Below are 41589 nucleotides of genomic sequence, written 5' to 3' on the forward strand. Positions count from 1 at the left end.
TTTAAAGAGCGTTCGGGGCTTGCCCGATCAAGGTGGCGTATTCTACATCGAATCGCTGCCTTGTCAACCGCTTTCTGAAGAATTTTGAAACTCGAAATCTTCAACTAATTCAAACGGTTGTCTTTCAATTTCTGGCCCGCCTCAGTGGCGTGCCCCTCGAAAGAGATGCGTATTCTACAGAGCTCACTCCGACTGTCAACGCGGTTTTCAATATTTTCTCAAAAACCTTACTTTTCGATCAATCCGTGATCACTACGCGAGCAATTTTCTTCTTACCCGCCTGCACAACGCAGTCGTCGCCCAGATTAAAGAAGCGATCACCCTCGTGCTTTTCACCATCAATAAAGACAGCGCCACGCCCAAGTACGTCTCTGGCAGCGGCCCCATTCTTCACCAACCCTGCGAGGCGAAGCACTGTAGCAACGGGCAACTGCTCCTGCCCGGAGAGGGAAACCTCGATAGTCGGCACGTTCTCGGGTATTTCACCCAGGCCCACCCGGTTACCCGCGGACTTGTGCGCTGTCGCCGCCGCCTCAGCGTCATGGAAGCGAGTGATAATTTCTTCTGCCAGCAGCTTTTTGTAGTCCTGCGGATTTGCACCTCCGGACACTGCAGCACGAAACTCATCCACTTCCGCCAACGGCCGGAAGCTCAGCAATTCAAAATAACGCCACAGGAGGTCATCCGGCATGGACAACAGCTTGGTGTACATTTCACCGGGCGAATCATTAACGCCGACATAGTTGCCCAACGACTTTGACATCTTCTGGACACCATCCAGCCCTTCCAGCAACGGCATGGTCAATACAGCCTGCGGCTTCTGACCATAGTGCTTCTGGAGAATCCGCCCCATCAAGAGGTTGAACTTCTGATCTGTCCCGCCCAGCTCCACATCAGCCTCAAGGGCGACCGAGTCATACCCCTGAACCAGTGGATACAGGAACTCATGAATGGCGATGGGCTGCTCGGCACGGTAGCGCTTGGTGAAATCATCGCGCTCAAGCATACGGGCAACCGTATACTGCCCCGCCAGACGAATCATGTCAGCCGCAGAAAGCTTGCTCATCCAGTCGGAGTTAAACACCACACGTGTCTTTTCCTTATCCAGGATCTTGAACACCTGCTCTTTATAGGTAATGGCGTTGGCAGCAACCTGCGCTTCCGTCAGAGGCGGGCGAGTTGCACTCTTGCCGGTGGGATCACCGATCATTCCGGTGAAATCCCCTATAAGGAAGATCACTTCATGCCCCAGGTCCTGGAACTGTCGCAGCTTGTTGATCAGAACCGTATGGCCCAAGTGAAGATCTGGGGCCGTAGGATCGAATCCGGCCTTTATCCTGAGAGGGCGCCCCTCCCGGAGCTTCTCAATCAACCCTTCCTCGGGGATCAACTCATCCATGCCGCGTTTGATAACGGCCAGCGCCTCATCAATAGATGCCATGTACCACACACCCTCAATTCTGATCATTTGGGCCGGACGACAGTTACAGAGATCTACAAAAGAAATCTGTGCGTTACCAGCACCCCTGTTAAAGTGTACCTGCTCAGTTTTTGAACAAAGCCGCGTATTTAAGGCCGGGTATTATAACAATCCCGGCCTCAGAAATCCGGCCAGTATGCCAGTAACGGTAATGTTTGATGCTGTCCTGAGCGCATTTTATACGGTAATCTGTTGGACTATACTTGAACAACAGCTTTAATTAGGTAGTACAACCTACCGGAATACCGATTAAAACGGATGCGACACGTGCTGAAAATGTTTCCGAAAACCCATATCACCATTGCCGCTGCGACCAGTGTTGTCGTTGCAGCCGCTATTCTGATGAGCCCCAGCGCCGATGTAGAAGCCAATAGAATGGCTTACTCGCTGGATCTCGACGAAGGCACCGTCAAGTCGTCAGGCAAGCCGACTCCCCGCATGAACGAACAGCCCGCTGCCGACAAGATGCCAGAAGAAGACGCAACAGTAGCACCTGAACTGGCATCCATCAGCGACGAGCCTCAGCTACCCGAAGCACTGGACACCGCTGCGGCCATGGCTGAGGTCAGCGAGCCAGAGCTGCAATGGCAGGAATACAAGATCAAGTCCGGCGACACACTTTCATCCCTGTTCGGCAAGGCCGGCTTCAACGACGGCATCATGCTGTCTGTGATCCACGGCTCTGGCGAAGCCGATAAGCTTCAGCGGCTCTATGCTGGCGAAACCATCGCGTTTGCAACCAATGACGCCGGAGAACTCGCTGCCATAGACCTCCAGCGCAACCTGCTGGAAACCCTTCACGTTGAAAAAACCGAAGAAGGTTTTACCGGCGAAACCGTGGTCCGCGAGCCTGACGTTAAACCGGCATTTGCGTCAGGCGTTATTGACGGCTCCCTCTATGTGGCGGCGCGCGAAGCCGGCATGAGCGACAGACTGGCCATGGAAATGGCGGGCATCTTCGGGTGGAACATCGACTTCGTATACGACGTTCGCAAGGGTGACCGGTTCGAAGTGGTGTATGAGGAACTGTATCTGGACGGCGAGAAATTCGACACTGGCAACATTCTGTCTGCTCGCTTTATCAATCGGGGCAAAGAGGTTATTGCCCTGCAGTACACTGACAGCAACGGTGATACTGACTATTACAGCCCGGACGGCAGCAGCATGCGCAAGGCGTTCCTGCGCACACCCATCAACGCCCGCGTCTCTTCTTCCTTCAACCTTCAGCGTCGTCACCCGGTGCTGGACGTCGTTCGCCCGCATGAGGGCACTGACTACGCCGCGCCTCCAGGCACTCCCATTAAGGCGGCTGGACATGGCAGGGTACAGTTTGCCGGATGGAAAGGCGGCTATGGCCGCACGGTCATTCTCAAGCACGGCGACAACATTACCACTCTCTATGCCCACATGAGCCGTCTCGGCAAAGGCATCAAGACCGGCACCAAGGTCAAGCAGGGCGACACCGTTGGCCATGTTGGCTCTTCCGGCATGGTGACCGGGCCCCACCTGCATTATGAATTCCGGGTCAACGGCTCTCCGAGAAACTCGCGAACGGTCAAGCTCCCTGATGCGAAACCGGTACCCAAGTCAGAAATGGCTCGCTTCAAGGGATTTGCGGAACAGCAAGTTGCCAAGTTCGAACTGTTCCGCCAAAACTACCAGCATCTAGCCCTGGCCGCTGACGAGTGAACTGAATGAAAGCCTGGATTGGATTGATGTCAGGCACCAGCATGGACGGCATTGACGCCATACTGGTGTCGTTCAACGGTCAAACAATCCAGGTGCATGCCTCCCACACCACCGCCTACCCGGACGACATACGCAGACGGCTGGTCAATCTCGGCCAGAACCGGGGAACGCCGGATGATGTCGGCGAGCTTGATCACGCCGTCGGCTCACTGTTCGCCCTCGCGGCGGAAACTGTGATCGGGAAGTCCGGTTTCCCGGCCTCATCCATCAACGCCATCGGCAGTCACGGTCAGACCCTACGTCACCACCCTGATAGTTCAGCACCTTTTTCCCTGCAGATTGGCGATCCCACTGTTATCACTGAACGAACCGGCATCACGACCGTGGCAGACTTCAGGCGGCGCGACCTGGCAGCAGGCGGTCAAGGAGCGCCACTGGTGCCGGCATTCCACAAAGCCTTCTTTAGCGCTGAAGGCGAGAGCCGGTGCATCCTTAATCTTGGCGGCATCGCCAATATCACCCACCTTCCAGCGGGCGCCAATGAGCCGATCACCGGTTTTGATACAGGCCCTGCGAACGCGCTGATGGATGCCTGGTGCATGGATCAGACTGGCCGGGCGTTTGACGAGGATGGCGCATGGGCCGAGGAAGGGGAGATCAATCAGGCACTGCTAAGCGACCTGCTTTCGGATGCCTACTTTTCGCGACAGCCACCCAAGAGTACGGGTACCGAAAAGTTCAATATTGAGTGGATCAGGACTCAATTACGTCGTCACCCGGACCTTTCCGGCGCCGACGTACAACGCACCCTGCTCGAATTAACTGCAGTATCCGTCGCGCAGCAGTTGCCGCAATCGCCGGGAATGACAATATTTGCGTGTGGGGGCGGTGCTAAAAACAGGATTCTGATGCGGGCTCTGCAGCGAACCTGTAGCCCGGCCCGCCTCGCGTCAACAGATGACCTGGGCCTGGACCCGCAATGGGTAGAACCGGCGGCCTTTGCCTGGCTCGCAAGCCAGACACTCGCCGGCAAGCCCGGCAATGTTCCGGAAGTTACAGGCGCAGAGGGGAAAAGAATACTTGGGGCGGTGTACTACGCCTGAACACGCACGTCAGATCGAGAAGGAGCTACCACAGCCACAGGTGGAGCTGGCATTGGGGTTCTGAACGACAAATTGCGACCCCTGCAACCCTTCCTGATAATCCACGGTTGCCCCGACCAGATACTGGTAACTCATAGGATCCACAAGCAACATCACGCCATCCCTTTCGATGACCGTGTCTTCCTCATCCTGCGCTTCATCGAATGAGAAACCATACTGGAAACCGGAACAGCCGCCACCGGTCACAAACACGCGAAGCTTGAGGTCGAAGTTGCCCTCCTCATCCACCAGCTCCCGTACTTTGGATACCGCGCTGTCACTGAAAAACAGCGGTGTGATTGCCTGTTGCTGAACTACACTCAAGTCCGCCTCCGGTTACAGAAAAATCTGACCTGATTATCATATTCCTGACTAAAACAATCAACTATTCCTTGCCAGGTACCTCTACCGACTCTTCCTCCGCCTGCTTCTCTTCAGGAATGACTCTGCCGGCAGCATCAGATTGCTTGTCCCTGCTCAACAAACCCGCGGGCTCGTTCTGGTGAACCAGGCTCCCGTTAACGGACGCGCCCATAGCCATCTCGATCAGATTGTAATAGACATTGCCATGGATGGAGGCTTTTTCGGCCAGTTCAAGGTGCGTTGACGCGTACACATCGCCGTGAACCGTGCCGTTTACGATCACATGAGGGGCGACAATGTCACCCTCCACGGAACCCACCTCAGACACCCTTAACACCGCGTCGCCGCCTTCTTCGGCAACGACCCGGCCGCGGATAGTGCCATCCACATGCAGTCCGCCGGAGAAATGCACATCCCCCTTAACCGTCGTGCGGGACGAAACCAGGGTATCGAAGTGCCCAGCGGGGCGCCTAGGTTTCTGTTTCTTTTTGCCAAGCATTTTAGTTCTCCGTCAATTCATCCCAATCAAAAGTTCGTTCGGCCTGGGACGATTTACTGCCTTCTGCACGGGCGACCACCTGCAGCTCAACCGGCTCGAAACCGTCCGGCACTCGTAAAAGCCCCTCTATATCCTGAAAATACCGGAAGCGGAACTTGACGCCCAGATCGTCGATATCGTCCGACAGGTCCCTCAGCGCGATCACTTCTTTCTCTTCATTTCGCATACCAATGACGTTCACCGCGACCACGCCCGATATATAACTCTTGTTGTCACCGATCTGGGTGAGCACCAGCTTAAAACCATAGGTGTCGTCCTGGCGCCCCTGCTGCATCGTGAACCGATCCACCTGCAGCCCTTTGCTGGTTTCCGAAGGTGCCATGATGTTTTTATAGAAAGTCAGATCCGCTTTCAGTGACGCGATCCGGGTTTCCAGATCAACAATGCTCCTTCTCGCCTGATTCAGGGCTTGTGCATCTATGGTTCGCCCCCGCTCCAGGTTGACCAGTTGCTGGCTGGCCTCGCGGTTTTGCTCTCGAAGGTCTTCAACCTGCTCTTCCAGCAGGTCGCGGGACTCTTCGGCAGTTGAAAAACGGAATCCACCCTGCGCCATACCGGTCACATACCCCAGCACCGCAGCGAGGATGGAAAACGTCAGCAATATCAAGCTTCGGCGCAGCCGGTACCCCGGGCGATGCCGGATGACAACGTATTCTTCAGCGGGTTTTCTGTGTTCGCTCACCGGTCAGACCTATGGTAGCAGCGCGGGCGCTTCCAGCCCGAGGGTTTCCTTGAGGTCAAACATGATGTTCATGTTCTGGACCGCCTGCCCTGCCGCACCTTTTACCAGGTTATCAATGACCGATGAAACGATCACAATATTGCTCTGCTCCTGCCGGTGAAGAGCCATACGGCAGTTGTTGGCACCACGGACACTGCGGGTTTCCGGATGACTGCCAAATGGCATCACGTCCACAAAAGGCTCATCCCGGAAGCGGTCTTCGAACAGCGACTGGAGACGGTCAAAATCAGCAGGGTTCCGAAGCTCTGCGTATAGCGTTGCCTCGATCCCCCGGACCATCGGAATCAGGTGTGGCACGAAGGTAACACCGACATCACCACCCGCCGCCTGGGACAGGCCCTGACGAATTTCCGGGAGATGGCGATGGCCGGATGCGCCATAGGCCTTGAAGCTCTCACCCACCTCACCGTGCAGCATACCGATCTTGCCCTGACGTCCGGCACCGCTGGCGCCCGACTTGGCGTCCGCGATCAGTCGTGACGGATCGACCAGCCCGCTCTCCAGCAATGGCAGAAAGCCCAACTGGACAGCTGTGGGATAACAGCCCGGGTTAGCCACCAGTTGTGCTGTACGGATCTTGTTCCGCACCACTTCCGGCAGGCCATAAACCGCTTTCTCCGCCCATTCGGGACTTTCATGAGGCATGCCGTACCACTCGGCCCAGACATCCAGATCCCGGAGGCGGAAGTCCGCTGATAGATCCACAACACGGGTTCCGGCAGCCATCAGTTCCGGCATCATCCGCATGGCCACACCGTGGGGCGTGGCGAAAAAGACCAGATCACAGGCTGCCAGCGTTTTTACGTCCGGCTCGGAAAAGGCAAGGTCGTAGTGGCCGCGAAGGTTCGGATACATATCTGCGACCGGCATGCCGGCCTCGGAACGCGAGGTGATGCAACTCACCGTCACGTCCGGATGAACCGCAAGAATCCTCAGAAGCTCAACACCGGTATAACCGGTTCCACCTACAATGCCTACTTTTATCACCTGTTTCTCCAGCTGAAATCGGGTTCATAACACACCTATAGTCTAACATGATAAACCAATGACTTATTGCAGCCCGAGCGGCGCTGGTTACAATATCGTCAAGAAACCACTCGTCCCTGGAAAACCGGCGTTCATGCGTAAACTGAGAAACAAGATCACTGGAAACTTGATCCCGGTTTTCCGGCGCCGGCTGTCCGGTGTCGACGCATTGCCACAACTGGCGGTTCTCGGATTGCTATCCGGCCTGTTTACCGGTGGCGTGATTCTGGCTTTTCGCCTGGCCATCGAATGGCCACTCGAGTACTTCCTGCCTGGCGACGGCTCCGAGTCGTTTGAAGAGCTGGACATTCTTACCCGCGCCATCCTGCCGTTGGCCGGCGCCATTGCGCTGGGCCTGCTGATGCACAACCTGGCAACCCACGACCGCAAGGTTGGCATCGTGCACGTCATGGAACGCCTGAACTACCATCAGGGCTATATTTCCGTTCGCAGCGCCCTCGTCCAGTTCGCCACCGGTGTCAGCACCGTTGTTACCGGCCAATCCGCCGGCCGGGAAGGCCCCGCCGTACATCTTGGGGCGGCCATCTCCAGCTTGATGGGGCAATGGATGCGGCTACCCAACAACAGCATCCGGACATTGGTTGCCTGCGGCTGCGCGGCCGCTATTTCCGCGTCGTTCAACACCCCGATTTCCGGCGTTATTTTTGCCATGGAAGTGGTGATGATGGAATACACCATCGCCGGTTTCACCCCCATCATCCTGGCATCCGTGACCGCGGCGGTGGTCACTCAGGCCGCGTACGGCTCGGAGCCAGCGTTCAGTGTGCCGCCGCTGACCATGAACTCCCTGCTGGAAATCCCATGGATCATCGCCATCGCAATCATTATCGGGGTCGCGGCGGCGGCCTTTATACAACTGATCGACACCACCGGACGCCACCACCATCGTCCGGTATTACTGCGACTCACCATCGCCGGACTTCTCATGGTGCCCTTTGCCATCGTTGTACCGGAAGTGATGGGGATCGGGTACGACACGGTGCAGTTCACGATCGACAACCAACTGCCCTTCTGGCTATTGCTGGGCGCCGGCATCGCCAAGTTGTTGATCACTTCGGTCACCCTCGGCCTTGGCATGCCCAGCGGCGTGATTGGCCCCACCCTGTTCATGGGAGCCACACTGGGAGGAGCCATGGGATTGATTGGCGCCCAGATACTGCCGGATATGGCATCGTCCGTGGGCTTTTACGCCATGCTGGGCATGGGCGCCATGATGGGGGCCGTGCTGCAGGCGCCACTGGCAGCGCTCATGGCGCTGATGGAACTTACCAGGAATCCCCACATTATTCTGCCAGGCATGCTGATCATTACGACCTCGAGCCTGGTAACCAGCGAAGCCTTTGGCAAGAAATCTTTGTTCCTGACCATACTCAAGAGCCAGGGCCTGAGTTACCAGAACTCGCCGGTTATCCAGGCTTTACGGCGCGTGTCCGTTGGCGCCATCATGGACAGGAACATCCTGCGCACCGAACGCTTCCTGTCGCGTGAAGAAGCCAGAAAAATCCTCAAATCCGAACCAAAATGGCTGGTGGTGGAAGGCAGTAGCGGCCCCACTGGCCTGCTGCCGGCGGTGGATCTTGCTCGCTACATGGAAGACACCAAAGCGCCGGCAACGGACAGCGAAGAAGACACAACACCTGAGCAGATTGACCTGATGGACATTCCCGCCAATCGCCGGGACATCGCACCGGTGCAGTACCAGGCGACCCTGGAAGAAGCACTGAACGAATTTGACCAGACCAGCGTAGAAGCCCTCTACGTGCAGCGTCATGTTGCCCCAATGATCCAGCGCGTCTATGGCATTGTGCTGAAATCGGATATCGAGAGCTACTACCAATACCGACGGAGTTGATGAATGTTGTGGGTCAAAGCCCTGCATATTGTGTCCATGGTGTGCTGGTTCGCCGGCCTTTTCTACCTGCCAAGACTGTTCGTCTATCACGCCGCCTGTGAGGACGAACCTGGCCGCCAGCGCTTCAAGATCATGGAGCGCAAGCTCTATCGGGGAATCACCACACCGTCTATGGTAGCAACGGTTGTTTTTGGTCTCTGGCTCATCGGTTACAATGTCGAAGGTTATATGAGCCAGGGCTGGATTCACGCCAAACTGTTGTTGGTGGTCCTGCTGATCGGCTACCACTTCTACTGCGGACATCTGGTGAAGGTGTTCCGCGATGACCAGAACACCCGTAGCCACGTGTTCTACCGCTGGTTTAACGAGATGCCTGTTCTGGCACTGGTCGCCATCGTCATTCTCGCTGTCGTCAAACCCTTCTGAGGAGCCCGACTATCAACCTTAACAGCCGTCCTCACGTTCTGATTATTTCTGGCCTGGATCCCTCCGGCGGCGCCGGCATCCAGGCTGATATCCAGGCAGTGACCGCCCTGGGCTGTCACCCGCTGCCTGTGTTGTCCTGCCTGACCGTGCAAGACACCCGGAACGTCTACAACGCCACCGCAACGGATCCGGACATCGTCCGCCAACAACTGGAATGCCTGGCCGGGGACACCCCCATTCATGCCATCAAAACCGGAGCCCTCGGCAACGCCGATGTGGTGGATGTACTGGTGGATTTTCTCGCCAACCACCCGGACATCCCTCTGATTACCGATCCGGTGATCAAGGCCGCCGGTGGCGGCGACCTCGCCGACGAAGCGCTGATTGCACGCATGAAGGAACGCCTGTTCCGACACGCAGAGATGATTACGCCCAACAGCATTGAATTGGCCCTGCTGGGCGAGAACGAAGATCCGGCGCAAGCGGCCCGCAAGCTGCTAAACGCTGGTTGCCAGTCCGTATTGGCCACGGGGGGGCATGGCGAAGGCGAGGACATCATCAACACTCTCTACCACCAGTCTGAAGAACCGTCCCATTTTTACGTTGAGCGGGTTGGTGGTGAGTATCACGGCACCGGGTGCACCCTGGCGGCCTCGATCGCCGCTGGCAGGGCATCAGGCCTCTCAGCCGGGGCAGCGATTGACCAGGCGCAGGACTATGTCCTCCGTGCGATCCGGCACGCACTGCGAGTCGGCAAAGGGCAACCGGTACCCGACCGGGGCATTCCATGGCAGAGCTAACGCCTTCCGGCACTTTCAGTGCCCAGGCCATCGCCAAGGGCCTGAAGCCAGGCCTCTACGCCATTACCGACAGCCAACTGTTACCGGAAGACCGACTGCTGGTCGCGGTTGAGGCGGCCCTTCGAGGCGGGGCCGTGTTGGTACAGTACCGTGAAAAAAAGGCGCCGGAGCCAGAACGGCTGAAACAGGCGCAGGACCTGGCGGCCCTTTGCCACAATGCCCGCGTGCCGCTGATCATCAACGATGATCCCGAACTGGCCCGTCGCTGCGGAGCCGCCGGTGTGCACTTGGGTCAGTCCGATGGCTCCCTGGCCCTGGCCAGACGGCAGCTTGGTGACCATGCCATCGTCGGTGCAACCTGCCATGCCGACCTGGCACTGGCGTCCCGGGCGGATGCGGACGGCGCCGACTACCTGGCCTTCGGCCGCTTCTTTAACTCAACCACCAAGCCTGACGCACCCGTTGCCGAGCCTTCAGTTCTGACCAAGTCACGGCAGTTTGGCAAACCCGTAACCGCCATTGGGGGCATTACTATAGATAACGGCGAAGGCCTGATCCGCGCCGGCGCCGACCTGCTGGCCGTGGTCGGCGGCCTGTTCGATGGTGACGTTGCCACCGTTGAAGAGCGCGCACGCCGATTTAGCCAGCTGTTTGCGCAACATCACCCACTTTTTTCATCGTCCGTATCTCAGGAGTCCTGAACCATGACCCAGTCCGAAACCCTATTCGAACAGGCTCAGAAATACATCCCTGGAGGCGTCAACTCTCCAGTCCGGGCCTTCCGGGGAGTCGGTGGTACCCCGCTGTTTTTCAAGCACGCCGACGGCGCCTACCTGTACGACGAAGACGATCGCCGCTACATCGATTACATCGGTTCCTGGGGGCCCATGATCCTTGGCCACGGCAACCAGATCATCAAGGATGCGCTCCATGCCCAGGTCGATCAGGGCATCGGTTACGGAGCACCGACAGCGATCGAAACCGAAATGGCCAAGAAGGTCTGCGAACTGGTCCCTTCCATTGACCTGGTGCGCATGGTTAATTCCGGCACCGAGGCCACCATGAGCACGGTTCGACTCGCCCGCGGCTATACCGGCCGAGACAAGATCGTGAAGTTCGAAGGCTGCTATCACGGCCACGTGGATTCACTGCTGGTGAAAGCCGGCTCCGGCGCGCTGACCCTGGGTGTCCCCAACTCACCGGGCATTCCCGCCAGCCTCGCGGAACATACGTTGACCCTGGCGTTCAACGATATTGAAAGTGTTCGGGAAACCTTCGCAAAAATGGGCGATGAAATCGCAGCCATCATCGTTGAGCCAGTGGCGGGCAACATGAACTGCATACCGCCTGTCCCCGGTTTCCTTGAAGCGTTGCGGGAGGTATGCGACGAGCACGGCACGGTATTGATTTTCGATGAGGTCATGACCGGCTTTCGGGTCGCCCTCGGTGGTGCTCAGGAATTTTACGGTGTCACACCGGACCTGACTGCCCTGGGCAAAGTGATTGGCGGTGGACTGCCCGTTGGCGCGTTTGGCGGCAAACGGGAAATCATGGAACACATCTCGCCACTGGGGCCGGTCTATCAGGCCGGCACTCTGAGCGGCAACCCACTGGCCATGTGTGCCGGCCTGGCCACATTGAATGCCATTTCAGAGCCGGGATTCCATGACCGGTTAACGGAAAAGACCAATGCCGTTCGCGATGGGTTGAAAGAGGCTGCGGACAGCACCGGCGTTCCATTGGCAGTTCAAAGTGCTGGCGCCATGTTCGGCTTCTTCTTTGCCGACGCTCCCAAGATCACTCGCTTCGACCAGGTCGTGGCCTGCGACGCAGAGCGGTTCAAGAAGTTCTTCCAGGGGATGCTCAAGGAAGGTGTGTACCTGGCGCCTTCAGCCTTTGAGGCCAGCTTTACCAGCGCAGCCCTGACCGATGACGACATCCGACAGACAACGGAAGCGGCACGCCGTGTCATGAAAACGCTCTGAACGCGACCGATTGACCCCTGATCCCGAAAAGCCTGTCAGCAACAAGGACATGTCTTTCGGGGCCCCAGGGGTGACCCGCATCACACTTCTGACCGCCCAAACCGACCCGGCCCCTCCTGCCGTTGACTTCGCTCACCCTATGATCAAATTATGGTCAGATCTCGGACAAGAGATGCACTGACTGCGACCATCTAACAATCACAAGACAGAAGTCAGCGCATGGACGCCACGCAGTACTGCCTTGAACTGCCCCAAAATGCAGTAGTCGGCACAACCTGTTAGGTCGAGCCGCAGTTTGACAATAAATACAACAGCAAACTGTAGGTGCAACAATGAAACAATGGATCAAGGTATTCGCCATGCTGGTGGCACTGGCATGGTCGGCGCCATCAATGGCCTGGTGGTGGAATTCCACGCCATCCAACTACACCGACACCCGCTATCCGGTGGTGTTGGTTCACGGTATGTTCGGATTCGATTCAATTGCGGGAGTAGACTACTGGTATGGCATTGCCGAAGACCTGCGCAAGTACGGTGCCGATGTCTACACCACCCAGGTACCCGCTCTGGACAGCACCATCGCCAGGGGTGAGGCACTGCTACCACAGATCGCCTCAATCGCAGCGGTTCATGGCAAGGTAAACCTGATTGGCCACAGCCATGGCGGGCCCACCGCTCGATACGTCGCACGGGTAAGGCCGGATCTGGTGGCCTCGGTAACCTCCGTGGGCTCCCCCCACAAAGGCTCACCGGTTGCAGACCTGATCCACGGATCTCCGGCGGACAGTCTTGCGGCATCACTGGGTAACGCACTGGGCAGCCTGATCGACCTGCTCTCCGGTGGCGGCTACAATCAGGACCTCCAGTCCAGCCTCTACTCACTCACCACCGAAGGCAGCGCCGAGTTCAACAACTTCGCCCCCGCCGGCGTTCCGGCCAGTGCCTGTGGTGAAGGCGCCTATTCCAGCAACGGCGTGCGCTTTTATTCATGGGGTGGCACTGGCGTACTGACCAACGTGCTGGACCCATCCGACGTACTTTTGGGCACCACCAGCCTGGCGTTTACGTTCAGCCCCAACGATGGATTGGTAGGCCGCTGCAGCAGCCATTTTGGCAAAGTGATTCGTGATAACTATTTCATGAACCACCTGGATGAGGTGAATCAGGCTCTTGGACTGCATAGTCTGTTCGAGACTGATCCAAAAACCGTCTTCCGGCAGCAGGCCAACCGCCTGAGAAATGCCGGGCTTTAAATAGCCCCGTTCGCCATGGCTGGATACGGATATCCCGCCATGACTTCAGAACACGGTCTCAAACCCGAGCATCACTTCCCGACGGCTGTAGTCATAACGTTCAATGGTACTGCGGTTGTCCAGCATGCTCCATTCCGCCAGCATCATCCATTCCCCGGCCAGTCGGTATTCCGCCAGCAGCGAACCGCGCAACCGGTTATCCGTGCGCCGCTCAGAGACCAGAGCCCCGTTCGACACGAATCGTTGGTCATCCTTGTAGCGGGAGTAACGAACATCGGCCTTGCCGCCCAACGAAAATCGGCCCGACACATAGTGACGGACTTCCGCCGACACAAGATTTCGTATGGGAGATACACTGAAGAACTCCTGCTGTGTCGAGAGATCCCTTCGATGGTTATCTTCCAGCTGATAATGACCGCTCAGAACCCAACTTCCCAACGCTTTATCGGCGCTGGCGCGGAATCGCAGCATTTCTCCATCGTAGGCGCTGTAATCGCTGCCACCGTCAATCGTTGAAACCGAACCACTTACGCTGCATTCAACACCAGAGACCACAGGAGCCAAAACGCACCGATCGGGATGATAGAGCATCTCGACCCGGGCCTCGCGCTCAAGGGGATCACCGCCAAACCAGGATGCCGACAGGCTCAGGGTTGATGTAAGCTCTCCGTCTCCCAGCTCTTTCGGCAACGACGCACCAGTGCTGAGATAAGTGTTATTAAAGGCAGAGTTCCCAGGGTACTGACGAGTGAAAGCAACCCCGTGCAAACTGAGCTCCTTCATTCCGAGTTGAACAGTTCCCGCCGCCAGCGCATCCGCAAACCCGCCTTCCTTATCACTGGAAACATCATCCGGAGTTCCAGCAATATTGTCGTCGTATCCGCCAGCGACGGCGAGATAGCCACTACCATGGCGCTGACCCAATGGAGATTCCGCGGTGACATCAGCCAGCTGGTGACGAGCCAACGTTTGGACTTCTTCAGGTGAATCCTCGCTGGCAGCGCGTTCGAACCACTGGCGGGCGTCGCCCACCTTACCCATCCTCTGCTTTACCAGACCGAGGTTGTAGTAAGCCAGAGGCGCATGAGGCGTTTCCAGCAATGTCAGGAATACGGTTTCGGCCGACCCGAGATCGCCGAGACGGAAGTAAACAACGCCGAGATTGTAGAGTAGGGATGGAGAGTTGGTGCCAGCCGCCCGAGCTCGCTCGAAAAAAATCCGGGCCTCTTCCAGGTTTCCTTGCCGAAAGGCCTCCACACCGGCATCGAAATCCGGCCTATTGGTGACCTCCATGGCCATCGCCGCAGGAGTCGAGGTCATCAGGGCAATAAACAGAATGGCTGATCGTGGGAACCCCAAGCTTTACTCCGGAAATACGCTGTGGTGGCGCCCCTCAAAACAGACGCGTTGAGTGAGGGCACGACAAAAACCGGAGTATAGCAACTGACGAAGTGCTTCGTCGCAGAAGGAAAATTACGATGCCGTATAGTTAGTAAGTAGTTAGCAAGGGAAGCTAGGGCCGGTCGGGACGATTGGAGACATCTGGCAGATCAGGCAACTCAGGCCGCCCCTTTCGCCCATTGTCATTACGGACTTCCCGAGCCCGCTCAGACGCTGCGTTGGCGGCATCCCGCCCTCTCTCGCGTGCGTCCCGGGCCTTATCCGCGGAATGAACCGACTTATCGATGCCACGATCTTTCGACGGTCGACCAAGTGATACCGGTTCACGCAGGTTAATCTCACGCACGACAGATTCCGTAAGGTCTTCGTCGTCTGTAACCATTCTCATGGTCACATCAAGATCATCACTGGCAAAAACCGTTGACGGTCCCACCAAAAACAGGCTGAGACCGACGAAACAGACAGCTCTCTGCCAGATTCCCGACATCATGACGAGGGCTCCGGACGTCCATTTATTGATGGGCCGTTGAGACTGGCCCGGAACGTTTTGGTTCTTTGGCCATCGTCAAGATGAGCGACCAGCTCACCCTCACCAGAGAACAGAATGTTTAATGGCAGGTTTACCACATTTTCGCCTTTATCCAGATCAACTCTCCAGCTCAACCTTTGGTGCCCGGGATAATCAGAAACCTCTACATGAGGCGGCAATTCCACTGTCAAAGTAACACCCTGCAGCGCTTCCCTGGAGCGAAACGCAAGCCGAACATTCCGGGCAACCGGCTTCAGTGCCGAGCGTTCATCCGCGCTTTCATCAACAACGGTTACTCGATGATCGGTTACTGAATCCGTTTTAATCTGCGCCAATTCATCCGCCGGTTCCTGGCCTGAACGCCAGCCAAAACCAAGTGCAATCCCCAGGACCAGGGCCGCCGCAATGGCACCTCCCACCCACGGGGCACTCCAACCGTAGTCCGTAAGGCTTTTGCGGGACCGGCGCTCCCTTCCGATGGCAACATCCAGAACCTGTTTCTCAAAACCCGGCGACGAGGGCGGTATCTCCTGACTTTCACGCATCGCGGTGACGATTGCCAATTCGTTGTGTGCGGCAACGGAACAGCTCTCACACTCGGCAAGATGCTGCTCAAGGCGGTTAGCCTGAGCAGCCGACAGCTCGGCCTTGGCCCAGGAACCCAGATTGTTTTTGCACTCGTCACACATCATTGCCATCACCTCATTCTTTCACACGCTCGGCCTGCGGAAAAAGTTCCGGACGCTCAAGTAACTTTTCCCGCAGGGCGGCCCGACAACGATGGACTCTCGACTTCACCGTGCCAACCGGTATTTCAAGCACCTGAGCAATATCTTCCTGGCTCCAGCCATCCACATCGTGCAGCAGCATCAGAGTGCGCCGATCCGGCGACAGAGTCTGAATAATCTCATCCATAACGGGCTTCAAGCGCTCAGAACTGATCTGCTCACTGAGATCGGGGACATCCGCGGCGTAGGAGTCTAAAAAGGAGGATTGCTGTTCCGGCTCTGCTACGTCGCTAACAGGCCTGTCGGCGCGACGTCCTTTGCGACGGACCTGATCAATAAAGTGCCGGTACAACACGCGATTCAACCATGGCCTCAGTTGCTCCACTGATTCCAGCTCCGAGAGACGGGGATATAGTTTCAAGACCACATCCTGAACCAAATCCTCGGCATCCTGTTGCTGCCCAGCCAAACGATACGCAAACCGGTACATAGCCTCCAAATGCGGCTGCACCAGTTTCTCAAATCGCTTGGCCCGGGAAGGGTTAAAGGAAAGTAAAGCCAAAACCGGTACTCGTCTGATTAATCGCGCAAAAAGAGGACGCAGTTTACAACACAATCCGCACGTAAGTATTGGCCCATGACCAAACCACCGATCAAAGTCGCATCAGCCGTCCCATAGGCAAGGGTTAGCAGACACAATGGAACGGCTGACGACATTTCAGCGTTATGCCCTTGTGGCCACCCAACATTTCTTCAACCGGCCAGTGTCTTTCCCTAAGGAGGTTTGCAATGAATCAGTCTCTGAAATACCTGACAATACTTGGCTTTACCGGAGCGCTGACTGCCTGTGGCGGTGACAGCGACAGCAGCAGTCTTAGCGGAGGGGAAACAGGCAGCGTAAGCGTCGGACTGACTGATGCACCTGTAGACAGCGCCCAGGAAGTAAACATTGAGGTTACCGCGCTGGTACTTCAACCTTCAGACGGCGAACGTCGCAGGTTTGAGCTGGAATTCCCCGCACCGATCAATCTTCTCGACCTGCAGGGAGGTTCATTTGAAAGCCTCGTCACTGATGAGGAAGTTCCGGCTGGCAACTACAACTGGATGAGAATCGAACTCGGCGACGACAACACCGTCCTTCTTGATGACGGAAGCTCTCACATCCTTACCACTCCATCGGCAAGAGGCGTACAGACATCAGGGTTTACCGTTCCTGCCGGAGGTGAAGTCAGCTTTACCATCGACTTCGATGTTCGCAAGTCACTGGTTAACCCTGTCGGGCAGGACAGCTATCGACTCAAGCCGGTACTCAGGCTTGTCGACAACTCTGAGGTCGGCACTATCGAGGGTACGGTAGCTGGCGAACTGATCACTCAGGAATGTGGTGACGCAATGACTCCTGAATTTGCAGGCAATGTCTACGTTCATGAAGGAGCAGATGCCGTGCCTGACGACATTGGCAGCGAAAACGAACCGCTGGTTGTTGCTCCGGTCGACGAAAACGGAACCTATACCTACACCGCCGCTTTCATTCCAGCTGGAGAGTACACCGTGAGTTATACCTGCGGGGATGACCTGATCGAGAACGATCAAGGAGAACCATCAGACGACGACATCAACTTCAACGGAGCTCAAAATGTCACCGTTGTTGCTAGCGAGACGTCTACCGCTGATTTTGAACTCCAGACACAGCCGTAGTTCTCGATAGATAGCCGGGCAGTTCAAACACTGCCCGGCTCCAGCTACCGCAAATCACAAGGCCGACGCACGCGCCTCTGCCTGATCCGCCCCAGCCACATTACCCCTGGCACGCCGGATATCCGCCAGCAGCAACCATCCCGAGCGCTGCAATGACGAATTGCTGCCCGCCAAAGACAACCCTTTCAACGTGAACTGCTCCGCCGAACCCAGTTGATCCAGTGCCACGTAGGCTTGTGAGAGCTTGAAGTACACCTGCGCCGAGCGTGGGGCGATTCGCTGTGCCCGCTCCAGTTGCGCCACGGCGGCCTGGGTCTCGCCGGACGCCATCAGGCTGTCCGCCCGCTGGATAAGGCTTCGTGCTGCCGGCGACAGAGCGTCACCCTCATCCTGGTAGCTGGGGGCCGTGCGCTCTGGCTGCCGCACCGGTTGATCAGGCTGCTCGCTTTTACGCTCAACCCGCGGTTCGTCACGAGGCTCACCGGTTTGTGGCGGCTGGGGCGCCTCGTCAGGGGATGACCGATCACCGGCTGGCACATAGATGGAGCCACCGCCCGGGCCAGAAGCGCAACCGGCCACCGTCAGCGACAGGGCCAATAAGCCAGCGAACTTAAACGTGTTCGATTTCATTGGAAAAGTCCTTCAAACCAGCCCCGTATCCGCCGCTCGATATTACCTCCGCAGGAAACCTCCACATCAGGCTCACTGCCGGTGATGAACGGTACGAGGCGTGCATTGTCACAATGTTCTTCTGTCAGGGCGACTTCGTCGGGATTGACCCAGAGGTACTCTACCCCATCCGGCACCACCGGCGAGAAGCCGTGCTGCGGTACCTGGCTCATAAACCGGGACCACACTGGTAACGCGCCGGTGGCGCCTGTCAGAGACGTTGGGCCGTTGTCGTCTCGGCCAACCCAGGTCACCGCCAGCAGGTCGCCGCTGAAACCGGCGAACCAGGAATCGCGGCCATCATCGGTGGTTCCGGTCTTACCTGCAAGCGTGAGCTCTCGTGGCACGGTCCGGTACGCGGAACGCCCGGTACCTTCCTGCATGGTTTCCTGCATAACATACTGGACAAGATGTACCGCGGCGGGATCCGCTACCTGGTCCACTTTCAGGCTATAGCGAGACAGGGCCTCGCCTTCGGCATCGGTGACCTGCCGAATGGTTCTCAGGGGCGTATTGAAACCGGACGTAGCCAGCCCCTGATAGATCTGGGCGACCGTTACCGGCGTCATGGAGACTGAGCCCAACAACATTGATGGATACTCCGAAATACCCCCGGGAACGCCAAATCCCTGCAAGGTAGACTTCACAGCGCCGATACCCACATCCAGCCCTACACGCACAGTAGGTAGGTTATACGAGTGGGAGAGCGCCTTGTGCAGGGGCACCTCGCCGCGCTGTTCCTTATCGTAGTTTTCAGGCTCCCAGCGGCGTCCGTCGTCGAACACCAGGGAGAAGCCCTTGTCCTCGACAGGTGTGATCAGGGTATACCGATCCGGGTTCTGCAACGCCGTCAGGTAAACGAACGGCTTGACCAGGGAACCGATAGGACGGCTCGCATCCACGGCGCGATTGAAACCGGCGTATTTCGGGTCACGCCCACCAACCAGGGCCAACACCTCTCCACTGTCCCTCGAGGTCACCACCATGGCGGACTCCAGCGTGGTATCGGAGCTCCCCTCCATTCGCCCGAGCATATCCTTGACGGCAAATTCCGCCGCATACTGGATCGCGGGGTTCAGGGTGGTGAAGATGCGAAGCCCCTCACTCTGCAGGTCTTCCTGCTTGTAATCCCGGGCCAGGTGACGACGAACCAGATCGATGTAGGCCGGGTACCGGTTTTCAGAGTATGAAGCCTGGTTCGTAACACCCAGCGGCTGGGCACGGGCCCTGGCGGCATCCTCTTCGCTGATAAGATCGGTTTCAGCCATCACATCAATGACCAGATTGCGACGGGACAGGGCACGGTCCGGATGGCGTCGGGGATTATAGTAGCTCGGCCCCTTCACCAGGCCGACCAACAAGGCAATCTGATGGGTTTGAAGATCACGAATCGACTCGCCGAAATAGAACTGGCTTGCCAGCCCGAATCCGTGAATGGCTCGTGTGCCGGCCTGCCCCACGTACACCTCGTTGACGTAGGTTTCCAGTATGTCGTTCTTCTCGTAATGGAGCTCCAGGAGCAGCGACATCAGGGCTTCGTTGCCCTTGCGCAACAAGGTTTGATCCCGGGTCAGGAAGAAGTTCTTCACCAACTGCTGGGTCAGCGTGCTGCCCCCCTGCACGATCTGCCCGGCCCGGATATTAGCCAGCATTGCCCGGCCAATCGATAGCGGGGCGATCCCGACATGGTCATGGAAATTGCGGTCCTCAACGGCCAATAGCGTATCGGTGAAAAGTTCGGGTACATCCGCCAGCTGCACCAACACCCGGTCTTCCTTGTGGGCGGGATAGATACCGCCGATCTGGGCCGGTTCCAGGCGCACAATCGGCGAAGGGTCGCCCGACAGTACCCGGAAATCCTGCACCTGGTCGCTGTATATGTTAAGCGACAGGCGTCTACGAGGTTCCAACCCGTCGGTAAACAGAAAGCCCCGAGTGCTGATAATAAAGTGGCCGCCATTGCGACGATAGGTACCTGCCCGGCTGCCATCCCCGGCACGGTAGCCGGACAGCTCAAGCTCCCGCTGCAGAGCCCCCGAACTGACGCTCGCGCCGTCATACAGCTCCAGTGGTCTCGCGTAGACTCGAGAAGGCACTTCAAATCGACGGCCTTCAAAGCGGGAGGTGACCACCGCATCCAGGTAAACCATCCAACCGGCGAGCAGCACCACACCGATAAAAAAGACGCGCAAAAACAGGCGCCAGAACCAGGGCCGGCGGGCAGACTTTCCCTTGCGGGTGTTTTTCTTGGGCGATTTCCGGGGGGAAGCAGATTTTTTCATGGCGGGATTATAACGAATCCGGGCATCGGTACGGCAGGTCATCCGTGTGTTATTTCTGTAATCTGCCCGTTTTGCTCGTTATGATGGGGGCGATAAAAATCAACGAGTTCAAGGAACCCAAGGAGAGAGCCGTGAGCGATGCACCTTCCGACAACCTGATTCTGGCACTGCAGGATCCGGCGCTGTATGACCACCCGGTGAAAGACTTTCAGGTTATCGAAACGCACATCTCATGGGTCATCCTGACCGGCGACTATGCCTACAAAATCAAGAAGCCGATGGACTTCGGCTTTCTCGACTTTTCGACCCTGGCACGGCGCAAACGCTTTTGCGAAGAGGAGTTGCGCCTGAATCGGCGTCTCGCCAACAATCTATACCTCGACGTGTTGCCCATCACCGGCTCGGCCGAGGCTCCGGCACTCGGTGGCGAGGGGGACGCGTTCGAGTACGCCATCCGCATGCGCCAGTTCGACCAGAACGAGCTGTTCGACGTGCGACAGGAAAACAGCAAACTCACGCCTGAACTGCTCACCAGCCTCGCCCGGCAGGCCGCGAACTTCCACGACAGCCAACCACCGGTTGAACCCGGCAAACCACTGGGAACGCCAGAAGCGGTCTTCGCTGCAATGCAGGAAAACTTCGACCAGATCCGCCCGATGATTGACGATGACGTGCTCCTGCTTCAGCTCGACAACCTGGAGCAATGGACCCGCAGCACCTTTGAGCGCCAATCGGCCCTGATTTCCGAGCGCTACGAGGGCGGATTTGTACGGGAGTGCCATGGCGACCTGCATCTGGCAAATATCACAATCTATGACGGCGACGTGACCGTATTCGATTGCATCGAGTTCAGTGAGCCGTTCCGCTGGATTGACGTGATCAACGACCTGGCGTTCCTGTTGATGGACCTGGAGTCCCGCCGTGAGCCCGAGCTGGCGAACCTGGTATTGAATACCTACCTGGAATACCGCGGCGACTTCGAGGCCCTGCCGCTGCTGCCCCTCTACAAGGCGTACCGGGCCATGGTCCGCGCCAAAATCGCCCTGTTTACCCTAGGCAACCCATCGCTGACCGATGCTGAGCGACAGGGGCTGATGCAGCGCTATCGCGATTACGCCCAACTGGCGGAAGACTACAGCGCCATACCCAACCCTTATCTACTGGCCACCACCGGGCTCTCCGCCAGTGGAAAATCCTGTGTCAGCGGTTCCATGGCGGCGGAGTTGGGGCTGATTCGGCTGCGTTCGGACGTAGAGCGCAAGCGGCTCTTTGGCCTGGGCCCGCTGGACCAGAGCAAATCCCCGACCGGCGAAAAGCTGTACACCGAAGAAGCCAACCAGCGCACCTATGAGCGCCTGGCCGAGTTGGCCGGCGCCTTGCTGACCAGCGGCCTGCCGGTCATCGTAGACTCTGCCTGCCTGAAACAGTCCGAGCGGGAGATGATGGCGGACGTGGCAGAGAGCCGGGGCATGCCGTTCGCTCTGTTGCACTGCGAAGCGCCCCTGGAAAGCCGTAAGGAATGGGCTCGCAACCGCTCAGGCGATGCCTCCGAAGCCACTGAAGAATTCCTGGAAGAACAGGAAGCGTGGCTTGAGCCCCTTACCACCGAGGAAAAAACCCACACCATTCATCTGTACACCGACCAGGAGCATGTGGGGGAAGCGGTCGCAGACCGAATCCGCCAGCATTTTGGCCTTCCCGGGATGTAAAACGTCTACACTGAACAGTGCCCGGCCCCTGGCCGGGCCACTGTGAATAGATTCCTGGAGCTCCACAATGGACACCGATGCCGTTCGCCACATCAATGACCCGCTTTACGAAAAGCTTCGTAGCGAAGACATTGACGCTTTCAATACCGCAAAAAGCAGACTGACCGAACTCCCGAGCCTGGCGCACGGTGATTTCCGGGGACTGGACCTTCGCGGGATGGACGCAAGAGGGCTGGACCTCAGCCACGCCTATTTTCGTGGCGCGGACCTGCGCGGTATCGATTTCAGCCAGACCAACCTGGAAGGTGCGAGCATCGCTGGTGCCAAGATTTCGGGCTGCTACTTTCCTTCACAGCTGCATTCGGACGAAATCATCCTGTCGCTCAATCACGGCACCCGAATGCGCTACAACATCCTGAAGTAACCGACTCAGGCGCCCAAGATAACCGGCACGGCCTCCCCTAGCGAGATATCCCCATCCGGCCCTTGCGGGCCGGAAAGCCCCGCCCGGTATGCCAGCACCTCCACGCCCGCGGCCTTTGCCTCACGCAGCAGCACACCGTAGGCGCTGTCGATATGATCAGCCGGCCGCACACTGTCGATACCGGTGTGGTTGACCACAAAAAACAGCACCGCACGCTCGCCGGCCCTGGCCTGGGCCATCAACTCCCGCAGGTGCTTCTGGCCACGAGTGGTTACGGCATCGGGGAAAAAGCCCTGCCCGTCCTCGCACAGGGTCACATTTTTCACCTCCACCCAGGCATCCGGATGATGCTCGTGACCTGACAGATGTAGATCAATCCGGCTTTTTTCAGTTCCGTAACGCACCTCTGCCCTGCAGGTCTGGTACGCGGCCAGCTCCGGAACATCCCCACTTTCAATGGCTTCACGGGCCTGCGCATTCGGTCGCGCCGTGTTGATACAGGCCACCTCACCCGGCGCGGTTTCAACCAGCTCCCAGGTATACTTCAACTTGCGTTTGGGATTGTCACTGGTACTCAGCCATACTCTGGCATCCTCGGGCTGACACCCCAGCATGGAGCCCGTGTTGGGGCAATGGGCAATGACCTCGCTGCCATCCGGCAACCGGACATCAGCCAGGAACCGCTTGTAGCGCCGTATTAGCCGGCCTTCGATCAATGGTACGGGCAACTTCATTTTGGTCTCCGTGCAAAAGTAGGCATCACAAGGCTGGCACCCCTGTGACTAATCTGCTATTTTCCGCAAATTCCCGTTTCAGGACGAATGCTTTTTCCAGGGTAATGGCCGGCCAGTATTCGCTGGCCGCCGGAAATAAAGCGTTCTTGCGAAGTACAAACATGAGGCCGGGTTCAATGGCAAAGACTGCAGAACAACCACGCGAACGTTTCACCAACTTCACCCCCTATGAAATGAAGAAGGGTGAAGAGTACATGAGTGCGGAAATGCTGGAGCACTTCAAGGATCTGCTGCTGCAATGGAAGCAGGAGCTGATGGAAGAAGTGGACCGCACGATGCATCACATGCAGGAAGATGCGGCAAATTACGCGGATCCCAGTGACCGTGCAACCCAGGAAGAGGAATTCAGCCTGGAACTGCGCACCCGCGACCGCGAGCGCAAGCTGATCAAGAAAATTGACCAGACCATCGACCGCATCGACAAGGACGACTACGGCTTCTGCGACCAGTGTGGCGTTGAGATCGGTATCCGTCGCCTTGAGGCACGGCCAACCGCGACATTGTGCATTGACTGCAAGACTCTCGCTGAAATTCGCGAGCGCCAGACTGGCATCTGACCCCACGCCTCTGAATATGCTGGCCCCTGAACCCGGGGCCGGTGTTCACCAGCCATGACTGATTCCCACTATCGCGGCCGGTTTGCGCCGTCTCCAACCGGGCCTCTGCATTTTGGCTCCCTGGTCACCGCGGTTGCCAGTTACCTTGAGGCGCGCAGTCATAAAGGCACCTGGCTGGTGCGGATTGAAGACCTTGATCCTCTCCGGGAATCCCCTGAAGCCACCCAGCGGATACTGGATAGCCTGAACGCCCACGGCCTGCATTCCGACGAACCCGTGCGCTTTCAGTCAGAACGCCACGCCCATTACCACGCATTGATTGATCGTTTACTCAGCCAAAGGCTGGCCTATCGCTGTGCCTGCTCACGAAAGCAACTGCGGGAAAACGATGGGCGCCACCCGGAGCATTGCCGTGATGGGAAGGCCGAACCGGGCGAACGCCCGTTCGCTGTCCGTTTTGCCCTTCACGACGAACACAGCGAGTGGCACGATCAATTACTGGGGCCGCAAGTGCAGCAGGTACACGCTGAACTGGACGATCCGGTCATCCTCCGCAAGGAAGGCTTCTACGCCTACCAACTGGCGGTGGTTGCCGACGACATCGACCAGGGCATCAGCCACGTCGTCAGGGGCTCGGACCTGTTGGACATGACCGCACAGCAACAGCAGATCTATCGTTCACTGGGCGCGCCACCACCTCAGTGGATGCACATTCCGGTTATTCTCAACGCCGAAGGCCAGAAGCTCAGCAAGCAAAACCACGCACCAGCCCTGGATGACCGAAAAGCAATAGACAACCTGAAACGGGCCCTCGTCGCATTGGGACAGGAACAACGTTTGTTGGCAGAGGCATCAGACATCGGTACCCTGCTTGCCCGGGCCGCTGCCAACTGGGCGCCGGAGCGGATTCACCTGACAGCCCGGTGAACGACGTGTTATAAACCTTTTCACAAGCGACAGTGCGGATATCATGCCTGATGTATATCTACCGTCTGGTCTTCCTTCTGGTTCTGGCCATCTACATATTCTCTCCCAACATTCTTGACTGGTGGACGTCGCCAGGGAATGCCTGGTACAGCCCCTACGTAATCTGGGCCGGCCTGATTGCCATCGGCTTCTGGCTGGAGTGGCGACGGGATCCCAATGAGTTTTAGCGCTCCCAGCCTATTACTGGCCAGCCTGTTGTATCTGGTCCTGCTTTTCGGCATTGCGTGGGTGACCGAAAAAGGCGCGCTGCCCCGCAGCTGGATCAGGCACCCTCTGGTCTACACGCTTAGCCTTGGCGTCTACGCCGGCATCTGGGCCGTGTACGCCGCGGTGGGCATGGCTGCTGAATCGGGGTTTGGCTTCCTGGCCTACTACCTGGGCATCAGCGGCGCCTTTCTGCTGGCACCGGTTCTGCTCAACCCGGTGATGCGGATTGGCCGCGCCTACCAGCTCACCTCCCTTGCCGACCTGTTCGCCTACCGGTATCGAAGCCAGTGGGCGGGCACGCTGGTAACCATCTGTTCCGGCACCGCCATACTGGCCTTGCTGAGCATGCAGATCCAGGCGGTATCCACGTCTGCCAGCCTGTTGGCGCCAGACACATCCCCCCAACTCATCAGTGTGCTTTTCAGCATTATCGTGGTTTTGTTTGCCATGCTGTTCGGCACGCGTCGCAGCCAGGGTTCCGAGAACCACCAGGGCCTGGTACTGGCCATTGCCTTCGACTCCCTGGTGAAACTCTTCTCACTGCTGATCCTTGGCGGAGTCATCCTGTTTGGCGTGTTCGATGGAATGGCGGGACTGGAAACCTGGCTGGCGGACCAGAGCACTCCGGTTAGCACCATGACCATGAGCATCGATGACGGCAGTTGGCGCGCCTTGATGCTGATGTCCTTCGCCGGTGCCCTGGTACTGCCCCACATGTACCACATGACCTTCAGTGAAAACCCGTCGCCCAAAGCACTGGCAAAGGCCAGTTGGGGATTGCCCCTCTACCTGCTGCTGCTCGGCCTGCCGATTCCACTGATTCTCTGGGGCGGCCAGGCGTTGGCTGCCACCACGGGACCGAACTTCTACGCCATCGGCACCGCCCAGGCCCTAGGCAGTCCGGCCCTAACATTGATGATGTACATTGCCGGCCTGTCCGCCGCCAGCGGCCTGATGATCGTCAGCACCCTGGCTCTGGCGGGCATGGTGCTGAACCATGCGGTTCTTCCACTACGAACCCCCAAGGACCACGGTGACATCTACCACTGGCTGAAATGGGTCAAGCGCCTGCTTATCGCGGCCATCATCTTCGCTGCGCTGCTGTTCCATGAAACCCTGGGCAAAAACCTGGACCTGTCGATCCTCGGCGCCATTTCACTATCAGGCATGCTCCAGCTACTCCCCGGCGCCCTTGGTGTGATCTACTGGCCAGAAGGCAATCGCCGTGGCCTGATCGCCGGGCTGGTCTCCGGCCTGGTCATTTGGGTGATTACCCTGGTGTTGCCCTTCTCCCATACCGCCAACCTGCTGGATTTCATCGGTGCCCCGCTGGTACCGGACTACAGCAACTGGCACATCTTCACCTTCGTTAGCCTGACGGTGAATGTCACCATATTCACCCTCATTTCAGTACTGAGTACGAGCTCCGCCGAAGAAGCCGGGGCTGCCCAGGCATGTTCTCTGGGCGCGCTTTCCCGCCCCCAGCGCAGAGAGTTACTGGCAACCTCGTCTGCGGACTTCACCCGCCAGCTTGCGGTTCCATTAGGGTTGGGGGTTGCAAGACGGGAAGTGGAAAAAGCCCTTACCCAGCTCAAGCTGCCCAACGTGGAATACCGGCCCTACCAACTTCGGCGCTTACGCGACCGAGTGGAGGTAAACCTTTCGGGATTGCTGGGCCCCGCTGTCGCTCGTGATCTGGTTAAACGGCACCTGGGCTATAAACCCATGGCCAGCGGCGGCACCGCACAGGATATACGCTATGTCGAACGGGCCCTCGGGGATTACCAGAATCGCCTGACCGGGCTCGCCGGGGAACTGGACAACCTGCGCCGCCACTATCGCCAGACCCTTCAGAACCTTCCGATTCCCGCTTGCTCTGTTGGCGAAGACGGCGAAATACTCATGTGGAACAACGCCATGGAAGCTCTCACCGGCATTACAGCCGACGATGTGGTGGGTGCCCGACTGATGGCCCTGCCCGAGCACTGGCACCTGCTGCTGGACGATTTCAACAGCGGTGAGGACCTGCACCGGTACAAGCACCGCCTGGATCTGAAAGGCCGCCCCCACTGGCTTAACCTGCACAAAGCAACCTTGAGCGGCCCCGATCACACCGAGGGCGGCAGCATTATCCTGGTGGAAGATCAGACGGAAACCCGCCTGCTGGAAGACGAACTGATGCACAGCGAGCGCCTGGCCTCCGTCGGCCGGCTCGCGGCCGGTGTCGCCCACGAAATTGGCAATCCGGTCACCGGTATCTCCTCCCTGGCCCAGAACCTGAAGCTGGAAACCGACGACCCGGACATTCTGTCCACCGCGGATCAGATCCAACAGCAGACCCGGCGGATCTCCACCATCCTGCAGTCGCTGATGAACTTTGCCCGCACCGGAAACCATGCCCACGCCAACCGCTACGAACCGGTGGACATACACCGTTGTGTGGACGAGTCCATCAACCTGCTATCCCTCAGTGACAAGGGCATGGGCATTCACTACCGCAACGAATGTCCGAATGAGCTGACCATCCTGGGGGATGAACAACGGCTGGTGCAGGTGTTTATCAACCTGCTGGCCAATGCCCGGGACGCCTCACCCATCGGTGGAGAAGTGCGTATCAGTGGAAACCGTGATGGCTACTCCGCTATTATCGAGGTCACCGATGACGGCTCCGGCATACCGAAAGACCAGCTGGACCATATCTTCGAGCCTTTTTACACCACCAAGGCCCCCAATAAAGGAACGGGCCTGGGCCTGTCGCTGGTGTACAGCATCATTGAAGAGCATTACGGCAACATTCAAGTGGACAGCCCGGCTGATGCTGACACTAGCCGCGGCACCTGTGTGCGCATGAGGTTGCCGGCCTACGAGCCGGACACCGGTACCACCATCAGCCAGAACGAAGGGTCGTAAACGCGTTATGCCTCGCATTCTGATTGTAGAAGACGAAGAGATCATCCGTTCAGCGGTTCGCAAGCTGCTTCAGCACGCCGGTTACGAGGTTGCCGATGCTGGCTCTGTTGAAGAAGCCGAAGACAACCACGACCCCGGCGAATTTGACCTGATCATCTCCGACCTTCGACTGCCCGGCGCAGCCGGAACGGAACTGATACGGCGCGCACCGGACACTCCGGTGCTAATCATGACCAGCTATGCCAGCCTCCGCTCCGCCGTGGACTCCATGAAAATGGGCGCCGTGGAGTACATTGCCAAACCCTTCGATCACGATGAAATGCTGGAAGCGGTCGAGGGCATTCTCGCCAGAAAGCCGCAGATTTCTTCCTCTAATACCCAGTCATCATCGAATCAGGCAGATGCAGCTGCACCGGACAGCGACCCGGCCAGCATCATGTTTGGCCACTGCGATGCCATGCAGAAGGTGTTCACCCTGATACGCAAAGTGGCGCCGACGGAGACCACAGTGCTGATCCAGGGCGAATCCGGAACCGGCAAGGAGCTGGCTGCTCGCGCGCTTCACCTGATGAGCCCCCGGGCCGCCAGACCTCTTATTTCCGTAAACTGCGCCGCGATTCCGGAAAGCCTGATCGAGTCGGAACTGTTCGGCCATGAAAAGGGGTCGTTTACCGGGGCGGTATCGGCCCGGACCGGCCTGATCGAAGCAGCCGACGGCGGCAGCCTGTTTCTGGACGAAATCGGCGAATTGCCCGCTGAGGCTCAGGCCCGTCTGCTGCGGGTGTTGCAGGAAGGCGAGATTCGCAAGGTGGGCTCCACCCAGAGCCGCCAGGTGGACGTGCGCATGATTGCAGCCACCCATCGTAACCTGAAGGCCATGACACGAACCGGTGGGTTCCGCGAAGACTTGTTTTACCGACTGAACGTCATGCAGGTTCGCATACCGCCGCTGCGGGAAAGGCAGTCGGATATTCTTGGCCTGGCCCAGCGATTCCTGCAACGCCAGGGCGAAAAGATGAGTAAACCCGGCCTGAACCTGACACCAGAGGCCATGCGTGCGCTGGAACGACACCGCTGGCCCGGCAACGTCAGGGAGCTGGAAAACGCCATCGAGCGCGCCACCATCCTCTGTGACAGCGACCTGATCACCCCGTCCCTGCTGGATCTGGACGGCGAAGGCGGCGACGTCAACATCCCCGAAACCCTGGTGGACGGCAACAACGAGCAGGCGCCCTCCCGGGAAGCCGAGGCCACCAGTGACCTCTCCCTTGAAGATTACTTCCAACACTTTGTGCTGGAAAACCAGGATCGTATGAGTGAAACCGAGCTGGCCCAAAAGTTGGGGATCAGCCGTAAATCTCTGTGGGAGCGGCGGCAACGCCTGGGCATACCACGAAAGAAAAGTTCGGGGAACTGATACTTTTCCGGTACGCCTCAGCAAGCGTTGTTACCGGGAAAGTGTGAACCTGAGCTCAGTTGTTACCCAGTGTTCCTGACGGTAACACCCCAGATCTAAAAAACGCGACCTCAGTAACACTTAAGTCTTACGATCCACCTTCTCAAATAGACCGATAACACTAACTTACTGTTAATAAACAGTTTTAAAAAACTGGCACACGGACTGCAGTCTATAGGGCGCACAACAACAAAAACAACAGTGACAACGCAGCGCCAACAACAAGAACAAAAAGCTGTAGAAGACGTTCGGTAACAAAAACAAAAACAGAACGTGAGCGAACTGAGTGTTTTGGGTACTTTGCTTTTTAGTGGTCCCACGGCACGTGCGAGTTGTAGATGTAGAGAAGAATCGTCTTCCAGGCGGCACTGCATTTACCCAATGACTTGCCCGATGTCTCTGACTGCTCTGTGTATTCAAAGCTTTCCGTTTGCACTCCTGGAATCCCTAAGCTTGGGGATTGACAGTGGGGTAGAAAAACGAAGAAAAATCCCGGTAAAAACAAAAACAATGCAGATCGTCAACGCTTTCAGGGCGGGTTCGTGTAAACGAATCCGCCTTTTGATTATCTGGCCCAACCATTTTTCAAACCGACCATTTACGCCCTTCCTTTGGTTGTTTTCACCAGCTTATGTCGCCAAACGTGTGCAAATCCCGCCCAAACCGTTAAACTCTCGCTTTTGCTCAGCGCAATAACGGAATTCAATGCTTAAACGACTATTGTCATACGTGTCAGGAAACGGGAAGAAAAAAGCCCGAACCTATCAACGTCAGGATATACCCCGGGACCAGCATAACGTCTCCCGCTCATTCATCAGCGAGCCCGCCAAGAAAGTGCTCAGCCGGCTGAACAATGCCGGTTACGAAGCGTATCTGGTAGGCGGCGGTGTTCGAGACATACTGCTTGGCGGCAAACCCAAGGATTTTGATATCGCCACCAACGCCACGCCGGAAGAGGTGCATGACCTGTTCCGCAACTCCAGGCTGATTGGCCGGCGCTTCCGCATTGTTCACGTCCTGTTCGGCCGGGAAGTCATTGAGGTCACAACCTTTCGCGGAAATGCGGCAGAAGCGCAGGAAGATGACGACGACGATGACCGCAGAACCAGCGAGCATGGCCTGCTGCTGCGGGATAACGTCTACGGCAATCTGGAAGAAGACGCCTTGCGCAGGGACTTCACCGTGAATGCCCTCTATTACTGCATCCGCGACTTCACCGTGGTGGATTTCGCAAACGGCATTGAAGACCTGGAAAACCGTCAGATGCGCCTGATTGGTGACCCGGAAACCCGCTACCGGGAAGACCCGGTACGTATGCTCCGCGCCGTACGCTTCGCCGCCAAGCTGGGCTTCGATATCGAACCCGACACCGAAGCCCCGATCCGGGAACTGGCACCACTGCTCACGCACATTCCGCCAGCTCGCCTGTTCGAGGAGGTGCTCAAGCTGTTCTCCGCCGGCTATGGTGAAGCCACTTACGACCTGCTCAGCGAATACAACCTGCTGGCGCCTTTGTTCCCGGAGACGGTACAGGCCATCAACAATGGCGAGCCGGATGAACTGATCCGCAAGGCCCTTCGCAATACCGATGCCCGCATCGCCCAGGGCAAGTCGGTAACACCCTACTTCCTGTTTGCCGCCATGCTCTGGCCGGCCCTGCAGGCGGAATGGCGGAAACGCCAGGATAATGGCGAGCCGGTACAACCGGCATTGCATATGGCCATCGCCAAGGTGATCGGCCGACAGGTTCAGGCAACCTCGATCCCCAAGCGCTTCTCCGGCCCTATGAAGGAAATCTGGGAATTACAGATGCGCCTGCCCCGTCGCCAGGGCAAGCGCGCCTTCGCCACCATGTCCCACCCCCGCTTCCGGGCCGCCTATGACTTCCTGCTGGTGCGGGAAGCTTCCGGCGAAATCGAACCCGGGCTGGGCCAGTGGTGGACAGAGTTCCAGGAAACGGACGAGCGCGGCCAGGAACGCATGTTGACACAACTGGGCAGTGACGGCCCCAAGAAACGCCGCCGCAAGAAGCCCGCGAAAAAGGCCTGACCGATGACGGCCACGGATGTTTTTATCGGGCTCGGCAGCAACCAGGCCGACCCTTCCGCGCAACTGGCCGGTGCCGTAGCCCGGCTGGCTGCGCTGCCGAAAACTGAACTGGTGGCCCAGTCCCCTTTTTATCGCAGCAAGCCGGTGGGCCCGCAGGAACAGCCAGACTTCGTAAACGGCGCGGCCTGGTTACGCACGGAACTCTCCCCCCTGGAACTTCTGGACCAGCTACAGACCATTGAACAGGCTCATGGCCGCAAACGCATACAGCACTGGGGGCCGAGAACCCTGGACCTGGACCTGCTCCTCTATGGCCATGAAACCATCGCCAGCGAACGCCTGAACGTACCCCACGCCGAGCTTGCCAATCGCGATTTTGTCTTGCAGCCATTATTGGACCTGGAGCCCGGGCTGGCACTGCCGGACGGCCGTACCGTTGCACAACTGCGACAACAATGCCCCGACAACCACCTACAAAAACTCAATCCAGTGGAACGGACACCTTTCCCGCCCGCTTGAGACCAACGGCTTGGCGTGCGGCTATTGCCACAAACACACCCCCGGATTACCCTAATGGCCTGGATGCCGGCATACACCCGGCCCGGTCTGGCCCATCCACCCACAAGGCAAGGATTCTATGGCTGTTACCATCAATACTCTGCGCGATTACAAGCAGAAGGGCGAAGCTTTCTCCGTTCTGACATCCTACGATGCCACCTTTGCTCAAATCGTCAGTGAGGCCGGCGTTGATGTCATCCTGATTGGCGATTCTCTCGGCATGGTGCTTCAGGGGCACGACAGCACACTTCCCGTGACCATGGACCAGATGGTGTACCACGTATCCTCTGTGGCCAAGGGTAATCGGGGCTCGTTGATCATGGCCGACATGCCCTTCATGACCTATGGCACTACCGAAGCCGCCTTGGAGAACGCCGCCGAGCTGATGCGCGCCGGCGCCCACATGGTCAAGCTGGAAGGCACCGACTGGATGAAAGACACCATTCACGCCCTGAGCGAACGCGGCGTGCCGGTATGCGCCCATCTGGGCCTGACTCCGCAGTTCGTCAACAAGTTTGGCGGCTACAAGGTCCAGGGCCGGGACGAAAAGCACGCCGAGCTGATGATTGAACACGCCAGTGAGTTGGTGGCTGCGGGCGCCGATGCGATCCTGCTGGAATGCGTACCTGCACCGTTGGCAGCCAGGATCACCCAGGCCGTGCAAGCACCGGTGATCGGCATTGGCGCCGGCGCAGACACTGACGGCCAGGTATTGGTTGTCCATGATATGCTGGGCATGGTTACCGGCCGCAAACCGCGCTTTGTGAAGGACTTCCTGGCGGAGTCCGGCTCCATCAAAGGTGCCATCGAAGCCTATGTGGCCGCTGTTCGCGACCGCTCATTCCCCGCCGAGGAGCATACGTTCAAGGCATGAGAACCGTACATACGCTCAAAGAACTCCGTGCCATGCTGCGCAGCTATCGCCAGCAAGGGAAACGTATCGGACTGGTTCCCACCATGGGCAACCTGCATGAAGGGCATATTTCACTGGTCAGAAAGGCCCGTGAAGCGGCCGATATTGTTGTAACCAGTATTTTCGTGAACCCGATGCAGTTTGGCGCCACGGAAGACCTGGACACCTACCCCCGCACACTGATTGAAGATCAGGAGCGGCTTGAGGCGGCCGGCAGCACCCTGGTGTTCGCCCCTTCCAACGAAGAAATCTACCCCGAGGGACTGGCCCGGCACACCCGCATTACGGTTCCGGAAGTCAGTGAGGGTCATTGCGGCGCCAGCCGGCCCGGACACTTTGAGGGTGTAGCCACGGTCGTCACCATGCTGTTCAATATGGTTCAGCCGGATATCGCAGTGTTTGGCGAGAAGGATTACCAACAGTTGGCTGTCATTCGCAAACTGACCCAGGATCTGATGATACCGGTGGAAGTCATCGGCAGCCCGACCGTTCGCGAAGAAGACGGCTTGGCAAAAAGCTCCCGCAACGGATTCCTCACCGAGGCCGAGCGCACCATTGCACCGGCTGTCTATCAGACACTCAAAAACACCGCAGAACAGATTCAAGAAGGCCGGACCGATTTCACAGTGCTGTCCCAAGAGGCCAACAATGTCCTCAGCAAAGCGGGACTACGCCCGGATTATTTCAACATCGCCAACAGCCTGACCCTGAAACCGGCCAGCGCCGACGATACCGAACTGACACTGCTGGTGGCAGCGTTTCTGGGCACCACACGACTGATCGACAACCTGTCGATCACCCGCTGATCCGACACCCACTGACCGAAAGGATTCCATAATGTCCCAGGGCTCTGTACCACTCAACAGCCGGCCCGAGTGGCAGGCACTGAAGACACATCAGGCGGAACTGAAAAGCACTCACATGAGGGAACTTTTCAGCAGCGACCCGGACAGAGCCAGCCGTTTTTTCGTTCGCGGCGGTGGCCTGTCGCTGGATTACTCCCGCAACCGCATGACCGATGACACCCTGGCAAAGCTGATGGCATTGGCCAGGGAATGCGGTGTACCGGAGCGGATCGAAGCCATGTTTCGTGGCGACCACATCAATGTCACTGAAAAGCGCCCGGCGCTGCACATCGCCCTGCGGGACACCAGCGGCGCTCCCATCCACGTTGACGGCATGGACATCGCGCCGGAAGTGGAACGCACGCTGAATCGCATGGAGCAGTTCGTAGACGACGTGCTTAGCAAACGCTGGCAAGGGCATACCGGCAAAGCCTTTACGGATGTGGTCAGCATTGGCATTGGCGGCTCCTTCCTCGGCCCCAAACTGGTATCGGAAGCTCTACGCCCTTACTGGCACGGCCAGTTGAAGGGCCACTACGTCGCCAATATCGACGGCACCCAGATGGCCGAGGTACTGCGCCGGGTTAACCCGGAAACCACCCTGTTCCTGATCCAGTCGAAATCCTTCCGTACCCAGGAAACCCTGGAGAACAGCATAGTGGCCCGGAACTGGTTCCTGAACAATGGCGGTAGCGAAGACCAGATCGCAAAGCACTTCGTGGCGGTTACTGCCAATACCCCGGAAGCCGTTAACTTCGGCATCTCCGAAGACAACATCTTCCCGATGTGGGACTGGGTGGGCGGACGCTACTCACTGTGGTCCGCCATCGGCCTGCCCGTGGCACTGACCATCGGCATGGAGAATTTCCGTGCCCTGCTCTCCGGCGCCAACGCCATGGACCAACATTTCCATACCGCGCCACTGGAGCAGAACCTGCCTGTGGTCATGGCCATGCTGGGGCTCTGGTACAACAACTTCTGGGGCGCGGAAACCTACACCATCCTGCCCTACGACCATTACCTCCGCAGCCTGCCCGCGCACCTGCAACAACTGGACATGGAAAGTAACGGCAAGAGCGTGACCCAGGGCGGTGAGCCGCTAACCTACCAAAGCGGCCCGGTGATCTGGGGCGGCGTGGGTGCCAACGGCCAACACGCTTTCCACCAGCTTTTGCATCAGGGCACGCGCCTGATCCCGGCGGATTTCATTATTCCTCTCGAGACTCACAATCCGGTCGCCAGTCACCACGTCACCCTGTTTGCCAACTGCCTGAGCCAGTCACGGGCGCTGATGTCCGGCAAGACGCTGGACGAGGCCAAGGCGGAACTGAAGGCCGAGGGCATGAGCGATGAGGAGATCGACAAACTGGCCCCCCACAAGGTGATTCCAGGCAACAAACCCAGCAACACCCTGCTAATGGATAAGTCGACGCCGGAAACCGTCGGCGCGCTGATCGCGCTCTATGAACACCGCACGTTTGTTCAGGGCATTATCTGGGATGTGGATTCGTTCGATCAGTGGGGTGTGGAGCTGGGAAAACAGATGGGCAAAGGCATACTGGACCGCTTGACCGGCGATGCTGCTGAAGGCAGCGAGGTCATCGACAGTTCAACGGCCAGCCTGATCCAGCTATACCGCTCGCATCACGGATCATAAAAGCCAGAGTTAGAGGGAGGAGGCGTGCGAGATGCGCCGTCCGTGCCAGGTAAAGTCCACCGGCCACAGCTTCTGATCACGGTCATAGGCCTGCCACAGTGTCTGGTAGCACTCACCGCAAACCGGATGAACGGCGGTCGGCGCAATCTCCGCCAGCGGCAACAGCACAAAGGCGTTTTTCAGAATCTCGCCCCGAGGCAGCTCGACACCATCGACCCGGCCCACCTCGAGATCGTAGGTGAGAATATCCAGGTCCAGTGTTCGGGGGCTGAACTTTGGCACATCCCGCCGTCGACCATTGTCCGCCTCAAGTTGCTTGAAGCGGGCCGACAGCTCGGCCACGCTCAGGTCGGTATCGACGCCCACCACCAGATTGTAGAAGGGCGAGCCATCAAAACCGACGGACTCGCTCTCGTAGACAGATGAGATAAGCGGTTCGTCAAACCAGCCAGCCAGTGCATCCAGCGCCGCTGTGACATAGTGCTCGCGGTCAATGTTACTACCGATACTGATATACACCCGCGCCATCAGCGGCTCCCCCGTTCAATCTTTACACCCACGGCCACTGCAGCCGGAACAGCGCCGGGCTTACGAAGGGTCAACTTGACCCAGCGCACGTTGAACTCGCTCTGCAGCAAACCTGCAATGCCTTCTGCAGCGGTTTCCAGCAATTGCGGGCGAGCCTCGACAAGGTAGCCTGAGACCCGCTCGCTGACCAAAGCGTAGTTCAGGGCGTCACCGACATCATCCGAGGCCGCTGGAGTCCTGTTATCCCAAGCCATCTCCAGGTCTACCAACAGTCGCTGACTGACTTCACGCTCCCAGTCGTACACGCCGATGATTGCCTCAACGGCCAGACCTTCGATCAGTACACTATCTGTCAACAGAGGCACTCCCGGGCTTACACTCTTTGCTGATTGAATAACGCGCAGGCAGCGGATACTGTGTAAAATCTGACCTGCTTCGTCGCGGGGCCGGCATTTTCTCACAAATGACCAGTACGCGTCTTTGCGTCTTTTTCACTTTGCCAATGATCGCCACCGATGAGCTATCTAAGTGACCCGGTACTGACCGTTCTACTGTGCGCCCTGGCCTACCTGGCGGGCTCGATGCTGTTTGCACTGCCGGTCTGCCGCGCCTGGCACCTGCCGGACCCACGCGCCCAGGGTTCCGGAAATCCCGGCGCCACTAACGTCTACCGCACCGGCGGATGGCCGCCGGCAGCACTGACGTTGTTCCTGGATGCCGCCAAGGGCTGGCTTCCGGTATGGCTTGCCCACCAGGCAGACCTGACCATTCTTTCCCAGGCCATGGTGGCGCTGTGCGCGGTGACCGGGCATATGATTCCGTTGTTTTATCGGTTCAAGGGTGGAAAAGGCGTGGCGACGGCACTGGGCGCGGGGCTTGCGCTAGCGCCAGCAACCACTCTTCTACTGGCCGCCATCTGGGCCCTAGTGATGTGGCGCTGGAAGATCTCGGCGCTCGCCTCGATTGTAGCCATTGTCAGCGGCCCCATCATCAGTGCGCTGATCGAACCCGACACCTTGCCGCTGTTCGGCCTGCTGGCCATCCTGATTGTGGTACGTCACCGCAACAACCTGATCCGTATGGCCCAGGGCCGGGAACCGGGCTTCTAGTCCACCAACCCGTTCGTCCGTGGCTCGCCAACCGGTGGCAGTGTGTTCATCGGCCAGCGCGGCACCGCCACAATCCGATCGCCATCCTGCTGGCCTGCGTTCATGCGCTGACAACCCGCGTAGGCAATCATGGCGCCATTGTCCGTGCAGAACTCGGGGCGGGCGTAGAACACGGCGGCACGAAGTTTCTCTGTCATTTTCTCAAGCCCGGCACGCAACCGCTTATTGGCGCTAACGCCACCGGCAATCACCAAACGCTTGCAACCTGTCTGCTCCAGGGCACGGCGACATTTGATGGTCAGTGTATCCACCACCGCTGCCTCGAAGGCCAAGGCAATATCGGCGCGGGTCTGATCATCCAGCCCCCCGGCACGTTCTGCGGCAGTTACCGTATTGAGGGTAAACGTCTTCAGGCCACTGAAGCTGAAATCCAGCCCCGGCCGGTCGGTCATCGGGCGCGGGAACCGATAGCACCCCGGCGCGCCCTTCTCTGCCAGCGCAGCCACCCTCGGTCCGCCAGGATAATCCAGCCCTAGCATCTTGGCGGTTTTGTCAAAGGCTTCACCGGCGGCATCGTCCACCGACTCACCCAGCATTTCATATTCGCCAATACCCTTCACCAGAACCAACTGGGTATGGCCACCGGAGACCAGCAAGGCAACGAAGGGAAACGCCGGAGGATTGTCCTCCAGCATCGGCGCCAACAAGTGGCCCTCCATGTGATGCACCCCCAGCACGGGAACACCCAGGGCAAACCCCAGGGCATGGGCCACGGAGCCACCAACCATCAGCGCACCCACCAGCCCGGGGCCGGCGGTGTAGGCAATGCCTTCGATATCAGCGCGAACCCGGCCAGCATCGGCAAGCACTTGGTCACACAACGGCAGCAATTTGCGGACATGGTCGCGTGAGGCCAGCTCCGGCACCACACCACCGTAGTCTGCATGCATATCAATCTGGCTGAACAACGCATGCGCGAGCAGCCCACGCTCGCTGTCATAGAGGGCAACGCCGGTTTCATCACAGGAGGTTTCAATACCGAGAATCAGCATAAGTAAGGGCCACAACTCCGGGCAGGTAAACGTAAACGAGGCATTTTAGCAGAAACCCGAAACCCTCCGTCAGTTTCATCGAACAAACATTGACCTTGGCCATGGGCAGGCGCTATCATTGCCGGCCTTAAATACGCACTGGTCGAGTTTTAGCCAATCTGACCAGGTATCGAGTCGATTTGACAGACAGGTCGATCAGACAAAACTGAAACCGAATCAATCAGGTAGGTGATTTTCGAATGCCAGCTGTTAAAGTGAAAGAGAATGAACCGTTTGACGTAGCCCTTCGTCGCTTCAAGCGCTCCTGCGAAAAAGCAGGCGTTCTGTCGGAAGTACGTCGCCGTGAGCACTACGAGAAGCCGACAGCCGTGCGCAAGCGTAAGGCAGCTGCAGCCGTCAAGCGTCATCTCAAGAAGCTTCAGCGGGAACAGCGCAAGTTCGAGCGTCTGTACTAAGCTTTACCGGACGCCGCTTGACTGCAAGCCTATAATCGCCTGTATAGCCACAGGTTGCACAGAGCGATACCAAAATGCCGCCGAGGCCTGGCTTCGGCGGCATTTTTGGCTGTACTTCCAGGCCCGGCACTTTCCGCGCGACCGGAGACATCATGAGTGGACTGATCCCGCAACGCTTTGTTGAAGACCTGCTCGACCGGGTAGACCTGGCAGAGCTGATCGGATCACGTATCACCCTGAAAAAGGCCGGCGGCAACTACAAGGCCCGCTGCCCCTTCCACGATGAGAAGACGCCGTCTTTCAACGTTCGGCCGGATAAGGGCTTTTACCACTGCTTTGGCTGTGGCGCCCATGGCGATGCCATCAGTTTTGTCCGCGAATTCGACGGCCTGGGCTTTACTGATGCGGTCGAGGAACTGGCCCGCCGAGCCGGTATGGAAGTGCCCTACGACCAGAGCGCGCGCCAGGAAATGCAGCAGGCGCGAACACTGACGGACGCCCTGGATTACGCCAGCCGCTTCTATCAGTCAGCCCTGAAGGGCCAGCAGGGCGAATTCGCCCGGGACTACCTCAAACAGAGGGGCCTGGACGACAGCATCATTGAACAATACCAGTTGGGCTACGCCCCTGGTACCGGCACTGCCTTGTTCGACAGTGCCAGCAGGGATCTGCAGGGTCCATTGGTTGAAACCGGCACCGTGTCCGACCGCTACGGGCGGCCCAGGGACCTGTTTCGCAACCGGGTGATGTTCCCGATCCGCAACAGCCGCGGACGGACCATTGCGTTCGGCGGGCGCACACTGGGTGATGACAAGGCCAAGTACATCAACTCTCCGGAGTCTGATGTGTTCCATAAGAGCCGCGAAATCTACGGCCTTTATGAAGCCAAACAGTCGATCCGCCAACTCGACAGGCTGCTGGTGGTGGAAGGCTACATGGATGTCATTGCGCTCGCGCAGAATGGCATCCACTTTGCCGTGGCCACACTGGGCACAGCCACAAACCAGGACAGCCTGTCGGCACTGCTGAAGCAGGTACGGCACCTGGTGTTCTGTTTTGATGGCGACCAGGCCGGTTATCGGGCGGCCGACAAGGCCTTGGAAAATGCGCTGGAATTGCTGACCGACGGCCTTCATCTGCAGTTCCTGATGATGCCGGACGGTGAAGACCCGGACACGCTGGTGCGCAAGGAAGGCCCCGACGCGTTCCAGGAACGCATCAACGGCGCGACGCCCCTGTCTCGCTACCTGTTCAACCGACAGAGCGAAGGCTTGGACCTGACGCTGCCGGAAGACCGGGGTGAGCTGAAGGCACGGGTAGAACCGCTGCTGAAGAAAATGCCCAGGAGCACCCTCAGGGATGCCATGTGGCATGAGATGCTGCGACTGTGTGGCAACAACCGGGGTGACTGGCAGAACCGCCGCCAGCCAAACGGCAAGGGCGGCTACGGCGAGCGCCGGGTGCAGGAACAACGGATCGACGTAAAACTCAGCAAGGATACCCAGCTTTGCCTGGCCCTGCTGGAAGCACCGGACATGGCCAGCGAAATTGCTGAACTCTGCCGTAGCAGCCGCCAATACCGGCAGGCAGGCCAGTTCGCCGGCTGGATTCTGGAACGCGCCATCAAAGACCGGCGCTCCCTTGTCCGTGAGCTGGCAACGGATAACCGCGCCAGGGAACAGTTTTACAACCTGTTCGATGGCATTGAGCACATCCCCGCACGGGAGCAGACCCTGGCTGGCGCCAGGGAAATGCTGAATCCGAACCGGGAAGTGGCGCGCAAGCAGCGGCTGACGTCTCTGCTATCGGAAAAACGTAGCCTGGCAGACCTTAGCGCCGAAGAGCGGCAGGAACTGAAGGCACTGACCGGACAGAACGACGACTGACCAGCGCCAGAAAACGAGAGCCGGCGGGCCAAAAAACGCAATAACTGCCGCCGAAAACGGCACTGCACTTGAAACTTGGAGTGTTGATCACCATCTAACCATCCGGTGGCAGAGCAACCGAGCGACAGCTATAATGGCTGTTTCACTTTTTTCCTTTTACCAGCGAGTTCACAGGGTGTCTATGTCAGGCAATTCGCAGAAATCACGTCTTAAAGACCTCATTGCACGAGGCAAGGAACAAGGTTACCTGACTTACGCCGAGGTAAACGACCACCTCCCGGAAGACATTGCTGACCCGGACCAGGTCGAAGACATCATTCGCATGATCAACGACATGGGCATCCAGGTGTCTGAAGTGGCACCGGACGCGGACACGCTGCTGATGACCGACGGTGACTCCACCGCTGACGAAGCAGCGGCCGCCGAAGCCGCCGCCGCACTCGCTGCCGTAGAATCCGACGCCGGCCGCACCACCGACCCCGTCCGCATGTACATGCGCGAAATGGGCACCGTGGAGCTACTGACCCGCGAAGGCGAAATCGTCATTGCCAAGCGCATCGAGGAAGGTATCCGCGATGTCATGGCTGCCGTGGCCCACTTCCCCGGCATCACCGGCACAGTTATCCAGGCCTACGACCGCATCATCGAGAACGAAGGCCGCCTCAGCGACATCGTCTCCGGTTTCCTCGATCCTGATGGCGCCGAGCCGTTCATGGAGGAAGACACAACCCCGGATACGTCAAGCACCTCAGACGATTCTTCCGACGATGATGATGACGATGACGACAGCGAAGAAGAAACCGAAAGCGGTCCGGATCCGGAAGAGACCCGTCTGCGTTTTGAGCTGC

General features: G+C 58.1%; 40 protein-coding genes. 25 read left to right on the forward strand and 15 right to left on the reverse strand.

Annotation, left to right across the window (positions count from 1 at the left end; translation table 11 throughout):
* Positions 1–238: 238 nt before the first annotated feature.
* Positions 239–1441, reverse strand: coding sequence for a tyrosine--tRNA ligase (tyrS, locus tag AXW11_RS13670; RefSeq protein WP_085681652.1), 1203 nt, complete (start codon positions 1439–1441; stop codon positions 239–241).
* Between the two features lie 306 nt (positions 1442–1747).
* Between tyrS and AXW11_RS13675 the strand changes: the two genes are divergently transcribed.
* Positions 1748–3169: a peptidoglycan DD-metalloendopeptidase family protein gene (locus tag AXW11_RS13675; protein WP_075195723.1), complete on the forward strand. Its 1422-nt coding sequence runs from the start codon at positions 1748–1750 to the stop codon at positions 3167–3169.
* A 5-nt stretch (positions 3170–3174) separates the two neighbouring features.
* A complete protein-coding gene (locus AXW11_RS13680) occupies positions 3175–4272 on the forward strand; it encodes an anhydro-N-acetylmuramic acid kinase (protein WP_041332672.1) in 1098 nt (365 codons plus the stop codon).
* 9 nt (positions 4273–4281) lie between these two features.
* On the opposite strand, the gene erpA is transcribed toward AXW11_RS13680, so the two are convergent.
* The 4 genes from erpA to argC form a co-directional block, all read right to left on the reverse strand.
* Positions 4282–4635, reverse strand: coding sequence for an iron-sulfur cluster insertion protein ErpA (gene erpA / locus AXW11_RS13685; protein WP_041332669.1), 354 nt, complete (start codon positions 4633–4635; stop codon positions 4282–4284).
* Positions 4636–4696: 61 nt separating this feature from the next.
* Positions 4697–5173, reverse strand: coding sequence for a bactofilin family protein (locus AXW11_RS13690; RefSeq protein WP_036203298.1), 477 nt, complete (start codon positions 5171–5173; stop codon positions 4697–4699).
* 1 nt (position 5174) lies between these two features.
* Positions 5175–5915: a DUF6776 family protein gene (locus AXW11_RS13695; protein ID WP_036203295.1), complete on the reverse strand. Its 741-nt coding sequence runs from the start codon at positions 5913–5915 to the stop codon at positions 5175–5177.
* Positions 5916–5924: 9 nt separating this feature from the next.
* Positions 5925–6962 carry an N-acetyl-gamma-glutamyl-phosphate reductase gene (gene argC, locus AXW11_RS13700; RefSeq protein ID WP_041332668.1) on the reverse strand — a complete coding sequence of 346 codons (1038 nt, stop codon included), beginning with the start codon at positions 6960–6962 and terminating at the stop codon, positions 5925–5927.
* A gap of 133 nt (positions 6963–7095) precedes the next feature.
* On the opposite strand from argC, the gene AXW11_RS13705 reads away from it, so the two are divergent.
* From AXW11_RS13705 to AXW11_RS13730, 6 genes are all read left to right on the forward strand, one after another.
* On the forward strand, positions 7096–8874 hold the full coding sequence (locus AXW11_RS13705; protein ID WP_091642304.1) for a chloride channel protein: 1779 nt from the start codon (positions 7096–7098) through the stop codon (positions 8872–8874).
* Between the two features lie 3 nt (positions 8875–8877).
* Positions 8878–9300 (forward strand): protoporphyrinogen oxidase HemJ, encoded by a 423-nt coding sequence (gene hemJ / locus AXW11_RS13710; RefSeq protein WP_036203287.1) that lies wholly within the window; start codon positions 8878–8880, stop codon positions 9298–9300.
* Positions 9301–9338: 38 nt separating this feature from the next.
* Positions 9339–10100 (forward strand): bifunctional hydroxymethylpyrimidine kinase/phosphomethylpyrimidine kinase, encoded by a 762-nt coding sequence (gene thiD, locus AXW11_RS13715; protein ID WP_075195700.1) that lies wholly within the window; start codon positions 9339–9341, stop codon positions 10098–10100.
* Positions 10088–10801, forward strand: coding sequence for a thiamine phosphate synthase (thiE, locus tag AXW11_RS13720; RefSeq protein ID WP_177190612.1), 714 nt, complete (start codon positions 10088–10090; stop codon positions 10799–10801). Before thiD ends, thiE begins: the two co-directional genes overlap by 13 nt.
* 3 nt (positions 10802–10804) lie before the next feature.
* Positions 10805–12085 carry a glutamate-1-semialdehyde 2,1-aminomutase gene (gene hemL / locus AXW11_RS13725; protein WP_036203281.1) on the forward strand — a complete coding sequence of 427 codons (1281 nt, stop codon included), beginning with the start codon at positions 10805–10807 and terminating at the stop codon, positions 12083–12085.
* 332 nt (positions 12086–12417) lie between these two features.
* Positions 12418–13338: a lipase family alpha/beta hydrolase gene (locus AXW11_RS13730; RefSeq protein ID WP_041332666.1), complete on the forward strand. Its 921-nt coding sequence runs from the start codon at positions 12418–12420 to the stop codon at positions 13336–13338.
* Between the two features lie 45 nt (positions 13339–13383).
* Here AXW11_RS13730 and AXW11_RS13735 read toward each other — a convergent pair whose 3' ends face one another.
* From AXW11_RS13735 to AXW11_RS13750, 4 genes are all read right to left on the reverse strand, one after another.
* Complete coding sequence (locus tag AXW11_RS13735; protein WP_091642301.1) at positions 13384–14697, reverse strand: tetratricopeptide repeat protein; 1314 nt, start codon at positions 14695–14697, stop codon at positions 13384–13386.
* Between the two features lie 154 nt (positions 14698–14851).
* Positions 14852–15229, reverse strand: coding sequence for a hypothetical protein (locus tag AXW11_RS13740; protein ID WP_227517804.1), 378 nt, complete (start codon positions 15227–15229; stop codon positions 14852–14854).
* Entirely contained in the window at positions 15226–15966 is a 741-nt protein-coding gene (locus tag AXW11_RS13745; RefSeq protein WP_083637215.1) for an anti-sigma factor family protein, read from the reverse strand. Before AXW11_RS13745 ends, AXW11_RS13740 begins: the two co-directional genes overlap by 4 nt.
* A 4-nt stretch (positions 15967–15970) precedes the next feature.
* Positions 15971–16507: an RNA polymerase sigma factor gene (locus tag AXW11_RS13750; RefSeq protein ID WP_228210406.1), complete on the reverse strand. Its 537-nt coding sequence runs from the start codon at positions 16505–16507 to the stop codon at positions 15971–15973.
* 278 nt (positions 16508–16785) lie between these two features.
* Between AXW11_RS13750 and AXW11_RS13755 the strand changes: the two genes are divergently transcribed.
* Positions 16786–17694, forward strand: coding sequence for a DUF4382 domain-containing protein (locus AXW11_RS13755; RefSeq protein WP_041332663.1), 909 nt, complete (start codon positions 16786–16788; stop codon positions 17692–17694).
* Between the two features lie 54 nt (positions 17695–17748).
* Here AXW11_RS13755 and AXW11_RS13760 read toward each other — a convergent pair whose 3' ends face one another.
* Both AXW11_RS13760 and mrcB read right to left on the reverse strand, forming a co-directional pair.
* A complete protein-coding gene (locus AXW11_RS13760; protein ID WP_041332662.1) occupies positions 17749–18324 on the reverse strand; it encodes a tetratricopeptide repeat protein in 576 nt (191 codons plus the stop codon).
* Complete coding sequence (mrcB, locus tag AXW11_RS13765) at positions 18321–20645, reverse strand: penicillin-binding protein 1B (RefSeq protein WP_036205614.1); 2325 nt, start codon at positions 20643–20645, stop codon at positions 18321–18323. The genes AXW11_RS13760 and mrcB overlap by 4 nt, the downstream gene beginning before the upstream one ends.
* Before the next feature lie 80 nt (positions 20646–20725).
* Here mrcB and AXW11_RS13770 point away from each other — a divergent pair, with 80 nt between their 5' ends.
* Both AXW11_RS13770 and AXW11_RS13775 read left to right on the forward strand, forming a co-directional pair.
* Positions 20726–22354, forward strand: coding sequence for a bifunctional aminoglycoside phosphotransferase/ATP-binding protein (locus AXW11_RS13770; protein WP_226909960.1), 1629 nt, complete (start codon positions 20726–20728; stop codon positions 22352–22354).
* Positions 22355–22421: 67 nt separating this feature from the next.
* Positions 22422–22778: a pentapeptide repeat-containing protein gene (locus AXW11_RS13775; RefSeq protein WP_036203251.1), complete on the forward strand. Its 357-nt coding sequence runs from the start codon at positions 22422–22424 to the stop codon at positions 22776–22778.
* Between the two features lie 5 nt (positions 22779–22783).
* Here the strand turns inward: AXW11_RS13775 and sfsA are convergent, their stop codons facing one another.
* Positions 22784–23512, reverse strand: coding sequence for a DNA/RNA nuclease SfsA (gene sfsA, locus AXW11_RS13780; RefSeq protein WP_041332657.1), 729 nt, complete (start codon positions 23510–23512; stop codon positions 22784–22786).
* 176 nt (positions 23513–23688) lie between these two features.
* Here sfsA and dksA point away from each other — a divergent pair, with 176 nt between their 5' ends.
* The 10 genes from dksA (at position 23689) to pgi (ending at position 35711) form a co-directional block, all read left to right on the forward strand.
* Positions 23689–24129 (forward strand): RNA polymerase-binding protein DksA, encoded by a 441-nt coding sequence (gene dksA / locus AXW11_RS13785; protein ID WP_036203245.1) that lies wholly within the window; start codon positions 23689–23691, stop codon positions 24127–24129.
* A gap of 54 nt (positions 24130–24183) precedes the next feature.
* Positions 24184–25056, forward strand: a complete 873-nt coding sequence (gluQRS, locus tag AXW11_RS13790) for a tRNA glutamyl-Q(34) synthetase GluQRS (protein WP_085681659.1) — start codon at positions 24184–24186, stop codon at positions 25054–25056.
* Positions 25057–25106: 50 nt separating this feature from the next.
* On the forward strand, positions 25107–25283 hold the full coding sequence (locus AXW11_RS13795; RefSeq protein ID WP_007153470.1) for a hypothetical protein: 177 nt from the start codon (positions 25107–25109) through the stop codon (positions 25281–25283).
* Positions 25273–28233: an ATP-binding protein gene (locus AXW11_RS13800; RefSeq protein ID WP_085681660.1), complete on the forward strand. Its 2961-nt coding sequence runs from the start codon at positions 25273–25275 to the stop codon at positions 28231–28233. Before AXW11_RS13795 ends, AXW11_RS13800 begins: the two co-directional genes overlap by 11 nt.
* Before the next feature lie 7 nt (positions 28234–28240).
* A complete protein-coding gene (locus AXW11_RS13805) occupies positions 28241–29650 on the forward strand; it encodes a sigma-54-dependent transcriptional regulator (protein ID WP_041332653.1) in 1410 nt (469 codons plus the stop codon).
* Between the two features lie 744 nt (positions 29651–30394).
* A complete protein-coding gene (gene pcnB / locus AXW11_RS13810) occupies positions 30395–31738 on the forward strand; it encodes a polynucleotide adenylyltransferase PcnB (protein ID WP_091642298.1) in 1344 nt (447 codons plus the stop codon).
* 3 nt (positions 31739–31741) lie between these two features.
* Positions 31742–32257 carry a 2-amino-4-hydroxy-6-hydroxymethyldihydropteridine diphosphokinase gene (folK, locus tag AXW11_RS13815; RefSeq protein ID WP_007153475.1) on the forward strand — a complete coding sequence of 172 codons (516 nt, stop codon included), beginning with the start codon at positions 31742–31744 and terminating at the stop codon, positions 32255–32257.
* Positions 32258–32375: 118 nt separating this feature from the next.
* The gene (gene panB, locus AXW11_RS13820; RefSeq protein WP_007153476.1) at positions 32376–33170 is read left to right on the forward strand and encodes a 3-methyl-2-oxobutanoate hydroxymethyltransferase; all 795 of its coding nucleotides are present in this window, start codon (positions 32376–32378) and stop codon (positions 33168–33170) included.
* The gene (gene panC, locus AXW11_RS13825) at positions 33167–34015 is read left to right on the forward strand and encodes a pantoate--beta-alanine ligase (protein ID WP_091642296.1); all 849 of its coding nucleotides are present in this window, start codon (positions 33167–33169) and stop codon (positions 34013–34015) included. Before panB ends, panC begins: the two co-directional genes overlap by 4 nt.
* Before the next feature lie 31 nt (positions 34016–34046).
* Entirely contained in the window at positions 34047–35711 is a 1665-nt protein-coding gene (gene pgi, locus AXW11_RS13830; RefSeq protein WP_091642293.1) for a glucose-6-phosphate isomerase, read from the forward strand.
* A 9-nt stretch (positions 35712–35720) separates the two neighbouring features.
* On the opposite strand, the gene folK (AXW11_RS13835) is transcribed toward pgi, so the two are convergent.
* Positions 35721–36239 carry a 2-amino-4-hydroxy-6-hydroxymethyldihydropteridine diphosphokinase gene (gene folK / locus AXW11_RS13835; protein ID WP_091642290.1) on the reverse strand — a complete coding sequence of 173 codons (519 nt, stop codon included), beginning with the start codon at positions 36237–36239 and terminating at the stop codon, positions 35721–35723.
* Entirely contained in the window at positions 36239–36595 is a 357-nt protein-coding gene (folB, locus tag AXW11_RS13840; protein WP_091642287.1) for a dihydroneopterin aldolase, read from the reverse strand. The genes folK (AXW11_RS13835) and folB overlap by 1 nt, the downstream gene beginning before the upstream one ends.
* 159 nt (positions 36596–36754) lie before the next feature.
* On the opposite strand from folB, the gene plsY reads away from it, so the two are divergent.
* Positions 36755–37348, forward strand: a complete 594-nt coding sequence (gene plsY / locus AXW11_RS13845; RefSeq protein WP_091642284.1) for a glycerol-3-phosphate 1-O-acyltransferase PlsY — start codon at positions 36755–36757, stop codon at positions 37346–37348.
* Here plsY and tsaD read toward each other — a convergent pair.
* Complete coding sequence (gene tsaD, locus AXW11_RS13850) at positions 37345–38400, reverse strand: tRNA (adenosine(37)-N6)-threonylcarbamoyltransferase complex transferase subunit TsaD (protein ID WP_091642281.1); 1056 nt, start codon at positions 38398–38400, stop codon at positions 37345–37347. The two genes, plsY and tsaD, sit on opposite strands and share 4 nt — an antisense overlap.
* Before the next feature lie 239 nt (positions 38401–38639).
* Here tsaD and rpsU point away from each other — a divergent pair, with 239 nt between their 5' ends.
* The 3 genes from rpsU to AXW11_RS13865 all read left to right on the forward strand — a co-directional run.
* Positions 38640–38855 carry a 30S ribosomal protein S21 gene (gene rpsU, locus AXW11_RS13855; protein ID WP_007153483.1) on the forward strand — a complete coding sequence of 72 codons (216 nt, stop codon included), beginning with the start codon at positions 38640–38642 and terminating at the stop codon, positions 38853–38855.
* A 152-nt stretch (positions 38856–39007) separates the two neighbouring features.
* Complete coding sequence (gene dnaG / locus AXW11_RS13860; RefSeq protein WP_007153484.1) at positions 39008–40741, forward strand: DNA primase; 1734 nt, start codon at positions 39008–39010, stop codon at positions 40739–40741.
* Between the two features lie 181 nt (positions 40742–40922).
* Positions 40923–41589, forward strand: a 667-nt coding sequence (locus tag AXW11_RS13865; RefSeq protein WP_286792388.1) for an RNA polymerase sigma factor region1.1 domain-containing protein, incomplete at its 3' end; no start/stop codon positions are given.

Origin of the sequence: Marinobacter sp. Hex_13, from assembly GCF_001566815.1 — a bacterium.
In the GTDB taxonomy this organism is placed as follows: domain Bacteria; phylum Pseudomonadota; class Gammaproteobacteria; order Pseudomonadales; family Oleiphilaceae; genus Marinobacter; species Marinobacter salarius.

Bases quoted from the DNA above. Each gene is read 5' to 3' on its own strand.
- AXW11_RS13740 (WP_227517804.1), bottom strand. From the start codon at position 15,229: ATGATGTCGGGAATCTGGCAGAGAGCTGTCTGTTTCGTCGGTCTCAGC.
- tyrS (WP_085681652.1), bottom strand. From the start codon at position 1,441: ATGGCATCTATTGATGAGGCGCTGGCCGTTATCAAACGCGGCATGGAT.
- hemL (WP_036203281.1), top strand. From the start codon at position 10,805: ATGACCCAGTCCGAAACCCTATTCGAACAGGCTCAGAAATACATCCCT.
- folK (WP_091642290.1), bottom strand. From the start codon at position 36,239: ATGGCGCGGGTGTATATCAGTATCGGTAGTAACATTGACCGCGAGCAC.
- AXW11_RS13805 (WP_041332653.1), top strand. From the start codon at position 28,241: ATGCCTCGCATTCTGATTGTAGAAGACGAAGAGATCATCCGTTCAGCG.
- AXW11_RS13775 (WP_036203251.1), top strand. From the start codon at position 22,422: ATGGACACCGATGCCGTTCGCCACATCAATGACCCGCTTTACGAAAAG.
- plsY (WP_091642284.1), top strand. From the start codon at position 36,755: ATGAGCTATCTAAGTGACCCGGTACTGACCGTTCTACTGTGCGCCCTG.
- AXW11_RS13730 (WP_041332666.1), top strand. From the start codon at position 12,418: ATGAAACAATGGATCAAGGTATTCGCCATGCTGGTGGCACTGGCATGG.
- AXW11_RS13745 (WP_083637215.1), bottom strand. From the start codon at position 15,966: ATGGCAATGATGTGTGACGAGTGCAAAAACAATCTGGGTTCCTGGGCC.
- AXW11_RS13800 (WP_085681660.1), top strand. From the start codon at position 25,273: ATGAGTTTTAGCGCTCCCAGCCTATTACTGGCCAGCCTGTTGTATCTG.
- AXW11_RS13680 (WP_041332672.1), top strand. From the start codon at position 3,175: ATGAAAGCCTGGATTGGATTGATGTCAGGCACCAGCATGGACGGCATT.
- tsaD (WP_091642281.1), bottom strand. From the start codon at position 38,400: ATGCTGATTCTCGGTATTGAAACCTCCTGTGATGAAACCGGCGTTGCC.
- thiE (WP_177190612.1), top strand. From the start codon at position 10,088: ATGGCAGAGCTAACGCCTTCCGGCACTTTCAGTGCCCAGGCCATCGCC.
- AXW11_RS13705 (WP_091642304.1), top strand. From the start codon at position 7,096: ATGCGTAAACTGAGAAACAAGATCACTGGAAACTTGATCCCGGTTTTC.
- sfsA (WP_041332657.1), bottom strand. From the start codon at position 23,512: ATGAAGTTGCCCGTACCATTGATCGAAGGCCGGCTAATACGGCGCTAC.
- pcnB (WP_091642298.1), top strand. From the start codon at position 30,395: ATGCTTAAACGACTATTGTCATACGTGTCAGGAAACGGGAAGAAAAAA.
- hemJ (WP_036203287.1), top strand. From the start codon at position 8,878: ATGTTGTGGGTCAAAGCCCTGCATATTGTGTCCATGGTGTGCTGGTTC.
- AXW11_RS13690 (WP_036203298.1), bottom strand. From the start codon at position 5,173: ATGCTTGGCAAAAAGAAACAGAAACCTAGGCGCCCCGCTGGGCACTTC.
- folK (WP_007153475.1), top strand. From the start codon at position 31,742: ATGACGGCCACGGATGTTTTTATCGGGCTCGGCAGCAACCAGGCCGAC.
- dksA (WP_036203245.1), top strand. From the start codon at position 23,689: ATGGCAAAGACTGCAGAACAACCACGCGAACGTTTCACCAACTTCACC.
- panB (WP_007153476.1), top strand. From the start codon at position 32,376: ATGGCTGTTACCATCAATACTCTGCGCGATTACAAGCAGAAGGGCGAA.
- AXW11_RS13795 (WP_007153470.1), top strand. From the start codon at position 25,107: ATGTATATCTACCGTCTGGTCTTCCTTCTGGTTCTGGCCATCTACATA.
- dnaG (WP_007153484.1), top strand. From the start codon at position 39,008: ATGAGTGGACTGATCCCGCAACGCTTTGTTGAAGACCTGCTCGACCGG.
- panC (WP_091642296.1), top strand. From the start codon at position 33,167: ATGAGAACCGTACATACGCTCAAAGAACTCCGTGCCATGCTGCGCAGC.
- rpsU (WP_007153483.1), top strand. From the start codon at position 38,640: ATGCCAGCTGTTAAAGTGAAAGAGAATGAACCGTTTGACGTAGCCCTT.
- mrcB (WP_036205614.1), bottom strand. From the start codon at position 20,645: ATGAAAAAATCTGCTTCCCCCCGGAAATCGCCCAAGAAAAACACCCGC.
- AXW11_RS13770 (WP_226909960.1), top strand. From the start codon at position 20,726: ATGATGGGGGCGATAAAAATCAACGAGTTCAAGGAACCCAAGGAGAGA.
- pgi (WP_091642293.1), top strand. From the start codon at position 34,047: ATGTCCCAGGGCTCTGTACCACTCAACAGCCGGCCCGAGTGGCAGGCA.
- gluQRS (WP_085681659.1), top strand. From the start codon at position 24,184: ATGACTGATTCCCACTATCGCGGCCGGTTTGCGCCGTCTCCAACCGGG.
- AXW11_RS13760 (WP_041332662.1), bottom strand. From the start codon at position 18,324: ATGAAATCGAACACGTTTAAGTTCGCTGGCTTATTGGCCCTGTCGCTG.
- AXW11_RS13755 (WP_041332663.1), top strand. From the start codon at position 16,786: ATGAATCAGTCTCTGAAATACCTGACAATACTTGGCTTTACCGGAGCG.